At 74.4% G+C, this 55,127-nt stretch carries 57 protein-coding genes and 1 tRNA gene (1 of these 58 running past the window's edge); 29 read left to right on the top strand and 29 right to left on the bottom strand.

Annotated elements, in window-relative coordinates:
* The first annotated feature begins 87 nt into the window (after nt 1-87).
* A complete protein-coding gene (locus KPL57_RS42925) occupies nt 88-2,040 on the top strand; it encodes a phosphopantetheine-binding protein (protein WP_226356128.1) in 1,953 nt (650 codons plus the stop codon).
* The gene (locus KPL57_RS42920; RefSeq protein WP_226356127.1) at nt 2,040-3,074 is read left to right on the top strand and encodes a saccharopine dehydrogenase NADP-binding domain-containing protein; all 1,035 of its coding nucleotides are present in this window, start codon (nt 2,040-2,042) and stop codon (nt 3,072-3,074) included. Before KPL57_RS42925 ends, KPL57_RS42920 begins: the two co-directional genes overlap by 1 nt.
* A 41-nt stretch (nt 3,075-3,115) precedes the next feature.
* Here KPL57_RS42920 and KPL57_RS42915 read toward each other — a convergent pair whose 3' ends face one another.
* Genes KPL57_RS42915 through KPL57_RS42905 form a run of 3 tightly spaced genes read right to left on the bottom strand, consistent with a single transcriptional unit; the run spans nt 3,116 to nt 6,172 of the window.
* Nucleotides 3,116-4,054 carry an NAD(P)/FAD-dependent oxidoreductase gene (locus KPL57_RS42915; protein ID WP_226356126.1) on the bottom strand — a complete coding sequence of 313 codons (939 nt, stop codon included), beginning with the start codon at nt 4,052-4,054 and terminating at the stop codon, nt 3,116-3,118.
* Nucleotides 4,051-5,067, bottom strand: a complete 1,017-nt coding sequence (locus KPL57_RS42910; protein WP_226356125.1) for an LLM class flavin-dependent oxidoreductase — start codon at nt 5,065-5,067, stop codon at nt 4,051-4,053. Before KPL57_RS42910 ends, KPL57_RS42915 begins: the two co-directional genes overlap by 4 nt.
* 22 nt (nt 5,068-5,089) lie before the next feature.
* Nucleotides 5,090-6,172, bottom strand: coding sequence for a universal stress protein (locus KPL57_RS42905; RefSeq protein ID WP_226356124.1), 1,083 nt, complete (start codon nt 6,170-6,172; stop codon nt 5,090-5,092).
* Between KPL57_RS42905 and KPL57_RS42900 the strand changes: the two genes are divergently transcribed.
* Nucleotides 6,171-6,644 (top strand): CBS domain-containing protein, encoded by a 474-nt coding sequence (locus KPL57_RS42900; protein WP_226356123.1) that lies wholly within the window; start codon nt 6,171-6,173, stop codon nt 6,642-6,644. The two genes, KPL57_RS42905 and KPL57_RS42900, sit on opposite strands and share 2 nt — an antisense overlap.
* Nucleotides 6,645-6,806: 162 nt before the next feature.
* Entirely contained in the window at nt 6,807-7,118 is a 312-nt protein-coding gene (locus KPL57_RS42895) for a BMC domain-containing protein (protein WP_226356122.1), read from the top strand.
* 24 nt (nt 7,119-7,142) lie between these two features.
* On the opposite strand, the gene KPL57_RS42890 is transcribed toward KPL57_RS42895, so the two are convergent.
* The 8 genes from KPL57_RS42890 to KPL57_RS42855 form a co-directional block, all read right to left on the bottom strand.
* Nucleotides 7,143-9,311: a helix-turn-helix domain-containing protein gene (locus tag KPL57_RS42890; RefSeq protein WP_226356121.1), complete on the bottom strand. Its 2,169-nt coding sequence runs from the start codon at nt 9,309-9,311 to the stop codon at nt 7,143-7,145.
* A gap of 14 nt (nt 9,312-9,325) precedes the next feature.
* Nucleotides 9,326-10,348 (bottom strand): alcohol dehydrogenase catalytic domain-containing protein, encoded by a 1,023-nt coding sequence (locus tag KPL57_RS70720; protein WP_226356120.1) that lies wholly within the window; start codon nt 10,346-10,348, stop codon nt 9,326-9,328.
* Nucleotides 10,349-10,361: 13 nt separating this feature from the next.
* A complete protein-coding gene (locus tag KPL57_RS42880) occupies nt 10,362-11,750 on the bottom strand; it encodes a malate dehydrogenase (RefSeq protein ID WP_226356119.1) in 1,389 nt (462 codons plus the stop codon).
* The gene (locus tag KPL57_RS42875) at nt 11,747-12,382 is read right to left on the bottom strand and encodes a BMC domain-containing protein (RefSeq protein WP_226356118.1); all 636 of its coding nucleotides are present in this window, start codon (nt 12,380-12,382) and stop codon (nt 11,747-11,749) included. Before KPL57_RS42875 ends, KPL57_RS42880 begins: the two co-directional genes overlap by 4 nt.
* On the bottom strand, nt 12,379-13,308 hold the full coding sequence (gene eutJ / locus KPL57_RS42870) for an ethanolamine utilization protein EutJ (protein WP_226356117.1): 930 nt from the start codon (nt 13,306-13,308) through the stop codon (nt 12,379-12,381). Before eutJ ends, KPL57_RS42875 begins: the two co-directional genes overlap by 4 nt.
* 2 nt (nt 13,309-13,310) lie before the next feature.
* On the bottom strand, nt 13,311-14,720 hold the full coding sequence (locus KPL57_RS42865; protein ID WP_226356116.1) for an aldehyde dehydrogenase family protein: 1,410 nt from the start codon (nt 14,718-14,720) through the stop codon (nt 13,311-13,313).
* 98 nt (nt 14,721-14,818) lie between these two features.
* Nucleotides 14,819-15,142 carry a BMC domain-containing protein gene (locus KPL57_RS42860; RefSeq protein WP_208825827.1) on the bottom strand — a complete coding sequence of 108 codons (324 nt, stop codon included), beginning with the start codon at nt 15,140-15,142 and terminating at the stop codon, nt 14,819-14,821.
* A 53-nt stretch (nt 15,143-15,195) separates the two neighbouring features.
* The gene (locus KPL57_RS42855) at nt 15,196-15,489 is read right to left on the bottom strand and encodes a EutN/CcmL family microcompartment protein (protein WP_226356115.1); all 294 of its coding nucleotides are present in this window, start codon (nt 15,487-15,489) and stop codon (nt 15,196-15,198) included.
* Between the two features lie 229 nt (nt 15,490-15,718).
* Between KPL57_RS42855 and KPL57_RS42850 the strand changes: the two genes are divergently transcribed.
* From KPL57_RS42850 to KPL57_RS42840, 3 genes are read left to right on the top strand one after another with little or no spacing between them, the layout of a single operon-like run.
* Nucleotides 15,719-16,717, top strand: a complete 999-nt coding sequence (locus tag KPL57_RS42850) for a hypothetical protein (RefSeq protein ID WP_226356114.1) — start codon at nt 15,719-15,721, stop codon at nt 16,715-16,717.
* 10 nt (nt 16,718-16,727) lie between these two features.
* Nucleotides 16,728-17,810 (top strand): HAD family hydrolase, encoded by a 1,083-nt coding sequence (locus KPL57_RS42845; protein WP_226356113.1) that lies wholly within the window; start codon nt 16,728-16,730, stop codon nt 17,808-17,810.
* Entirely contained in the window at nt 17,807-18,544 is a 738-nt protein-coding gene (locus tag KPL57_RS42840; protein WP_226356112.1) for a tyrosine-protein phosphatase, read from the top strand. Before KPL57_RS42845 ends, KPL57_RS42840 begins: the two co-directional genes overlap by 4 nt.
* Nucleotides 18,545-18,621: 77 nt before the next feature.
* Here KPL57_RS42840 and KPL57_RS42835 read toward each other — a convergent pair whose 3' ends face one another.
* From KPL57_RS42835 to KPL57_RS42820, 4 genes are all read right to left on the bottom strand, one after another.
* On the bottom strand, nt 18,622-21,141 hold the full coding sequence (locus KPL57_RS42835) for a pyruvate, phosphate dikinase (protein ID WP_226356111.1): 2,520 nt from the start codon (nt 21,139-21,141) through the stop codon (nt 18,622-18,624).
* A 2-nt stretch (nt 21,142-21,143) separates the two neighbouring features.
* Nucleotides 21,144-21,764, bottom strand: coding sequence for a hypothetical protein (locus KPL57_RS42830; RefSeq protein WP_226356110.1), 621 nt, complete (start codon nt 21,762-21,764; stop codon nt 21,144-21,146).
* Between the two features lie 104 nt (nt 21,765-21,868).
* The gene (locus tag KPL57_RS42825) at nt 21,869-23,299 is read right to left on the bottom strand and encodes a hypothetical protein (RefSeq protein ID WP_226356109.1); all 1,431 of its coding nucleotides are present in this window, start codon (nt 23,297-23,299) and stop codon (nt 21,869-21,871) included.
* 60 nt (nt 23,300-23,359) lie between these two features.
* The gene (locus tag KPL57_RS42820; protein WP_178375381.1) at nt 23,360-23,779 is read right to left on the bottom strand and encodes a PEP-utilizing enzyme; all 420 of its coding nucleotides are present in this window, start codon (nt 23,777-23,779) and stop codon (nt 23,360-23,362) included.
* Nucleotides 23,780-24,110: 331 nt separating this feature from the next.
* Between KPL57_RS42820 and KPL57_RS42815 the strand changes: the two genes are divergently transcribed.
* The 4 genes from KPL57_RS42815 (at nt 24,111) to KPL57_RS42800 (ending at nt 26,584) form a co-directional block, all read left to right on the top strand.
* Nucleotides 24,111-24,728: a hypothetical protein gene (locus KPL57_RS42815; RefSeq protein ID WP_226356108.1), complete on the top strand. Its 618-nt coding sequence runs from the start codon at nt 24,111-24,113 to the stop codon at nt 24,726-24,728.
* A 232-nt stretch (nt 24,729-24,960) separates the two neighbouring features.
* Nucleotides 24,961-25,515: an RNA polymerase sigma factor gene (locus KPL57_RS42810; protein WP_226356107.1), complete on the top strand. Its 555-nt coding sequence runs from the start codon at nt 24,961-24,963 to the stop codon at nt 25,513-25,515.
* Entirely contained in the window at nt 25,512-26,105 is a 594-nt protein-coding gene (locus KPL57_RS42805) for an Asp23/Gls24 family envelope stress response protein (protein WP_226356106.1), read from the top strand. The genes KPL57_RS42810 and KPL57_RS42805 overlap by 4 nt, the downstream gene beginning before the upstream one ends.
* A gap of 8 nt (nt 26,106-26,113) precedes the next feature.
* Nucleotides 26,114-26,584, top strand: coding sequence for an STAS domain-containing protein (locus KPL57_RS42800; RefSeq protein WP_226356105.1), 471 nt, complete (start codon nt 26,114-26,116; stop codon nt 26,582-26,584).
* A gap of 98 nt (nt 26,585-26,682) precedes the next feature.
* On the opposite strand, the gene KPL57_RS42795 is transcribed toward KPL57_RS42800, so the two are convergent.
* The gene (locus KPL57_RS42795) at nt 26,683-27,063 is read right to left on the bottom strand and encodes a hypothetical protein (RefSeq protein ID WP_226356104.1); all 381 of its coding nucleotides are present in this window, start codon (nt 27,061-27,063) and stop codon (nt 26,683-26,685) included.
* 418 nt (nt 27,064-27,481) lie between these two features.
* On the opposite strand from KPL57_RS42795, the gene KPL57_RS42790 reads away from it, so the two are divergent.
* The 5 genes from KPL57_RS42790 to KPL57_RS42770 all read left to right on the top strand — a co-directional run bounded on the left by KPL57_RS42790 (nt 27,482) and on the right by KPL57_RS42770 (nt 32,106).
* The gene (locus KPL57_RS42790) at nt 27,482-29,053 is read left to right on the top strand and encodes an amidase (RefSeq protein ID WP_226356103.1); all 1,572 of its coding nucleotides are present in this window, start codon (nt 27,482-27,484) and stop codon (nt 29,051-29,053) included.
* A gap of 85 nt (nt 29,054-29,138) precedes the next feature.
* The gene (gene nthA, locus KPL57_RS42785) at nt 29,139-29,777 is read left to right on the top strand and encodes a nitrile hydratase subunit alpha (RefSeq protein ID WP_226356102.1); all 639 of its coding nucleotides are present in this window, start codon (nt 29,139-29,141) and stop codon (nt 29,775-29,777) included.
* Between the two features lie 19 nt (nt 29,778-29,796).
* Nucleotides 29,797-30,432, top strand: a complete 636-nt coding sequence (nthB, locus tag KPL57_RS42780; RefSeq protein WP_226356101.1) for a nitrile hydratase subunit beta — start codon at nt 29,797-29,799, stop codon at nt 30,430-30,432.
* A gap of 96 nt (nt 30,433-30,528) precedes the next feature.
* Nucleotides 30,529-31,758: a GTP-binding protein gene (locus KPL57_RS42775; protein ID WP_226356100.1), complete on the top strand. Its 1,230-nt coding sequence runs from the start codon at nt 30,529-30,531 to the stop codon at nt 31,756-31,758.
* A gap of 15 nt (nt 31,759-31,773) precedes the next feature.
* On the top strand, nt 31,774-32,106 hold the full coding sequence (locus tag KPL57_RS42770) for a helix-turn-helix transcriptional regulator (RefSeq protein WP_226356099.1): 333 nt from the start codon (nt 31,774-31,776) through the stop codon (nt 32,104-32,106).
* Nucleotides 32,107-32,160: 54 nt separating this feature from the next.
* Here KPL57_RS42770 and KPL57_RS42765 read toward each other — a convergent pair whose 3' ends face one another.
* Nucleotides 32,161-32,310 (bottom strand): hypothetical protein, encoded by a 150-nt coding sequence (locus KPL57_RS42765; RefSeq protein ID WP_226356098.1) that lies wholly within the window; start codon nt 32,308-32,310, stop codon nt 32,161-32,163.
* 156 nt (nt 32,311-32,466) lie between these two features.
* Here KPL57_RS42765 and KPL57_RS42760 point away from each other — a divergent pair, with 156 nt between their 5' ends.
* From KPL57_RS42760 to KPL57_RS67875, 5 genes are read left to right on the top strand one after another with little or no spacing between them, the layout of a single operon-like run.
* Nucleotides 32,467-33,171: a GntR family transcriptional regulator gene (locus KPL57_RS42760; protein ID WP_226356097.1), complete on the top strand. Its 705-nt coding sequence runs from the start codon at nt 32,467-32,469 to the stop codon at nt 33,169-33,171.
* Between the two features lie 41 nt (nt 33,172-33,212).
* Nucleotides 33,213-33,401: a ferredoxin gene (locus tag KPL57_RS42755; RefSeq protein ID WP_226356096.1), complete on the top strand. Its 189-nt coding sequence runs from the start codon at nt 33,213-33,215 to the stop codon at nt 33,399-33,401.
* Between the two features lie 41 nt (nt 33,402-33,442).
* On the top strand, nt 33,443-34,588 hold the full coding sequence (locus KPL57_RS42750; protein ID WP_308253092.1) for an FAD-dependent oxidoreductase: 1,146 nt from the start codon (nt 33,443-33,445) through the stop codon (nt 34,586-34,588).
* Nucleotides 34,589-34,603: 15 nt separating this feature from the next.
* On the top strand, nt 34,604-35,791 hold the full coding sequence (locus tag KPL57_RS42745; protein WP_226356094.1) for a cytochrome P450: 1,188 nt from the start codon (nt 34,604-34,606) through the stop codon (nt 35,789-35,791).
* A gap of 49 nt (nt 35,792-35,840) precedes the next feature.
* On the top strand, nt 35,841-35,969 hold the full coding sequence (locus KPL57_RS67875; RefSeq protein WP_264198739.1) for a hypothetical protein: 129 nt from the start codon (nt 35,841-35,843) through the stop codon (nt 35,967-35,969).
* Here KPL57_RS67875 and KPL57_RS42740 read toward each other — a convergent pair.
* A tRNA-Ile gene (locus KPL57_RS42740) sits at nt 35,938-36,012 on the bottom strand. The two genes, KPL57_RS67875 and KPL57_RS42740, sit on opposite strands and share 32 nt — an antisense overlap.
* Nucleotides 36,013-36,108: 96 nt before the next feature.
* Here KPL57_RS42740 and KPL57_RS42735 point away from each other — a divergent pair.
* From KPL57_RS42735 to KPL57_RS42725, 3 genes are all read left to right on the top strand, one after another.
* Nucleotides 36,109-36,981, top strand: coding sequence for an LLM class flavin-dependent oxidoreductase (locus KPL57_RS42735; RefSeq protein ID WP_226356093.1), 873 nt, complete (start codon nt 36,109-36,111; stop codon nt 36,979-36,981).
* Nucleotides 36,982-37,387: 406 nt separating this feature from the next.
* On the top strand, nt 37,388-38,839 hold the full coding sequence (locus KPL57_RS42730; RefSeq protein WP_226356092.1) for a DUF2075 domain-containing protein: 1,452 nt from the start codon (nt 37,388-37,390) through the stop codon (nt 38,837-38,839).
* Between the two features lie 70 nt (nt 38,840-38,909).
* Nucleotides 38,910-40,436, top strand: a complete 1,527-nt coding sequence (locus KPL57_RS42725) for an SIR2 family protein (RefSeq protein WP_226356091.1) — start codon at nt 38,910-38,912, stop codon at nt 40,434-40,436.
* Nucleotides 40,437-40,472: 36 nt separating this feature from the next.
* Here KPL57_RS42725 and KPL57_RS42720 read toward each other — a convergent pair whose 3' ends face one another.
* Both KPL57_RS42720 and KPL57_RS42715 read right to left on the bottom strand, forming a co-directional pair.
* Nucleotides 40,473-41,393, bottom strand: a complete 921-nt coding sequence (locus KPL57_RS42720; RefSeq protein ID WP_226356090.1) for an ADP-ribosylglycohydrolase family protein — start codon at nt 41,391-41,393, stop codon at nt 40,473-40,475.
* Nucleotides 41,390-41,572: a hypothetical protein gene (locus KPL57_RS42715; RefSeq protein WP_226356089.1), complete on the bottom strand. Its 183-nt coding sequence runs from the start codon at nt 41,570-41,572 to the stop codon at nt 41,390-41,392. The genes KPL57_RS42720 and KPL57_RS42715 overlap by 4 nt, the downstream gene beginning before the upstream one ends.
* 155 nt (nt 41,573-41,727) lie before the next feature.
* On the opposite strand from KPL57_RS42715, the gene KPL57_RS42710 reads away from it, so the two are divergent.
* Nucleotides 41,728-42,384 (top strand): NUDIX domain-containing protein, encoded by a 657-nt coding sequence (locus tag KPL57_RS42710; RefSeq protein ID WP_226356088.1) that lies wholly within the window; start codon nt 41,728-41,730, stop codon nt 42,382-42,384.
* Between the two features lie 3 nt (nt 42,385-42,387).
* Here the strand turns inward: KPL57_RS42710 and KPL57_RS42705 are convergent, their stop codons facing one another.
* The 3 genes from KPL57_RS42705 to KPL57_RS42695 all read right to left on the bottom strand — a co-directional run bounded on the left by KPL57_RS42705 (nt 42,388) and on the right by KPL57_RS42695 (nt 44,539).
* A complete protein-coding gene (locus tag KPL57_RS42705) occupies nt 42,388-43,089 on the bottom strand; it encodes a TetR/AcrR family transcriptional regulator (protein WP_226356087.1) in 702 nt (233 codons plus the stop codon).
* 85 nt (nt 43,090-43,174) lie between these two features.
* Nucleotides 43,175-43,930, bottom strand: a complete 756-nt coding sequence (locus KPL57_RS42700; RefSeq protein WP_226356086.1) for an SDR family oxidoreductase — start codon at nt 43,928-43,930, stop codon at nt 43,175-43,177.
* Nucleotides 43,931-43,999: 69 nt separating this feature from the next.
* A complete protein-coding gene (locus KPL57_RS42695; RefSeq protein WP_226356085.1) occupies nt 44,000-44,539 on the bottom strand; it encodes a metal-dependent hydrolase in 540 nt (179 codons plus the stop codon).
* A 117-nt stretch (nt 44,540-44,656) separates the two neighbouring features.
* Here KPL57_RS42695 and KPL57_RS42690 point away from each other — a divergent pair, with 117 nt between their 5' ends.
* On the top strand, nt 44,657-45,967 hold the full coding sequence (locus tag KPL57_RS42690) for a D-arabinono-1,4-lactone oxidase (protein WP_226356084.1): 1,311 nt from the start codon (nt 44,657-44,659) through the stop codon (nt 45,965-45,967).
* Nucleotides 45,949-46,959: an alanine racemase gene (locus KPL57_RS42685; protein ID WP_226356083.1), complete on the top strand. Its 1,011-nt coding sequence runs from the start codon at nt 45,949-45,951 to the stop codon at nt 46,957-46,959. The genes KPL57_RS42690 and KPL57_RS42685 overlap by 19 nt, the downstream gene beginning before the upstream one ends.
* A 2-nt stretch (nt 46,960-46,961) precedes the next feature.
* Here KPL57_RS42685 and KPL57_RS42680 read toward each other — a convergent pair whose 3' ends face one another.
* On the bottom strand, nt 46,962-48,680 hold the full coding sequence (locus KPL57_RS42680; RefSeq protein ID WP_226356082.1) for a long-chain fatty acid--CoA ligase: 1,719 nt from the start codon (nt 48,678-48,680) through the stop codon (nt 46,962-46,964).
* Complete coding sequence (locus KPL57_RS42675) at nt 48,677-50,086, bottom strand: NAD(P)/FAD-dependent oxidoreductase (protein ID WP_226356081.1); 1,410 nt, start codon at nt 50,084-50,086, stop codon at nt 48,677-48,679. The genes KPL57_RS42680 and KPL57_RS42675 overlap by 4 nt, the downstream gene beginning before the upstream one ends.
* A gap of 89 nt (nt 50,087-50,175) precedes the next feature.
* Here KPL57_RS42675 and KPL57_RS42670 point away from each other — a divergent pair, with 89 nt between their 5' ends.
* Nucleotides 50,176-50,877: a TetR/AcrR family transcriptional regulator gene (locus KPL57_RS42670; RefSeq protein WP_226356080.1), complete on the top strand. Its 702-nt coding sequence runs from the start codon at nt 50,176-50,178 to the stop codon at nt 50,875-50,877.
* 21 nt (nt 50,878-50,898) lie between these two features.
* Here the strand turns inward: KPL57_RS42670 and KPL57_RS42665 are convergent, their stop codons facing one another.
* Genes KPL57_RS42665 through KPL57_RS42650 form a run of 4 tightly spaced genes read right to left on the bottom strand, consistent with a single transcriptional unit; the run spans nt 50,899 to nt 54,134 of the window.
* Entirely contained in the window at nt 50,899-51,336 is a 438-nt protein-coding gene (locus KPL57_RS42665) for an SRPBCC family protein (RefSeq protein ID WP_226356079.1), read from the bottom strand.
* A gap of 22 nt (nt 51,337-51,358) precedes the next feature.
* Nucleotides 51,359-52,114 carry a hypothetical protein gene (locus KPL57_RS42660; RefSeq protein ID WP_226356078.1) on the bottom strand — a complete coding sequence of 252 codons (756 nt, stop codon included), beginning with the start codon at nt 52,112-52,114 and terminating at the stop codon, nt 51,359-51,361.
* On the bottom strand, nt 52,114-52,947 hold the full coding sequence (locus tag KPL57_RS42655; protein WP_226356077.1) for a phosphoenolpyruvate hydrolase family protein: 834 nt from the start codon (nt 52,945-52,947) through the stop codon (nt 52,114-52,116). Before KPL57_RS42655 ends, KPL57_RS42660 begins: the two co-directional genes overlap by 1 nt.
* Nucleotides 52,944-54,134, bottom strand: a complete 1,191-nt coding sequence (locus KPL57_RS42650; protein WP_226356076.1) for a Tm-1-like ATP-binding domain-containing protein — start codon at nt 54,132-54,134, stop codon at nt 52,944-52,946. Before KPL57_RS42650 ends, KPL57_RS42655 begins: the two co-directional genes overlap by 4 nt.
* A gap of 127 nt (nt 54,135-54,261) precedes the next feature.
* On the opposite strand from KPL57_RS42650, the gene KPL57_RS42645 reads away from it, so the two are divergent.
* Nucleotides 54,262-55,127, top strand: partial view of a hypothetical protein gene (locus tag KPL57_RS42645; protein WP_226356075.1) — the 5' portion only. The gene runs 331 nt beyond the window's last position; 866 of the gene's 1,197 nt are visible here — the first part of the coding sequence; its start codon is at nt 54,262-54,264; its stop codon lies off the right edge, out of view.

Raw genomic sequence — 55,127 nt, 5'->3', positions numbered from 1 at the left:
GCGTGACACGGGTGGGTGACGAGCTCGGCGCCGCAGCGACTCTCGCCTTATTGAGTCTGATTGTCAATATCGTCTACGGTCTCCGGTATGACCGCCCCACCGACCGCCGACCACACCGCCGAGATCACGACCGTCTGGTCCGAACTGCTCGACCTGCCACCCGCCGAGATCCCCGACGACGTGGGCTTCCTCGTCCTGGGCGGTGACTCGGTGCTGGCGGTGCGCATGTCGGCGCTGATCCGGCAGCGCCTCGGCGTCGCGCTCGGCCTGGCCGAGGTCCGGGTGGACACGACCGTCGGCGAGATCGCCGCACTCGTCGCCGATCGGGTGAGCGATCCGTCGGCCGGGTCACTGCCCGCGATCACCCGCCGTCGCGCCGACCCGCACGCCCCGTTCGCGCTGCTGCCGCTGCAGCAGGGCTACTTCGTCGGCCAGCAGGACGGCTGGGAGCTGTCCTACGCCTCGGCGCACTACTACGTCGACTACCCCCTCGACGGCATCGACGGCGACGAGGCGGCGGAGGCCCTCACCGACGCCCTGGAGCGGCTGGCCCGGCGCCAGCCCGGCCTGCGCGCCCGGGTCGACGCCGACGGCCGCCAGTACGTGCTGCCCACCGGCGCGCCGGGGGCGCTGCCGGCCCCGACCGTGCTGGACCTGCGCGACGCCGCACCGGAGGAGATCGACGCCCGGCTCGCCGCGCTGCGGGACCTGATGAACGTCAGCGGGCCCGACCCGGTGTCCGGCCCCGGCCTGGACATCCGGCTGACGCTGCTGCCCGGCGACGCCGGTCTGCTGCACGGCGCGTTCAGCCTGCTGCTCTTCGACGGCTGGTCGGCCGGCGTGCTCACCCGCGAGCTGCTGGCACTCGCCCAGGACTGGAACGCGGTGCTCGACCCCCTGGAGATCGACCCCGGCGACTACGTCGAGGCGGTCGGGGCGCTGCGCGGCACCCGCGGCCGGACCGCCGACCGCGACTGGTGGTGGGAGCGGATCGACGCGCTGCCCGCCCCGCCCGCGCTGCCGCTGGTCGTCGACCCGCAGGAGGTCACCCCGACCGTCATGCAGCACCGCGAGTTCCGGCTCGACCCGGCCCGCTGGGCGGCGCTGCGCGCGGCCTGCCGCGACCAGCGGGTCACCCCGGCGACGGCGCTGCTCACGGCGTTCTCCGTCGTGCTGGCCCGCTGGTCGGGACACCGGCGGATGCTGCTCAACTCGCTGCAGACCGGACGCCTGCCGCTGCACCCCGACGTGCACCGCATGATCGGCGGCTTCGCCACCACCATGCTGCTGCCGGTCGTCCCGGAGACCGGGGCGTCGTTCGCCGAGCTGGCCCGGTCCGTGCAGCGGACCTTCGCCGAGCACGCCGCGCACACGCTCGTCCCGGGCGTCGAGGTGGCCCGGGAGGTCGGGCGCCGGCGCGGCACCCACCGCCCGGTGGCACCGGTGGTGTTCCAGTCCACGATCGGGATGGACGCCGCGATGGGCAGCCCGCTGCCGAGCGAGGCCGGGCCGCTGGGCCGGGTGCGCGCCGGGGACTACACCCACCACCTGCGCACCCCGCAGGTGGCGCTGGAGACCCGCTGCTTCGAGATCGACGAGCAGCTCGTCCTGGTGTTCTCCCTGGTCGCGGAGCTGTTCGTCGACGACGAGGTGACGGCCGCGTTCGCCGAGCTGGTCGAGCTCGCGACGGCGCTGGCCGACGGACCCGGCTGGGACGCCGTGCCGGAGCTGCCCGAGGCCCTCGACCCCGTCCCCGGGGAGGGGCTGCGCATCGGCGCGCTGCCCGGGACCGGTCGCACGCACGCTCCCGGCCCGCCCGCGGACGGCGCGGAGCAGGCGGTGGCCGAGGTGTTCGAGGACTTCCTGGAGATCCCGGTGCTGGACCGCACCGTGCACTTCTTCACCGCGGGCGGCGACTCGCTGCTCGCGATCCGGGTGCTGGCCCGCCTCGCCGCCGAGCTGGACCACCCGGTGCCGGTACGGGCCTTCCTCGCCGACCCGACGGTCGCCGGGGTCGCGGCGGCCGGACGGGCGTCCTGATGGCCGGGGCCCCCCGTCCGCTGGTCGCCGTGCTGGGCGCCTCGGGGGCGACCGGGCGGGCCGCGGCGCGACGGCTGGCCGCGACGGGCCGGGGCCGGGTGCGGCTGCGGCTCGGGGCCCGCGACGCGGCCGCGCTCGCCGCACCGGCGGCCGAGCTCGGGGCCGAGGCCGTGCGCGTCGACGCGGGCGACGCCGACGCCCTGGCCGGGTTCTGCGCCGGCGCGGCCGTCGTCGTGCAGTGCGCGGGACCGTCGCTGCGGCTCACCCCGGCCGTGCTGGCGGCGGCGCTCGCCGCGGGGGCCCACCTCGTCGACCCGGCCGGCGACCTGGACCCGTTCCCGACCGGCGACCGCTCGGTCGTGCTGGGTACGGGGGTGGTGCCCGGACTGTCGGGGCTCCTGCCGCGTCTGCTCCCGCCGGGGGCCCGGCGGCTGGACCTCTACGCCGGTGGCGCCGACCGGCTGACCCCGGCCGCGGCGGCGGACGTGCTGCTGTCGGTCCCGCCCCGTTACGGGCTGCCCCGGGCGCTGTGGCGCGACGGCGGACCCGTCGAGGCCGCGCTGGCGGTGCAGCCCGCGGTGTCGCTGCCGGGCTTCGACGGTCCGGTGCACGCCGTGCCGCTGCTCACCGCCGAGGCGCAGCGCCTGGCCGCGGACACCGGTGCGGCGCAGCTGCGGGCCTACTCGGTGTTCCCGGGGCCGGGGCTGCCGGACACCCTCGCGTCGGCCTGGGCGTCGGGCGACCCGCTGGCGCACGTCGACGCCGTCATCGCCGCCGCCGACGCCGACGTGGCCGCGCACGGCGTCGCCATCACGCTGCTCGCCTCGGCGCGCTACGCCGACGGCGCACGCCGCGTGCTGCTGCGGTCCACCGACTCGCTCGCCCTGACCGGCGCGTTCACCGCGCTCGCCGTCACCGACGTGCTGGCGGGCCGGGTCCCGCCCGGGGTCGGCCGGGCCGCCGAGGTGCTCGACCCGGTGACGACGGCCGCCCGGCTGTCCGCCGACCCCTCGGTGGACGAGCTGCGGTACTGACCCGGGTGCCCCGGGCCGGCGCCCGGGGCACCCGGCGGGGCTCACCCCTGGCCGGGGGCGACCGGCAGACCGGTCCGGAACAGCTCCTGCTCCAGCCACACCGCCGCGGCGACGCCGTTCCCGGCGCCCACGCTCACCAGCGTCACGCCGTCGGGCAGCCCGGGCTGCCGGGCCGCGTCGCCGGCGGCGGAGACCCCCGGGACCGAGGTCCGGCCGCACTCGTCGACGGCGATCGCGCCGTCGTCGAGCACGGTCGCGCCGAGGCTTCCGGCCAGCACGGTGCCGGGACGGGTCGGGGCGCGGTGGTAGATGCCGTCGCGGGCGAGGGTGGTGCCGTCGGCGAAGCGCAGCTCGAGCGCGCCCAGGTCTCCCTCGATCGCCGTGATCGGGGACTCCACGACCCGCACCCCGCGCGCCTCCAGGTTCGCCGCGACCCAGCCGGGCAGCTCGGCGGGGCCGTGGGTGGCGAGGACGACGTCGTCGCTGAACCGGTCCCGCACGTAGGCGGCGAGCATCCCGGCCAGGCCGTTGCCGATCACCACGAGCGCCATGCCGGTGGTCTCGTAGCCGTGGCAGAACGGGCAGTGGAACACCGAGCCGCCCCACCGCTGCGCCAGCCCGGGCACGTCGAGCGGCTCGTCGACCTGGCCGCCGGCCAGCAGCAGCCGCCGCGCCCGTACGACGGTGCCGTCGTCGAGGTCGAGGGTGAAGTCGTCGAGGGCGCCGCGGACGCCGGTGACCCGGCCCGCCCGGCGGGTCACCGTCGGGTAGGCGTCGACCTCGGCGCGGCCGTCGGCGAGCAGCTGCGCCGGGTCCGCGCCGTCGCGGCCGAGGTACATGTGCATCTCGGCGGCCGGGGCGTTGCGCGGCTCGCCGGCGTCGACGAGCAGGACGCGACGCCGCTGGCGGCCGAGCACGAGGGTCGCCGACAGGCCCGCGGGCCCACCGCCGACGACCACCACGTCGTAGGTGTCGTTCACGGGTTCTCCAGTTCCTTCCGGACGGCGGGCAGCACCTCGGTCGCGAGGCGTTCCACGTTGGCGAGCACCGCGTCGCGCTCACCGGAGGACTCGACGTGCAGCAGCACCCGTCCGGCCCCGCTCCCCCGGACCAGGTCGACGAGCCGGCGGACACACAGCTCGGGCGGACCGATCGGCTGGCGGGCGAGGATGCCCGCGGCCAGCTCGTCGGGGGTGGGCCGCGGGCCGCCGTACTCCTCGACCATCACGTACTCGGCGTAGCCGGAGGCGAACACCGGCGCCAGCCGCTCGTGGACGACCCGTTCGGCCTCGGCGACCGAGTCGGTGACATGGGCCAGGGCCGCGGTGCCGTGCACCGGCCGCGCCGCGGTGAGCTGCTCGTAGTCGGCGACCAGCCGGGCCTGCTCGTCGGCGGTCTGGGAGAAGAAGAACAGCATCGGCAGGCCGTGCCGGGCGGCGAGCTCCACCCCGGTGGCCGAGGTCGCGGCCACGTGCACCGGCGGGTGCGGACGCGTGTACGGCTCCGGGCCGGGTGCGACCTCGCGGAACCGGTAGTGCTCGGAGTCGGCGGACACCCGCCCGGTGAAGGAGTCGAGGACGAGGCCGAGCGCCTCGGGCAGCCCGGTGCGCCACCGCTCGATGCCGGTGCCGAGGACCTCGTGGTCCACCACCGGCCCGGCCCGGCCGACGCCGAGGTCGAACCGGCCGCCGGAGAGCTGGTCGAGCAGCGCCGCCTGCTCCGCGACGTGCACCGGCGGGTGCGTCGGCAGGATCGTCACGGCCGTGCCGACCCGCACCCGCCGGGTGCGGCCGAGCAGGAACGCGGCCAGCGTCGTCGCGGAGGGGTTGATCCCGTAGCCGGTCAGGAAGTGGTGCTCGGTGGTCCACACCGACGCGAACCCGTGCGCCTCGGCCGCCTGCGCGACGTCCGCGGCCAGCGCGAACACCTCGGTCGCGCTCTGCCCGGGGAAGCGGTGGGTGAACAGCATGACGCCGAACGAGGGAGGGGCCACGCCTTGACAGTACCGGATGTCATTATCGATTAGGCGGTGCACCGTCCCGCACGACGGCCACGGGCGCCCCGGCGTGGTGCAGCACCGCCTGCGCGACCGAGCCGAGGACCAGGCCCGACAGCGGCCCCCGCCCGCGCGTCCCCACGACGACCAGCCCGGCGCCGTCGGACGCACCGGTCAGCACCGCCGAGGGCGACCCGTGCACGACCCGGGTCCGGACCTCCACGGTGGGGAACTCCTCGGACAGCGGGGCGACGGCACGCTCCAGTTCCTCGGCCTCCTCCCGTTCCACCGCCTCCGGGTCCAGCAGCAGCGCCACCGCGGGGTCCGTCGCCGGGTCGCACCAGGCACGCACCGCGACCAGCGGCACCTCGCGGCGCGCCGCGACGTCGGCCGCGAAGTCCAGGGCCGCGGCCGCGTCCCCCGAGCCGTCGACGCCCACCACGACCGGACCGGTCGCCGGTGCGCTCCCCCGCACCACGACCAGCGGGCAGCCGGCGGTCGCGGCCAGCGAGACCCCGGTCGACCCCAGCAGCAGGCCCCGGAACCCGCCCCGCCCGCGGTGCCCGACGACGACGGTCGCCGCCCGCTGCGACTCCTCGGCCAGCACCTGCGCGGGGGTCCCCTCGCGCAGCGCGGTCCCGACCGCCCCCAGGGGCAGCGTGTCGGTCGCGACGGCCGCGGCGACCCGCAGGTTCTCCTCCGCGGCGGCCACGGCGGCCTTGCGCCGGTCGTCCCAGGCCCGCGCCCGGGCGCCGGTCGTCACGGGGGTGCCGGGCACCGCCGCGACCAGGCGCAGCGGCCGTCCCCGGCCCGCGACGTCGCGGACCGCCCAGCGGACCGCGTCCAGCGCGGCCTCCGAGCCGTCGACGCCCACGACGTCCGGCAGGTCCCTCGATGTGGTCATGGTGTGCCCCTCTCCTCCGGAGTCCCCACGCTGCCCGGCGCCGGTGCCGGTGGCGTGGGGCGGAGGTCCCGCCGCGCCGGGGCCGGAGGTCACCGGGATCCGGGTCCGGGCCGGTGGTCGCGGCGGGACCTCCGGCCCGTCCCCGCCGGGTCCCTCGCGGCGCAGGCTGACGGCGCCGGTCGACGGAGGGATGACCATGAGCCAGCAGGACAGCCGCGCGGGGTTCCGGCCCGACGCCCCGCCCGAGACCCTCGACGACGACCCGCCGCTGCGGACGGTCGTGTCGCCGCGCCTGGTCGCGGTCACCCCGCAGACACCGGTCCGGACCGCGCTCGACCTGATGCTCGCCCACGACGTCCACCACCTCCCGGTCTTCGCGGGCCCGCGGTGCACCGGCCTGGTGACCGAGTCCGACCTGCTCCGCGGCGTCGCCGCGCAGTGGGGGCCGCTGGGCCGGTCCGTCCTCACCGTCGCCGAGGTGCACGGCCCGGTCACGGTGCTGCCGTCGTCGGCGCCGCTGTCGGCGGCCGCCGCGGCGATGGCGGCGGACGGGCGGGACGCCGTCCTCGTCGCCGACGGGGACCGGATCGACGGCATCGTCACCGCCTCCGACGTCGTCGGGGTGGTCGCGCGCCGGGCGGGCCCGACGACGCCCCGGCCGGCCGGCTGACCCACCTGGGTCCCTCCCAGGAGCGGCCGCGCGGCCGCTCCGCCGGGGACAACCCCCGCCGGTCCCGTTGTCCGGGCGGGACAGCGTGCCCCCCGCCGCACGGACCTACCGTGGGTCGGGCCGACGCAGGCGTCGGTGTCCCGCTCGAGAGGAGACGGCTCCATGTCGGACGCACGACGGGCCGGTGGCGCCCTCGGGATGGTCGAGACCAGGGGCCTGGTCGGGGCGATCGAGGCGGCGGACGCGATGGTGAAGGCCGCCAACGTGGAGGTCGAGGGGTACCGCACCCTGCGCAACGGCCAGGTCTCGGTGCTGGTCCGGGGCGACGTCGGCGCCGTGAACGCCGCGGTCGCGGCCGGGACGGCCGCGGCGGCCCGGGTCGGCGAGCTGTACAGCAGCCACGTCATCCCGCGTCCGCACGAGGAGACCGAGGGCGTCATCGGCGAGGCCGTGCAGCCCACCCGCACCACCTGAGCGGGCGGGCCCCGGCGGCCCGGGTCAGCGGCCCGGGTCGGTGTCCTCCGGGTCGTCGTGCCGGGTGACCTGCAGCAGCCGCAAGGCGAAGTCCGCGCGCATCCGGTCCTCGTGGCGCCCCAGGTCCAGGCCGGTCAGCTTCCGGATCCGCTCCAGCCGGTAGCGCAGGGTCTTGTGGTGGACGAACAGCCGGTCCGCGGCCAGCTTCTGGGAGCAGTCGGCGTCGAAGAACGCGCGCAGCGTGCGGATCAGCGAGCCGTCGTTGTCGCGGTCGTAGTCCAGCAGCGGGCCCGTCACCTCGTCGACGAAGGTCTGCAGGTCGGGGTCGTCGCCCGAGCCGAGCAGCAGCCGCACGATGCCCAGCTCCTCGTACAGGAACACGTCCTGCCCGCCGAAGCGCTTGGCGGCCGACAGCGCGGTGCGGGCCTCGTTCAGCGCGCTCGGCAGGTCGACGGCCTCGTGGTACTCGCGGCTGATCCCCCACCGCAGGCGCAGCTCCGGGAGCTCGGAGTGCACGGCCCCGGAGAACGCGTTCACCAGGTTCTTCGCGCCGATGCGGTCCAGGTCGGCGGCGACGGCCACGAGCAGGTCGCCCCGCAGGCTGGCCAGGGACAGGCCGCGGCCGTGCAGGGTGCGGACGATCCGCAGGACCCTGCGCCGGACCCGGTCGACCTGTGAGGTGTCCCAGCCGTGCTGGGCGGTGAGGACCTCGACGTTCTCGATCCGGCCGTGCAGCACCCGCAGCCCGCCGGTCAGGGCGATGCCGAGGTGCTGGGCGCGGGTGCGCGCGGCGAGGCGGTGCTCGACCGAGCCCTGCAGCAGGTCCCAGAGCACCTGCTCGGCGGCCTCGGCCCGGGCCCGGCCCACCGCCCGTTCGCGCATCAGCGCCAGCGAGCAGGCCATCGCCACCTGCCCGGCGACGGCCGCCAGGAGGTCCTGCGACGGTCCGCACCGGGCGAACAGCACCTGGCCGACCTGGTCGCCGTCGGCGTAGACGGGGTGCGCCAGCGAGGCCCGGTCCTCCGGCGTCGGCACGATCTCCCCGCCGCGGGTCGGCACCGACGCGGGCAGCCGGGAGACCAGGTCCCGGGCCCGGTGGCCCGCCACCCGCGCACCGTCGGGACCGTAGACCGCGACCTCGCAGCCCAGCTCGGTCGCGACGGTACGGGTGACCGCGGGCAGACCGCCACCGCCGACGACGATGCGCAGCAGCTCCTGCTGCAGCCGCGACGCCCGGTCCAGCAGCGTGTGCTGGTTCTGCAGCGCCTCGTGGGCCCGGCTCAGCTCGGCCGCGGCAGCCACCTGCTCGTCGTGCAGGCGGGCGTTGTCGATGGCGATCGTCGCGAAGTCGGCGAGGGTGACCATCCGGCGCATGTCGCGGTCGGTGAACACCGAGTGCCGGCGCCGCCACACCTCCAGGACGCCGAGGAACTCCCCCTGCAGCTGCAGCGGGACGGCGAGTGCCGACCGGGTCTCCTCCCGTTCGGCGAGGGAGTTGAAGTCGTCGCTGATCGTCTCGTCGTCGAGGTAGGAGTCGATCCTGGCGGGTTCCCCGGTGAGGAACACCAGCCCGGCGACGCCCTGACCGCGGCGCATCGTCAGCCGCGCGGTCTGCGTCGCCCGGTTGCCGACGCAGGCGCGCATGCGCACGACGTCGCCCTCGCGGAGCATCACCCCGCAGATGTCGGACTCGAGCAGGCGCAGTGTCTGCTCGGAGACCGTGAGCAGGACCTGGTCGAGGTCGCGGACCGACAGCAGCCGCCGCGACACCTCGCGGACCGCGTCGGCCTCGACCGTCGCCGCGTACTCCTCGTCGTCGGCGCGCGCCCCGGCCAGCTGCAACGACATCCAGACCCGGGCCTGCCGGAGGAGCCCGACGGGCTCCGGGGCGAGCCGGACCTCGGGGTCCCAGCACAGCGCGGCGGCGCCGTCCGGCCCGACGATCCGGCCGGACCGGGCTTCGGCCGCCGACGGGCCGCCCGGCGGGAGACCCGCCATCCCGACCCCGGAGCCGGCGAGCACCTGCCACCGGCCGTCCCGCCAGGCCGCGACGGTCATCGAGGTGCCCGCCAGCAGGGTCGCCGCGCCGACGAGCAGCTCGGCGGCGGCGTCCGGGGACGGCGGGACGGTGCCCAGGAGCCTGCCGAGGGCGTCGACGCCCGTCGTCGCTCCGACCCGGTCGAGTGTCGTCATCCCACCCCCAGCCGTCAGAACACGATCAGCGACTTCAGCGTACGTCGCTGTGACATCCGCTGATAGGCGTCCGGTGCGTCGGTCAGCGACACCCGGTCCTCCACGAGGACCGTCGGATCGACTGCGCCGCAACGGACGAGGGCGAGGAGCCGGTCGCCGTCGCGCATCAGGTCGCCGATCGCGAACCGGAGCGTGAGCTCGTCGGCGAAGGCCCGTCCGGCGGGCAGGTCCCAGGTGCCGTCGTGCACGCCGACCGACACGACGGTGCCTCGGCGGCGCACCAGCTCGAACGCCGTGCCGAGCCCGCGCGGGCCACCGATCGCGTCGACGACGACGTCGGCGCCCCGCCCGTCGGTCAGCCCGTGTGCCGCCGCGACCGCTTCCTCCGGGGCGACGGCGACCGAGCCCTCCCGGCCCGCGACCGCGCGGCGGGACCCGACCGGCTCGACGAGCAGCACCGCTCCGGCGCCGCAGGCCTGCGCGGCCAGCGCCGTCAGCTGGCCGACCGGGCCACCGCCGACCACCGCGACGGTGTCGCCGGGCTGCAGGTCGGCGCGGCGCACCGCCGCGTAGCCGGTCGCGAGGGTGTCGCCGAGGAAGACGGCCGCGTCGAGGGACACCCCGTCGGGGACGGTCCGGAGCACGGTGTCGGCGTGCGGCACCCGGACCAGCTCCGCCTGCGTGCCGGCCAGCGGCGGGCCGAACGCGGTGCCGGTGCCGAAGAACCGCCGCTCCGCGCACTCCCAGTGGTCACCCCGCCGGCACCACCAGCAGGTGCCGCAGGCGACGAAGTCGGCGCCGACGACGAGGTCGCCGACGCGGTGCCCGCGCACCGCGGTGCCGGTCTCCACGACCTGCCCGACGAACTCGTGGCCGAGCACCGTGCCGGCGGGCAGCCCCTCGTCGTGCGCGAGGAGGTGCAGGTCCGTTCCGCAGACCGCCGATCTGCGGACCTCGACGACCGCGTCGGTCGGCTGCTCGATCCGGGGGTCGGGCACCGGGGCGACGCGCACCGCGCCGTCCCCCGCGTAGGTCACCGCGCGCACGGCGTCAGGCCGCCTCGGCCAGGTCGGCGAGCCGCTCGCGGATCCGGGCCGCGGCCTCGGCCAGCGCCTCCAGCTCGGCGGGCCGCAGGTCGATCGTCACGATCCCGGTCAGGCCGCCGCGGCCCAGCCGGGCCGGGAGCCCGACGTAGACCCCACGGATGCCGTAGCTGCCGTCGGCGAGCACCGCGGCGGGCATGACCTCGCCGGAGTCGGCGGCCATCGCCAGCACCATGCGGGCCGCCGACAGGCCGGGTGCCAGGAAGGCACTGCCCTTCTTCAGCAGCCCGACCACCTCGCCGCCCGAACCCCGGGCCCGCATCACGATCGCGTCGAGGTCGGCCGCGGGGATCGCTGTGCTCAGGGGCCGCCCGTCCGCGGTGGCCCGCGACAGCGGGATGACCATCTCCTCGCCGTGGCTGCCCAGCGCCCAGGCGTCGATCCGGTCGGCGCGGGCGACGCCGGTCAGCGCGGTGAGCGCCTGGAACCGGGCGGTGTCGAGCACCCCGGCCATGCCGAGGACCCGCTCCGAGGGGAATCCCGAGGCCTTCCAGGCGTGCTGGGTCATCTCGTCGAGCGGGTTGGTGACGACGACGATCACCGCTCCCGGCGAGGTCACCGCCACCCGCGCCGCGACGTCACCGACGATGGCGGCGTTCGTGCTGATCAGGTCCGACCGGCTCATCCCGGGGGTGCGCGGCCGGCCCGCGGTGATGACCACGTAGTCGGCCGGGCCGGCCTCCTCGACCGTGCCGACCCCGCGGACCCGGGTGTCGAACCCGGACAGCGCGGCGGTGTGGGTGAGGTCCAGCGCGACGCCCGCGGCCCGGCCGGCGTCGATGTCGACGAGCACGACCTCGGCGAAGACGTCGGCGTCGGCCAGCCGCATCGCGGCGATCATGCCGACGTTGCCCGCGCCGACGACGACCACCCGGCCGGAGCGGCCCGCGCCCGGACGCGACCCGGCACCGCCCGGCCGTACGACGTCCGGCAGCGGCGCACCACGCCGGTACAGCGCACCCGAGGGAGGACGCACCGGGGGCGGCGCCGCCCCCGTGAGGTGCGCGACGGCCGCGGCGGACGGGACCGGCCCGACCGGCGACGGCGGCGGCGTGACCGGGCGGCCGGCCGGCTGCGGTACCGAGGCGACCGGGCGGGGCGGCGGGGGCGCGCCCCCCGGTGGTGCGGCCGGCCGGCCGGCCGCGGCGACCGGGGGTCGTGCCGGTTGCGTGGCGGACGTGCCCGCCGTCCCGGCGGAGGCCTGGCCGGTCACGATCTCCACGCCCAGCTCACGGGCCCGTTCGCGGGCGAGCGGGGTGACGACGTCGCGGGCGGTGACCCGCAGGACCTTCGCCGCGGCGGCGTCGTCGACCTGCGCCGCTCCGATGACGCTCATCGCGCGAGCTCCCGGCCGTGGACGCCCTCCAGCGCGGCGACCGCCGCGTCGCGGGCCGACTGCACCTCGCTCTCGGTCCCGGACAGGAACATCCGGCCGAACCGGCCCACCGCGCGCAGCTCGATGACGGTGATGTTCGCGGCCTTCTCCGCCTCGTTGGCGGCGACCGCGATGTAGGCGGCGGGCGCGACCTCCATGACGAACAGGCTCTGGCCCGGCATCAGCATGGAGCCCTTGCGCCACTTGTTGAGCAGCTGCGCCTGGTAGGGGTGCACGTTGGTGATGAACTGGGTGGAGGCGATCGTCGGCCGGATCCGGTCGGCCTCGGTCATCCCGAGCTCGTCCAGGATCGCCTGGCCGGAGGCGAGCACCTCGGCCTGCTGCTCGGAGTGGATCTCCAGCAGCCCGAACTCGCGCTCGATGATCTGCAGGGCCGGGCGCACACCGGCCGCCTTGAGCGCGATGTCGGCGGCCCGGAACACCTCGTTGCCGGGGGCCATCTCGATGTAGAGCTCGGCCATCCCCGCGAGCGGGACGTCGCCGGGGCTGGTCGCGGCGATGTGCGCCGCGCACTGGGGCTGCATCCGGTCGACGAAGGCATAGGTGCGCAGGGTCGGGGTCCCGTTGCTCATGCGGGCACCTCCGCACGGGCGATACCGATCGGGGTGATGAGCAGGGCGTGCGGATGGGTCACGACGGTTCGCTCCAGGTACGTGGCCAGTACGCGCTGCGCACCGGCGATCATCAGGGCGCCGCCCGCGATGTGCAGCGGCAGGTCCTCGGCGCCCACGGTCAGCGCGCGCACGTTCTCCGCGATGCGCTGCACCCCGGGGACCAGGAGGGGGAACGCCTCGTCCGGGTGGGCCCGCTTGTACGGCTCGGCCTCCTCGACGGCGATGCCCAGGCCCCCGGCCAGCATCAGGTCGAGGTGGTGGCCGCCGCCGGCGCGGTCGTCGAGCGCGACCAGTGCGCCGTCGCGGTAGACCCCGACCCCGGTCGAGCCGCCCCCGACGTCGACGACGACGCCGTCGCGGATCCCGAGCGTGCGCTGCGCCGCCGCGACCTCGTCGACGAGCGCGACCCGGTCGAACCCGGCGGTCTCGCAGACGTAGCTGCAGGCCTTCGCGTCGGCGGCCGGGATGCACGGCGGGTGGGCCGTCGCGACCGGTACGCCGGCGCCCAGCCCGACGCCGAGCCCGGCCTCGGCCCGTTCCCGCAGGCGGCGGACGGTCGCGGTTGCGCGGGCGAAGTCGACGACGACGCCGTCGGCCAGCGCACCCGACGGGGACGCGTCGATCCACACGGGGTGCTCGGTGCCGTCCGGGGCGACCGCGAGGACGACGAGCACGCAGCTGGCCGTCCCGAGGTCGACCCCGGCCCGCAGCGAGGCCGCGGCGGCCAGCGCGGCGGCCGCGGGCCCGTCGGGGGCGCCGTCGCGGGCCACCGACCCGGCGGTGGCGGCCGCCGCGGTGAGCAGCTGGTCCGGCGTCCGGCGCGTCTCGGCGGCGCGCGCCGGACGCCGGCGTCCCGGGCGGCGACCCGCGGTCGCGGTCGCCACGGCTACAGCTCCACCGGGTCGTAGACGGTGCGCCACGGACGCACCTCGTGCGCGATCCGCTTGATGTTGATCAGGTGCAGGGGGGTCACGTTGTCCGAGCAGATCGACCCGCTCCAGCTGCCGGTGCCGAGCTGGAAGGAGGGGTCGACGTCGGTGGAGTAGCCCATCCCGCCGAACAGCGCCGGTGTGTTGATCACGATTCGGCCCGCGGGCAGCGCACCGAACGGGGCGATCTCCTCCGGGTCCGAGGCGTGCACGGCGGCCGTGTGCCCCTCGCCGTCGAGCGCCAGGATCTCCCGGCAGCGGCGCCACCCGGCGTCGCGGTCGGCGGCGCGGTAGACCGACAGGACCGGGCCGAGGATCTCCCGCGAGAGCGGGGTGTCCACGCCGACCGTGTCGAGCTCGCAGGCGAGCACCCGGGTCGACGACGGCACGGCGAACCCCGCCGTCTCGGCGAGGCGGATCGCGGTCTGCCCGACCGAGGCCGGGCGCATCGCGCCGCGCTCGTCGAACAGCACCCGGGCCAGCGCGGCCTGCTGGGGGGCGTTCATCCAGTAGGCGCCACGCTGCTCGAACGCGGCCAGGAAGGCCGGCGCCACCGCCTCGACGACGACGACGGACTGCTCGGCGACGCACGCCGTGCCGTTGTCGAACGACTTCGAGGTGATGATCATCTCGGCGGCCTCGGCCGGGTCGGCGACGCTCGCCCCGACGTAGGCGGGGACGTTGCCCGCCCCGACGGCGATCGTCGGCTTGCCGCTGGAGTAGGCCGCGCGCACCATGCCCGGCCCGCCGGTGGCCATGACGAGCGCGATCTCCTCGCGCCGCATGAGCTCCGCGGTGGCCGCCAGGGTGGGGTGCTCCAGGCAGGAGACCAGGCCCTCCGGGGCGCCGGCCGCGACGGCGGCCTCGGCCATGATCTCGACCGCGCGCAGGGTGCAGCGGGCGGCACGGGGGTGCGGGGCGTGCACGATCGCGTTGCCCGACTTCACCGCGGCCAGGCACTTGAACAGGGCGGTCGAGGTGGGATTGGTGACCGGGATGATCCCGGCGATGACGCCCATCGGGGAGCCGACCGCGGTCACCCGGGCCTCGTCGTCGACCCAGAGCACGCCGACGGCGCGGCGCTCCAGCATCCACCGGGCGACGAAGCCGGTGTTGTAGCGGTTCTTGTAGATCTTGTGCTCGTAGACGCCGTAGCCGGTCTCGTCGACGGCGAGCCGGGCCAGCTCCTCGGCGGCCTGCGTGCCCGCCCGTGCCATCGCCCGGACGTAGCGGTCGAGGGTCTCCTGGTCGGTCCCCTCCATCGCGTCGAAGGCCGCCCTCGCCGCGCGGGCCTTGGCGCGGACGTCGGCGAGTCCGGCCAGGTCGGCGTCGAGCCCGCGCGGGTCGGCGGGCGCTGTCGCGGTCATCCCCACACCTCCGTCTCTGTCGTGGGCGGGCACGCCCGGTCACCGCTGCACGTCGGGCGTGCACCGGTGCGGGTCGGACCCGGCCGGGGTGGGGCCGGTCAGCCCTTGGGCCGGGTGAGGACGGCGAGGATGCTCTCGGTCTCGTCGTGCGGCCGCGGGATCACGTGCACCGAGACGACCTCGCCCGCCTTGCCCGCGGCCACGGCGCCCGCGTCGGTGGCGGCCTTCACCGCGCCGACGTCGCCCCGGACCATGATCGTCACGAGGCCGCCGCCGATCTCGCGGTGGCCGAGCACCTGCACGTTGGCGGCCTTCACCATCGCGTCGGCCGCCTCGATCGCACCGACCAGCCCCTTGGTCTCGATGAGTCCCAGCGCGCCGCGCAGGGCCGGGACGGCCGGGGTTCCAGTCGTCGGAGCCATGTCTTCCTCCTGATGCCGGTGTGGTGCCGACGGTGCCGGATCGGCGACCGTCGTCATGTCTTCTGGTAGGTCACGCTGCCGACCCGCACGACGGTGTCGGCGATGCCGACGACCGCGCGGTCGGTGGGGACGTCGGGGCCGGCCGCCACCCGGGCGGCTCCGCCCGCGCAGACCAGCACGATCTCGCCGACCCCGGCACCGACGGTGTCGACCGCGACGAACACGGCTCCGCCGTCGCGCTCCGGGTCGTCGGAGTCGGCCTCCTGCACCAGCAGGAGGGTGAACCGCTCGAGTCCGGGGCCCTTGATCGTCGAGACGACCTGGCCGAGCACCTTGGCCAGCTGCATGCCCGGACCACCTCCGTCGGTAGAAGCCGGGTGGCCTCGGCGCGAGCCGGACCACCGTTGCCGGGACAGTAGGACCGGCACGATCCCCGCAGCCTTATCCGTTCCGGACAACGTGACCGGCGGCCGTTGTCCTTCGGCGCCGTGGCCGGACCGGGAGCACCGCGGGAGCGTGCAGGACGTAGACCACGGCCCGGCCGCACCGGGCCCCCGCGCGCCAGGAGGTTCATCGGTGATCCGCCCCGAGGACGCACAGTTCCACCCGCCGACCAGCGACGACCCGCTCTGGGCGGAGACCAACTACTTCGGCCTCTACGCGGGCCAGGACACCGACCGGCCGATGAACATCGGCCTCTACGGGCTGTTCCGCGAGCCGCTGGGGGTGGTGGGCTCCACCGTCTCGGTGAACAGCCGCCGCGTGCGGGCCCCCTGGGAGGCCGACTACTGGGACGCCTGGGAGCACCTGGTCGTGCCGCAGCCGTCGAACCTGCTGGACTACGAGCTGGCCAACGGCCTGAAGGTCGTCGCGACCGACCCGCACCGGATCTGGGACGTCTCCTACTCCGACCCGGCCGCGGACCTGGAGATCCGGTTCCGCCACACCGCCCTGCACGAGCCCTACGACATCAACGACCCGGACATGGACCCGCTGGCCGCGGGCAAGGACATGGCCAAGACCTGGGGCCACGCCTACGCCGGCCACTTCGACCAGTCCGGGCACTACGAGGGCGAGATCCGGCTCCGCGGGGTCACGACCCCGATCGACTGCGTGTCCACGATGGACCACAGCTGGGGGGTGCGCGCCGAGCGGCAGACCTCGCGGCTGAGCTGGATGCACGCCCACGCCGGGACCGACCTCGTGCTGCACGGCCTGTTCGACTTCTCCACCGACAACGGCCCGGACGGCGAGTCGCCGCTGCGCCTGACACACGGCTACGTCGTCGAGAACGGCGAGCTGCGCGGGCTCAAGGCCGGCGGCGGCGTCACGAAGCGCTCGCACCTCTACCCGGAACGGATCTCGATCAGCGTCACCGACTCCGCCGACCGGGTCTGGAACGCCGAGGGCCAGGCCCTGACCACCTTCCCGTGGCAGTCCCAGCCCGGCGTCGTCGGGCACAACGCGCTGCTGCGCTGGGACCTCGACGGCCGCACCGCCTACGGCGAGTGCATGGACTTCGTCGGCATGGGCGAGCTCGGCGCGGTCTACGACAGGGCCCACGGCCGGAGATGAGGCCACGGACGTGACCCCCACTCCCCCGCCGCCCGTCGAGGCCGTGCTGTTCGACCTCGACGGGACGCTGGTGCAGACCCGCATCGCCTCCTGGACGGTGTTCTCGACGATCAACGACCGGTTCGGGCTGGGGGTGGACGGACCCGAGCAGTACTTCGACCTCTTCCGCGGCAACGTCTACGACTCGATCGCGAAGCTCTGCCGGGACGAGGCCCACGCGGCGGAGGTGAAGAACGCCTTCCTCACCCTGCTGCGCGAGGAGTACGACCCGCCGCTGGTCCCGGGGGTCGCCGACGTCGTCCGGCGGCTCGCCGGGCACTGCACGCTCGCGGTGATGTCGTCCAACGCGATGCAGGTCATGCGACGGGTGCTCACCGGCAACGACCTGGCGTACTGCTTCGCGCACGTGTTCGGCGGCGACGTCGCCCCCGACAAGCGCACCGCCGTGCGCACCTTCCTCGCCGACGCCGCGAACTCCTACGGGCGCCGCTGCTCCGCCGACTACGACGAGGGCGGCCGCCTGCAGACCCCCGACCTCACCAGCACGGTGCTGGTCACCGACACCGCGGGCGACGTCCGCGACGCCGTCGAGGTCGGCATCCGCGCGGTCGGGGTGGCGTGGGGGATGCACTCCCCCGACGAGCTGCTCGCCGCCGGGGCGGAGTTCGTCGCGCTGTGGCCGCAGGAGATCACCGCGCACCTGCTGGGCGACGCCGCCGCACTCCCCCCGGGTGGTGCCTGCGCGGTCCCGGCCGGCGGCACGGCCCCCGCCTGCGCGACCCCTCCGCGCACCGGCTCCGCCCGGGAGCCGTCCGACGACCCCGGCGCGCCGGGGCGGGACGCGGCGGCCGGGGACGGGGACTGCGGGTGCGGCTGCGGCGGCGACCCGCTCCGGGTGCCGCTGCACGGCGCGGCCCGGGTGCGCCGGGACCGGCGCCGGACCGCCGCGGCCGGCCTCACTCCCGCGGCCGGTGTCGCGGGGACCGCCCCTGGCTCGGGTTCCGTTCCCCTGGCTGAGGCGTCTCCCGGGCCGCCGGGCCCGGCCGCCGGGCAGGAGATGCTCGACGCCGTGCGGCGGGTGGTGCGCGGATGACGACCCCGCCCCGCGGGATGGACGGCGTCTACAACTTCCGCGACCTCGGTGGGCTGCGTGCCGGTCCGGACCTGCGGGTCCGGCCCGGTGCCCTGTTCCGCAGCGACACCCTGCAGGCGCTCTCCCCCGCCGACGTCGACCACCTGGTGTCCGGCCTCGGACTGGAGCTGGTCGTCGACCTGCGGAGCGGGACCGAGGCCGTCGAGGAGGGCCGCGGGCCGCTCGCCCTGCGGCCGGTCGGCTACCTCAACGCGCCCCTGCTCGACCTCCCGGTCTCGGACCTGCCCGCCCACGAGCAGTCGCTGTCGTTCTCCCTGGAGCACCTGTCGTCACCGGCGTCGCCGCTGGCGACGGTGGTGCGGGTGGTCGCCGCGCTGGCCGGGCGCCCGACGCTGCTGCACTGCGCGGCGGGCAAGGACCGGACGGGGCTGGTCACCGCGCTCCTGCTGCGGCTGCTGGGCGTCGACGACGACGAGATCGTCGCCGACTACCTGCGCTCGGGGCCCAACATGGTCCGGATCGTCGAGCGCTTCAGAACCTGGCCGCGCTACCGCGACCACATCGACGTCGTCCCGCCCGCGGTCTACGAGGCACGCGAGTACACGATCCGCGGGTTCCTGGCCGCGCTCGACCGCGACCACGGCGGCGCCCACGGCTGGGCGCGGCGGCGCGGGATCGCCGCGTCCGTGCCGCGGCAGCTCCGCGACGGACTCCTGGTGCCCACCGGCCGCTGACCGGGCCACGGACACCGCGGCGGCCCTCCCCGGTCCGGGGAGGGCCGCCCCGCCGCTCCGGCCCCGAGCGCCGGGCCTCAGTCGCCCAGGGCCGCCTTCCCCAGCGCCAGCACCAGCGGCCGGGCCCCGTCGACGTCGACGGCGAAGCGGCGGAACCCGAGCCCGTACAGCTGGGCGGCCGCCTCCTCCGGGACCTCGCCCGACAGCCGCATGCCGACCGGCAGGTCCGCGCGCTGCGCCGTCGCGACGGTGCCGAGCAGCGACCGCACGACCGGGTCGAGCGCGGTGCGCGGGTCCACCGACAGCAGCCCCCGCCGCAGGTAGTCGTCCAGCGGGTCGGAGGTCAGCAGCTGGCGCGCCGGGATCCCGAACACCGCGGACTGCAGCGCCCGGACCTCGACCCAGAGGACGTCGACGCACGCCGCGATGGCCGGCGCACCGGCGGCCGCCCGCGGGCTGGTCAGGTACGCGCCGACGGCGACCGCGCCCGGCACCTCCGTCGCCAGCGTGCGCAGCGCCGCCGCCTCGGCCGGGTCGGACAGGTGCCGCACCGCGAGGTGGACCCCGCCCGTACGGCCCGCGGCGGCGGCCGCCCGGGTCAGGCCGCGCAGCTGGGCCTCGACCAGCGCGGGGCGGCCGAGGGGCAGGGCGAGCTCCGGGTGCCGGGTGGTGACCGCCGTCTGCTGGAGCAGCTCCCGCGCCTCGTCGGCGACGAGGTCCACGGCGCGGACCCCCACGGGCAGGTCCCCCGCCGCGTCCAGCAGCGGCGTGAGCTCCTGCTCCACCAGGTCCGCGACGCGGTCGAAGCGCTCCTGCACCCCGGCGTCGGACAGCAGCTCCTCGACGAGACCGTCCAGGTGGCCGGTGGCGGCCAGGACGTCGTCGACGGCGGTGACCAGCCCGCTCGCGCCGGCCTCGCGGGCGCGGGCGACGTCGGCGGGCAGCGTCACCCGCACCAGCACCTCGCAGCCCGAGGCCCCGGCCGCGGCGGCGAGCACCGAGCCCAGCGCCCCGGTCGCGGCCGCGGGCGTCGCGGTGCTGATCCGGCCGAGGAACAGCTCCCCGCCGGCGCCGTCGAGGGAGACCTCGTCGCCCTCGGCGACGGTCCGGCCGCCGACGACCAGGGTGCGGGCCGCCTCGTCGACGGTGATCGCCGACGCGCCCACCACGCAGGACGTGCCGAGCGCCCGCGCGACGACCGCCGCGTGGCTGGTGGAGCCGCCGGTGGCGGTCACGATGCCGTTCGCCGCGATCATCCCGTGCAGGTCGGCCGGGCTGGTCACGGCGCGGGCCAGGATGACGTCCTCGCCGGCGTCGGCGCGCTCCCTCGCCCGGTCCGGGTCCAGCACGAGGACCCCGCTGACCTGGCCGGGGCAGGCCCCGATGCCGGTGGTCAGCAGCCGGTCCCCGGCGCGGGCACGGGCGACCTCGTCGTCGTCGAAGCCGGGGCGCTGGACCTGGCGGACCTGTTCGGGGCTGAGGTTGCGCAGGGCCACGGCGGGGGCGACGTGTGCCTCGGCCAGGAAGTCCGCGGCGATCCGCACCGCCGCCTCGGGGGTGCGCTTGGCGCTGCGGACCTGCAGGAAGTAGAGGGTGGACCGCTCGACGGTGAACTCGATGTCGAGCACGTCGCCCCGGTCGCGCTCCAGGTCGGCGCAGGTGCGCCGCAGCTCGTCGAGCAGCGCGGGGGCGAGCGCCCGGTCGACCGGGTCCGGAGTCCTCGTCCCGGCGACGACGTCCTCGCCCTGGGCGTGCGCGAGGTACTCCCCGAACAGGCCGGGCTCGCCGGAGGCGGGGTTGCGGGTGAAGACCACGCCGGAGCCGGAGTCGTCGGAGAGGTTGCCGAACACCATCGACTGCACGACGACGGCGGTGCCCAGGTCGTGCGGGATGGCGTGGAACTCCCGGTAGGTCCGGGCCCGGCGGGTGTTCCAGGACCGGAAGACCGCCTCGACGGCGCCGAACAGCTGGGCCGTGGGGTCGGCCGGGACGGACTCGCCGTCGGACTCCTCCAGCGCGGCCTCGCAGGCCGACCAGATGCGGTCGTACACCGCACCCGCGTCCTCGGCCGGGTCGACGGCGGCGACGAGCGCCTCGCTCCCCTCGCCCGGGTCGAGCGCGCCGAGCACGGTCTCGGCGTACATCGCGTGGAACCGGGCGGTCAGGTCGGCGACGAACCGGGCGTCCCCGGTGACGGCGCCCAGCGCGACGGCGGCCTCCCGCCCGATGCCGAGGTTCAGGACGGTGTCCATCATCCCGGGCATCGAGACCGGCGCACCGGACCGCACGGACAGCAGCAGGGGGGTCGGACCGTCGCCGAAGGTCTTCCCCGAGTCCCGCTCGAGCTCGGCGAGCCGGGCCGCGACCTCGTCGGCCAGCCCGGCCGGGAGCGTCCCCTCGGCGAGGTAGCGACGGCACGCGTCGGTGCCGATGACGTACCCCGGCGGGACGCGGAGTCCCTGCTGGCTCATCCGGGCCAGACCGCTCCCCTTGCCGCCGAGCCGGTCGACGTCGGCGGGGTCGGCCTCGGCGAACGTGCGGGTGAAGCCCGGTGCGGCCGGTGCGCCCGGGCGCCCGGTGCTCTGCGGTTCGGCCACGGTCACTCCGTCCGCTCCCGGCCGAGGGTGCGCAGCAGGTCCTCGTGGAACTCGAACCAGATGTTGTGCACCGAGTCGATGGTGGGCGAGGCGACGAACTCGTGACGTCCCTCGTCGACGGACCCGATCGCGGCCTCGAACCGCCGTCCGTACAGCGCGAAGCGGCCGTCGAAGCCGGCCAGCGCCTCCAGGAGCGGGGTGAGGCGGGCGACCAGCTTCTCGAGCCGGGCGATGACCTTGTCGTCGTAGTCGGGGTCGGTGTGATCGTTGGTGACCTTCCGTCCCCCGACGTCGATCTGCTGCCAGGACGACATCGTCGTGAGGAACTGGGCGTTGGTGGTCTCGAACCGGTCGACGAGCGCGAGGACGTCGTCGTCGGTGCGCACCGGCGCGTAGTGCTCCGCGGCGGCGGCCCGCAGCGCCGGCTCCGCCTCGTCGGTCGGCAGCGCCGCACCCCCGGCGACCACGACGAGGCCCCGCCCGGCCAGGTCCTCCAGCACCGCGTCGACACGGTCGGCGGCGACGCCGGAGGCCGCCGCGACGACCTGGGCGGTCGCCATCTTCTTCAGGGCGACGACGTCGAGGACGTCGTAGTCCGTCTTGTCCAGCACGGCTGCGGACATGGGTGTCCCTTCACGTGGCAGGGCGGCGTGGCGGGGAGCGCCACGCCGCCCGGTCCGGTCGGCTCGTCGGTGGGCCGGCCCGCGGGCGGGCCGGCGCGGCGGGTCTAGAGCCAGCGTCCCTTCGAGCTGCGCAGGTCGGCCTTGTCGGAGAACGGCAGGTAGCCGGCGCCGGAGAAGATCTTGCTGGGCACCGTCTCCTGGGCGAAGCCGCGCTTGGTGATCTCGTAGTAGTAGTTCGAGACCCGCTGGTCGATCTCCCACAGGTCGTAGTCGCGGCAGGCCTTCTCGTAGGTCCCCGCCTTGCGCAGGTGCGGGAGGATCATGTCGATGTAGTAGACGTACTGCCCGTTCCAGATGAGGTCGCGGCGGCACATCTTCGACGTCTTGGTGTACAGCTTCAGGGTCGCCTGCTGGACCCGGCCCAGGTGGTCGGGCAGGTCGTCGACGGCGATCGGGTAGACCTCGCCCATCGGGGTGTCCCACTTCTCGCGGGCGAAGACCGCCCCACCGATGATGGCCTCGATGTAGTTCTTCGGGCGGGTGAAGGTCGTGGAGATGTCGTTGACCCGGATCTCCTCCAGGCCCATCTTCTCCGGGTCGATGATCATGGCCAGGGTGTACGCGTGCGGGAGCTTCGCGTCCTCGCTCACGTCCGACCAGTGGTAGATCTCCTCGTTCACGAACAGGTCGCGCAGGATCAGCAGCGTGCCGTCCGGGAGCTCGTAGGGCCCGGTGTCGCCCAGGCCGAGCCGGTTGTCGTAGTGGTGCAGGAAGGCCAGCAGCTCGGTGGCGGCGTTGAACTGGGTGAACGCCGCGTGCTTCGGGCTGCCGTGGTCGAGGGGCTCGATCTGCGAGGTGAGCTGCTGCAGGAAGTCCTCCTCGTGGATCCGGCAGCGGTAGCGGTCCTGGGAGTTGAGGATGTAGCCGTCCTGGCGCTTGCCCCACAGCACGCGCTGCATGAACTTGAGGATCTCGTTGGACTCGGCGACGTAGTCGTCCGGGCCGATGGCCTCCAGGGCGAGCAGGCCGCACCGGCCCATGCCGAACCCGACGGCGCCGATGCACCAGTCGTGCACGGAGTTGACCTTGGTGCCGATCTCGCGCCGCGCACTGGCCCCGATGTCCATGACCCCCTGCGCGCCCACCTCGGTGGTGGTCATGCGCAGGATCTCCGGCCAGCGGTAGAACTCGTGCATGAAGGCCAGGATCTCGTACTCCTGGCGGGGGATCATGCCGCTGACGCCCTCGGTGGCGCGCATGACCAGCACGTCCCAGATGTTCCAGGCCAGGTAGTTGTTGAGGTCGTTCAGCTCGTCGATGCTGAACCGGTCCTTGAGGACGTCCTCCTTGGACACCTTCTCCAGCACGCCGGACTTCGCGCGCTCCTTCAGCATCTTGTCGCCCTTGATGCCGTCGGTGACGGGCTCGAGGCCGACGAAGTTGCCGGTGTAGGTCAGGTCCTGGAACCGGAGGCCGTCGTCGCCCTCCTCGTATCGCTGCTTGTAGGTCGCCTTCTTGCCCTCGGTTGCGGTCACTGCGCTGTGCTCCTGTCCCGGATCGTCGGCGTCGTGGAAGGGGGTCGTGTCGGGACCGGGTCAGTCGTCGGCGACGACGCGGCCGACCTCCCCGTCGGTGCAGTCCAGGCGGACCTTGCGGCCGTCGAGGGCCGTCGCGATCTCGTCGAAGTGCGACGGGTCGGTGCTGCCGACGACGTAGCGCGAGTCGCTGCTGGTGAGGTGGGCGGTCATCACGCAGGGCGTCTGGAACTCGCGCGACAGGATCCCCAGGTGGGACTCCGGGGCACCGGACATCGTGATCACACCGATGGCGCCCATGCTGAGCGCGGGAGCCAGGAAGGTGGTCGTGCCGCCCTGCACCAGGAGGATGTGCTCCTGCAGCTTCCCCGACTGGATCAGCGAGATGACGTCGGCCGGGGACGACAGGTACTTGATGGTTCCGCTGGGGGACTTGCCGGTGTCGAAGACGTTGTAGCCCTCGGCCAGTACCTCGGCCATGGAAGTTCCTCCTTGAACTCGGGTGGACCGGCGTCGTCCCGCGGGGCCGACCGGTCACGGCACCTCGACGTCGTGTGGGTCACAGTGCCGCCAATCACTACGTGCTCCGATGGAACCGACGGACAAAACTGGACGGGGAGCTTGTCCTGCGGGGACAGACCCAGATCAGCAGCGACGGGACGTCGTGCGCTACCTCCGCCCGAGTGGCGTGCCGGCGCCGCCCGCGCACCGGTCCGGCCGCGCACCGGGCTCTGTTAGCGTCCGGCCGGATGGCGCAGCGCGACGGGAACCGGCGACGACGGAGCCGCGCGATCCCGTGATCGTCGACGGGATGGCGGCACTCGCGGGCGGCCTCGGGGCGGGCCTGCTCCTCGTCGCCGCCGTGGCCCTGGTCGCGGAGTCGGGTCTGCTGGTCGGCGTCGTGCTGCCCGGCATCAGCGTGACCGTCGGGCTGGGTGTCCTGGCCGGGACCGGCGCGGTGCCCGGCGTCGCCGCGGGGGCCACCGCCGTCGTCGCCGGCGCCGCCGGACCGAGCCTGGGCTACTGGCGGGCACGACGGGGTGGCCCGGCGGCGCTGCGGGGCGGGCGCGGCATGCCGGCTGCGGCGGCCCGGGTCCTCCGGCTGGCCGAGCGACGCCCCGTGCTCGCGGTGGTGCTCGGCCAGTGGTTCGCGGTGGTCCGCACCCTGGTCCCCCGCGTCACGAGCCGCGTCCTGCCGTACCACCGGTTCGCGGCGGTCAGCATCCCGGTGGCCGCCACCTGGGGGCTCGTCACGTTCACCCTGGGATGCCTGCTCGCCCGGGGCTCGACGACCGCGGCCCGGGTCGTCGCGGCGCAGCAGGTGACGGCGGACGTCCTGCTCGCGGCCCTGCTGCTCGCGGTCGCGGGGGCGGCGGTCCACACGGTCGTGCGCCGCCGCGCGCGGGACCGCGACCGTCACACCCCGTGAGCGGACCCACCGGTCGGGTCCGGACACCGACACGATAGTGGCGGAGGTCACCGAACCGATCCGTGACGATGTACGAAGTCGCGTGTCCGACAGATGTCGAGGGGCGGGGGCCGATGTCGCGTGACGTACCCGGGGAGGACGTCACGCACCTCGACGGTCGGGGCCCGCGGGGGCGGGCCCCGACCCGGCACAGTCGGAGGGGGCGGTCGGACGTGCAGGACGGGGAAGGTCGGTGAACGGCGGCCGCGCGGGGCTGGATGCGGCCGCCGACGCCTGGCTGGTCGCCAAGGCGAAACAGGGGACGCCCGACGCCTACGAGGAGCTGGTGCGACGGCACCGCGACCGGATCTACCGCATCGCCCTGCGCATGGTCGGCAACCCCCACGACGCCGAGGACGTCGCCCAGGACGTCGTCCTGACCCTCTGGACCGCGTTGACCGGGTTCAGCGGGGACAGCCTGTTCACCACCTGGCTGTACCGGATCGTGGTCAACCGCTGTCTCAACCTGATCGCCCGCCGCAAGCAGCACGAGCCCCTCGAGGACCCCTCGGTGGTCACCTCCCCGGGCGCGGACACCCAGGCGGTGGCCCGCGGTCGCGCCCGCGCCGCGCTCGACGCGGTGACCGCGCTGCCTCCGGACCTGCGTGCCGCGGTCGTCCTCGTCGACGTCGAGCAGATGCGCTATGCGGAGGTGGCCGCCATCCTGAACGTCTCGGAGTCCACTGTCCGGGGACGGTTGTCCCGCGGGCGCCGCGTCCTCCTCGACACCCTGCGGGAGTGGGCATGAGCATCCACGACGAGCCGGGTGAGCGCGAGCACCTGCTGCGCTGCGGCCGGTCCGCCGACGAGCTCCTCGACCAGGTCGCGGGCGGACGCGGGCACCTGCGGGACGACCACCAGCGGGACTGCGTGCACTGCGAGGCCGCCCTGGGCGAGTACGGCCGGCTGTGGATGCCGATGGCCGATCTCGTGGCGGAGGAGGTGATCGCTCCGGAGGGGCGCTTCGACCGGCTCGTGCGCCGGCTCCGTGGCGTGCTGTCCGACCCGGACCACGCGGTGCTGCCCGGCCCGGACGGGGTCACCCGGATCGCCGCGCGGGTCGTCGTGGTGACCGCGCGGCGGTCGGCGCAGTCGGTGCCCGGGGTGCGGGTCGCGCTGAGCCGCACGCTCACCGACGCGGCGGACTCCGGCGACGACGTCGTCGTGGGGGTGGCGGGCGCCAGCACCGCGGTCGAGATCGTGCTGGCCGCGGACTACGGCGAGGACCTCAACGCACTGGCCGACCGCGTCCGGGCCACCGTGGCCGAGCGGATCCGTGCGCTCACCGACCTGACCGCGACCCGGATCACGGTCGTCATCGACGACGTGCTGACCTAGGAGACCGGATGTCCTCCCTGCCCTTCCCGAGAGCGGACGACGACCGGTCGCCGGGGCCGCCCCTCCCCCGCAGGCCCGCCGCGCGGCGGGGCCGCGACCACCCGGCTCCGGGCTGGTCCGGTACCGGCCCGCCACTGAGGACCGACACCCTGGGGGTGACGGCGGTGCTGCGGCCCGGCCCGCGGGTGCAGCTGCACCTGGTCGGCGAGGTCGACCGCGCGTCGAGCCCGGCCCTGTCCCGCTACCTGCAGCACTGGGTGGCGGTGTCGGACTGCGTCACCCTCGACCTGTCCTGTGTGGACTTCATCGACGCCTCGGGGCTCACCGCCCTGCTCATCGGGCTCCACCACGCCGGGCGGACCAGGACCCACCTGCGACTGGCCCACCGCCCCTCGCACCCGGCGGAGCGGACCCTCGCCGTCTCCGGGGTCCGGACGCTGTTCGACGACGCCGGACACCGGTGCCCGCACCGGCACTGAGGACCGCCCTCGCCGGTGGAGGCGGCCCCGCGGAGCAGCGTGACGGCTCCGGGGACACAGGAGGGTCCCCGGAGCCGTCACGACGGATGCGTCGTGGCTCAGCCGACGCTGTCCCCGGCACCGGCGCTCTGGGCGCAGTTGTCGGGCTGGGCGGTGACCGAGTCGCCGGACTTCGCCTTGCCCGCACCCAGGACGCCCAGGGCGCCGGTGAGACCGTTGCCGCCGGCCACGTCCTCGACCGGGACCTGCACACCCAGCACGTTCACCGGGACGTTGTTGTTGCAGGCCTGGACCGGGACGTCGACGTTGTTGCCGTTCAGCCCCGCGATCAGCCCGTCGGCGCTCTTGTCGATGCCGTCGGCGTGGTGGTGCCCGTCCCGGTGGCCGTCGTGGTGGCCCTCGGAGGCGAACGCCATCGGCGAGACAGCCAGCAACGACGCCGCGGACGCGGCCACGATGAGTCCAGCCTTCTTCAGCACGTGTGATCTCCTGGTGGGTTCGGGCCGCACACCCGATACGGGCGGGCGACCTGTCCGTGCCGGTACCTGGAACGGGTGGGAGCCCGTACCGGCTACCGACGACGATCGACCCGGGCGGAGATCTTTTCAATTCCCACAACACCATTGTGTCGCGCAATTACTGCGGGTGTGGATACTCCCCTGATCAGTGGAATGAATAGATATTCCCATTGCGGGTGATTCGACGTATTCGGGATCCCGCGGCACGCGCCGACCGGTACCGGTCACCTCCACCACGCGACCCCACGGCGGCGACCCTCGCCCCGCCGGGCGCGACAGCGCCGGGCGCCCCCGTCACGTCAATTCGTCAAAACTTGTTGACATGTACGGCTGGCGCACATAACTTCTCGTCATCCCCGGATGTGAGGAGCACCGCTCGATGGCGATTCCACCTCCCGACGCCGCCCGTCTGGCGGCCCTGAACGAGCACTACGCGTTCGGCCTGTCGGAGGCCGAGCTGGCCGAGTTCGGCCCGGCGGTGACCGCGACCCTCGCGTCCTCGGAGCGGGTCGAGGAGCTCTACCGCGCCACCGCGCCGCAGGCACCGCAGCGGGAGTGGTCCGAGCCCGCGGACAACCCCCTGGGTGGCTGGTACGTCACCACCTCGGTACCCGGCGCCGCGCAGGGCCCGCTGGCCGGGCGGACCGTGGCACTCAAGGACAACATCTCCCTCGCCGGGGTGCCGATGACCAACGGGTCGGCCACCGTCGAGGGGTTCGTCCCCTCCCGCGACGCCACGGTCGCGACCCGGCTGCTCGCGGCCGGGGCGACGATCACCGGTAAGGCGATGTGTGAGGACCTGTGTTTCTCCGGGGCCAGCTTCACCTCCCGGCCGTGGCCGGTGCGCAACCCCTGGGACCCGACCCGGGTCTCGGGCGGATCCTCGAGCGGGAGTGCGGCGCTGGTCGGGTCCGGCGCGGTCGACATGGCCGTGGGCGGTGACCAGGGCGGCTCGATCCGTATCCCGTCGGCGTTCTCGGGGACCGTGGGGCACAAGCCCACCCACGGGCTGGTCCCCTACACCGGGGCGTTCCCCATCGAGGCCACGATCGACCACCTCGGCCCGATCACCCGCACCGTGTCCGACGCCGCGCTGATGCTCGGGGTCCTGGCCGGGGTCGACGGGCTCGACGCCCGCCAGCCCACCACGCTGGACCCGGTCGACTACCTCGCCGCGCTCGAGCAGTCTGCGGCCGGGTTGCGGGTCGGGATCGTGACCGAGGGCTTCGGCCGTCCGGAGAGCGACCCGGGTGTCGACGAGGCCGTGCGCGCGGCGATCACCACCCTGACCGGGGCCGGGCTGGTCGCCGAGGAGATCTCGATCCCCTGGCATCTGGACGGTATGGCGGTCTGGAACGTCATCGCCACCGAGGGCGCCGCGCACCAGATGGTCGACGGCAACGCCTACGGCATGAACTACCCCGGCCTCTACGACCCCGAGCTGATCGGCCACTACCACCGCCGGCGCCACGCCCGCGGGTCGGAGCTGTCCAAGACCGTCAAACTCGTCGGGCTGTCGGGTGGCTACACCTTCGGTCACGGCGGCGGCGCCTACTACGGGATGGCCCGCAACCTGGCCCTGGAACTGCGCGCGGCCTACGACCAGGCGTTGACCGGCTACGACGTGCTGGTCATGCCGACCCTGCCCTACACCGCACCCGAGCTGCTCGGTCTCGACGCCGACCTGGGCACCTACCTGCCCACCGCGCTGGGGATGGTCGGCAACTGTGCCCCGTTCGACGTGTCCGGGCACCCCGCCGCGAGTGTCCCCGCCGGGCTGGTCGAGGGCCTACCGGCCGGGCTGATGATCGTCGGCCGGCGTTTCGACGACGCGACCGTGTTGCGGGTCGCGCACACCTTCGAGCAGGCCGTCGGCGGCTTCCCCGCTCCGCCGGCCCTCACCGCCTCGGTCGGGGCCGCCCGACCGCCGCTCTCCGGCGTCGGGGGGTGAGGCCGGACCCGTCGATCCCCGCGCAGTCCTCGCGCACCACCTCCCCACCCGACCGAGCACCGACGACGATCCCGAAGGAGCATCCGTGACGCTCGCCGCCCACCAGAACCGCACCGGCCTGCCCGAGCAGGCCCCCGCCGACGACCGAGCCTGGGCACTGAAGAACGCGCTGGAGGCCAAGGGGCTCATCCCCGCAGGCTTCAACGAGGGCTGGAAGAAGACCTTCGAGGAGGAGTACACCCCGCGCCGGGGAGCCGAGCTCGTCGCCCGGGCGTGGACCGACCCCGAGTTCCGCGAGCTGCTGCTCTCCGACGGGACCGCGGCCGTCGCCCAGTACGGCTACCTCGGCGCCCAGGGCGAGTACATCCGTGCCCTGGCCGACACGCCCACGGTCAAGAACGTCATCGTGTGTTCGCTGTGCTCGTGCACCGCCTGGCCGATCCTGGGTCTGCCGCCCACCTGGTACAAGGGCTTCGAGTACCGCGCCCGGGTGGTGCGGGAGCCCCGCAGGGTGCTGGCGGAGCTGGGGACGACGATCCCCGAGGACGTCGAGATCAAGGTCTACGACACCACCGCCGAGACCCGCTACATGGTCCTGCCGATGCGCCCCGCGGGGACCGAGGGCTGGGACGCCGAACGCCTGGCGGGCATCGTCACCAAGGACTGCCTGATCGGCGTCGCGCTGCCCTCGGCCGACGTGGTCGTCGAGCACCCCAACACCTGAGCGAACGGAGGACACCCCCATGGACGGCGTTCACGACCTCGCGGGCAAGCAGGGCTTCGGTCCGGTTCCGCACACCGCCAACGGCCCGATCGGCGACACCTTCAAGTACGACTGGGAGCACCTGGGCTACAGCCTGCTGTTCCTCGGCGTGACCAACGGCTGGTTCACCCTCGACGAGGTGCGCCACGCGGTCGAGCGGATCGAGCCGAAGCACTACCTGACCACCCCGTACTACGAGCGCTACATCATCGGTGCGGCGACGCTCGTGGTCGAGAAGGGCGTGCTCACCCACGACGAGCTGGAGGCCGCGACCGGCGGTCCCTTCCCGCTCGCGCTGCCCGCGACCTCACCCGGCCGTCCGGCCCGGGAGGGCCGCGAGACGTTCGAGATCGGCGACAAGGTCCGGGTGACCGACGACCACTTCGCCGGGCACGTCCGCTACCCCGCCTTCTGCCGGGGCAAGGTCGGCACGGTGCAGCACCGCACCGGGATGACCTGGCCGTTCCCCGACGCCGCCGGTCACGGTCGCAGTGACGGCGGCTCGGAGCCGAGCTACCACGTCGAGTTCGACGGCGCGGAGCTCTTCGGCGACGACACCGATGCCGGTGCGGTGGTCGTCGACCTGTTCGAGGGCTACCTCGAGCGCGTCGCCTGATCCACCGCTTCCCTCCGGGCGGGCCCGCACCGACGGGCCCGCCCGGCCGTCCGACCCCACCACCACGGTCGCCGGCCGGCGACGAGAGGACCGACGATGATCGACACCCGCCTTCCCGTCACCGTCCTGTCAGGCTTCCTCGGAGCGGGCAAGACGACCCTGCTCAACCACGTGCTGAACAACCGCGACGGCCGCCGGGTCGCGGTCGTCGTCAACGACATGAGCGAGATCAACATCGACGGCTCGGAGATCGCCCGCGAGGTCGAGCTCAGCCGTTCCGAGGAACGCCTGGTCGAGATGACCAACGGGTGCATCTGCTGCACCCTGCGCGACGACCTGCTCGGCGAGATCACCCGTCTCGCGCGGGAGGGGCGGTTCGACTACCTGCTGATCGAGTCCTCCGGCATCTCCGAGCCCCTCCCGGTCGCGGAGACGTTCACCTTCGTCGACCCCGCCGGTGGCGCGCTCGACGACATCGCCCGGCTCGACACCATGGTCACCGTCGTCGACGGCGTGAACTTCCTGCGGGACTTCCGGGCCGGCCGCCGGGTGGACGCCGACTCCCCCGACGACCGTCGTGACCTCTCCGACCTGCTGGTCGACCAGGTCGAGTTCGCCGACGTCATCCTGATCAGCAAGACCGACCTGATGCTCGACGGGCAGGTCGCCGAGCTCACCGAGATCCTGCGCCGGCTCAACGCCGTCGCCGAGATCATCCCCATGTCCGAGGGCCGTGCGCCGCTGGACCGCATCCTGGACACGGGGCTGTTCTCCCTCGAACGCGCCGCCACCGCACCCGGCTGGCTGCAGGAGATCAACGGCGAGCACGTCCCGGAGACCGAGGAGTACGGCGTCGCCTCGCACCTGTACCGGGCCCGCGCGCCGTTCCACCCGGAACGCCTGCACGACGTCCTCACCCGGGAATGGACCAACGGACGGCTGCTCCGGGCGAAGGGCTACTTCTGGAACGCCGCCCGGATCACCGACATCGGCAGCATCTCCCAGGCCGGTCACCTCATCCGGCACGGCTACATCGGCCACTGGTGGCGGTTCCTGCCCGCCGAGGTCTGGCCGGAGGACTACCGCCGCGAGGCGATCACCGCGAACTGGGACGACACCGTCGGCGACTGCCGCCAGGAGCTGGTCTTCATCGGCCAGGGGATCGACCGCGACACCCTGTTCGCCGAGCTGGACGCGTGCCTGCTGACCGACGCCGAGATCGGTCTCGGGCCCGACGGCTGGGACGCGCTGCCCGACCCGCTCGGCACCGGCGAGATCGACGTCGCCGCCGCGGCGGGAGCCGGACGACTCCCCGCCGGGCTCTGACGTGGGGCCGGCCCGATGACCTCGACCGACGACCGGGCGGTGGACGTGGCCTTCGACGCGCTCGCCGACCCCACGCGCCGAAGCATCCTCGAGATCCTGGCCGACGACGCGGAGTGCTCCGCAGGCGAGATCGCGACCAGGGCGACGAGCGTGGCCCGCACCACCGTGTCCACCCACCTGCGGATCCTGCGCGCCGCCGGGCTCGTCACCGAACGACGGATCGGCCGGAACCGCTACTACTCGATCGACGCCGACGGTCCGGCCGGCGGCGTCCTGAGCACTCTCGGGCAGATCTTCGGCCCCGCCGCACCCGCACCGGACCCGGCGGGCCGGCGTCTCCCGGGCTGACGGACCGTCCCACCCTCCCGGCCGGCCGGGCGTTCGCGTCGGAGCCCACCGGCCTCAGCCGCCGTCCCCCGCCCCGCCCGACGGCGACACCACAGGCTCGGCCACGAGAGCCGGGCGGGCGACCACGTCGAAGAGGTGCCCGGCACGTGCGGCGAGGGCGGGCTGGTCGCCCAGCCACGCGAGACCCGCGATGAGCGCGAACAAGTCGGTCCCGTCGAGCCCCGCGCGGGCCTCCCCGGCCTCCTGGGCCCGGTCGAGCTGTCGGCGGGACCGAGGGAACTCTGACGTGGACGACTTTCGCGTGTCAAGGTAACTTTGAAAAGTTAGCCTCATCATCTTCTTGTGGTTACAGTCCCCGCCATGGTCAAGCGGAGTGGATCCGGCACACGTGCCGACGAGCTCTACGAGCGGTTGCGCGCGGACATCTTCACGGCGCGGCTCACACCCGGGCGTCGTCTCAAGTTCCCGGAGCTCTGCGCGGAGTACGGCACAAGCGTCGGACCGGTGCGCGAGGCCCTCACCAGACTCACCTCCGAGCGGCTGGTCACCCTGCAGCCGCACCTCGGCTACACCGTCGCGGCACTGTCGGTGGAGGAGCTGACGGATCTCACCGCCGCCCGCGTCGAGATCGAGAGCCTGGCGTTCCGGCGCGCGATCCTCGGCGGGGACGCGCAGTGGGAGGCCGAGGTCGTCGCGGCCCACCATCTGCTGGTGATCCGGGAACGCGAGGCGATCGAGGGCGAGCGCGGAGACGCCTGGTACTTCGCCCACGAGCACTTCCACGCGGCCCTGCTCGCCGGGTGTGGCAGCCGCAGGCTCATCGAGATCAGCCAGGGACTGCGAGCCGAGACCGAGCTCTACCGGCGCTGGGCGGCGCCGTTCATCTCCGAGAACGACCGTGATCCCGCTGCTGAGCACAGGGCCCTCGCCGACGCCGCGGTGAACCGGGACGAGGTCCGCGGAGCCGAGCTCCTGCGGGACCACATCGCGTTCAGCACCCAGATGCTGATGTGTGGATTCGCCCTGGACACGGGGCTGCCGAACACGACACCGCTCCAGACCTGACCACGCAGCAGGCCCGATCCACGACTCACCGAGGACTTGCCGTGAAGCTGAACATCGACCGGGACCGCTGTGAAGGCTACGGCCTGTGCGCCGAGGCGGCGCCGCAGCTCATGCACCTGGGCGACGACGGCGATCTCGTGCTCGATGTCCCCGACGTCCCCACCTCGGCGGCCCTCGTCGCGGAGGAGGCGGTGCGCGTCTGCCCCGTCGCCGCGCTCAGAGCACGATGACGGCCGGGACGACCAGCGGGGTGACGGACCGGGACCGCATCGTGGTGGTGGGAGCCTCGCTGGCGGGTTCCACCCTCGTGGACACCCTGCGCCGCCGCGGGTTCGGTGGCGACATCACTCTGGTCGGAGCCGAGCCTCACGTCGCCTACAACCGGCCCGCCCTCTCCAAGGGGGTCCTTGCGGGGACCGACAGCCTCGCCGACATCACCCTTCCTCCACTGTCCTGCGAGGTCGACGAGCGGATCGGAACCGCGGCGGTCGCACTCGACCAGGATCGGCGCGAGATCGTCCTGGCCGGCGGCGACCGGATCCGCTACGACAGGCTCGCCATCACGACCGGCGCCCGCGCTCGCCGACTCGCCGACCTGGGCGCAGCGGATCCCGGGGTCGTCGAGACGACGTTCCGCGACCTCGACGATGCCCTGGCCCTTGACCGCCTGCTGGCCGCGAGACCGCATGTCCTCGTCGTCGGGGCGGGGATCCTCGGCATGGAGCTGGCGTCGGCGTGCCTGGATCGCGGATCCACCGTCACCCTGGTCGACCGGCAGCCTCCACTACGCACACAGCTCGGTCCTTACCTCGCCGAACTGCTGAGGTCTGCCGCAGAACGGCGGGGGGCGCTGATCGCTGACGATCCTGGCGGAGTTCGGCTGCGTGCAACCGCAGACGGGACTCCGGCCGCCGAGCTCTCCGACGGCCGACGTTTCGAGGGGGACCTGGTGCTGAGCGCGGTCGGTTGCCTCCCCGAGGTCGAGTGGCTGCGGTCGTCGGGGATGTCGGTCGACGGTGGCATCGCGATCGACACCCGATGCCGGGTGTCGCCGACCGTGGTCGCTGCCGGGGACGTGGCCGCCTTCCCGACCGTCCAAGGCCCGAGACGCACCCCGCTGTGGAACGCCGCGATCGAGCAGGCCCGCACCGCCGCCGCGGCCCTCCTCGACGGCGACGCGGCGGCCCCGCTCGTCCCGGACCCGTTGTTCTGGACCGAGCAATTCGGCCTCAAGGTACGCATCAGCGGCCCGACGCCGGCGGTGGGCGACCCCACCTTCGTCGAAGGCCGTTCACGCGCGGACGGCGGCCTCCTGCTCGGCTGGCCGGGTGAGCCCGGCACCGCCGCCGCGGTCAACCGACGCATCCCGATCACCCGGCTCCGTGCACTCACCCGACCCGACAACCTCATCACCTAGTCCGGAGGACCAGCAATGACGCTTGCCGCCCAGACCCCCCGCTCCGACGTCGACCTCTTCGCCGACGACACCCTCCTCGACCCCTACCCGACCTACCGCGACCTGCGCGACCGGGGCTCGGCCGTCCGGTTGGACGCGCTCGACGCCTGGGCGCTCCCCCGCTACGACTCCGTCCGTCGAGCCCTCGGCGACTGGGAGGCCTTCTCCGCCGCCGGGGTCGCCCTCAACGAACCCGTCTCCCAGATGCTGGTCGGCACCGTGCTGGCCACGGACCCGCCCGCACACACCGCGCTGCGCGCGGTGCTCTCCGACCGACTCGGCCCCCGCGCGGTCCGCCCACTGCAGCGCGACATCGCCGAGCGGGCAGAGACCCTGGTCGACAGGGTGCTCGCCGGCGGGACCTTCGACGCCGTCGCCGACCTGGCCACGGCCTTCCCCTTCTCCGTCGTGTTCGACCTGATCGGCCTGCCCGACGAGGCCCGCCCGAACATGCTGCGCTGGGCGGACGCGACGTTCACCGTGCTCGGCCCGATGAACGCCCGGGCCGCCGACGGACTCTCCGCAGTAGGCGAGATGTTCAGCTGGGTCGGTGGCCTCACCGCCGCCAACCTGAAGGAGGGCAGCATGGGCCGAGCCATCTTCCAGGCTGCGGACGAGGGGCGGATCAAGCACGAGTCGTGCCTCCCGCTGCTGTCCGCCTACGCCGCCGCGGGTCTGGACACCACGATCAACACGATCTCCAACGCCGTACACCTCTTCGCCGTCCATCCGGGCGAGTGGGACCGAGTCTGCGCCGACCCGACCCTCGTCCCCAGTGCGCTCAACGAGGTCCTCCGCTACGACGCGCCCGTCCAGGTCTTCGGCCGCCGGGCCACCCGGGACGTCGAGATCGACGGCGTCGTCGTCGAGGAGGGCGCCCAGGTCCTGGTGATGTACGGGTCCGGCAACCGCGACGAGCGCCACTACCCCGACCCCGACCGCTTCGACGTCACCCGCAACCCCACCGACCACCTCAGCTTCGGCTACGCCACCCACGCCTGCGCCGGGCAGGCCCTCGCCCGGATCGAAGCCCAGTCGATCATCGCGGCCCTGGCGAAGCGCGTGCGGCGGATCCACATCGGCACCCCGGTCCGACACCTCAACAACACCGTCCGGGGCCTCGACAGGCTTCCGGTGACCGGCGTCGACCTCCGCTCCGCCTGAGCCCGGCCCCCGGGAGCTCGACGAGCCCGAGCACACCGTCCGGCGCCGCGTGCTCGACGGGCCGCTCACCCTGCGCGCCGCCCGCGCCCGCGAGGCGGACGTCACCGAGGTCGCGGACCTGCTGATCGTCCCGAGCTGCACCTTTGTGCGGCGGGCCGGGCTCGAACCGGCAACCTGACGGGTTATGAGTCCGCTGCTCTGACCAATTGAGCTACCGCCGCGGCGAGCCGGAGAGTACCGGAGCCGGGACACCCCGCACCCGCATCACCCCGGTCCTCCGCCGGGTCCGGAGGGGACCCGGCCTAGGCTGCGTCGCCATGCGGCTCGGTTACCTCACGCACGTCACCGGTGACGATCCGTCACGCGCCTACCGCGAGACGATCCGGTTGGCGGAGCGGGCCGAGGAGCTCGGGTACGACTCGTTCTGGGTGGCCCAGCACCACGACGGGCATCTCGGTGGGCGGCTGCCGTCGCCGCTGGTCCTGCTGGCCGCGGTCGCCGAACGCACGCGGCTGATCCGGCTGGGGACGGCCGTCGTCGCGCTGCCGCTGGAGGACCCGCGCCGGCTCGCCGAGGACGCCGGTGTGCTGGACGCACTCTCCGGCGGACGCCTGGAGCTCGGCATCGGCGCGGGTGCCGACCCCGACGCGGCGCGACGGTTCGGGCGTCACCACGACGACCGGCACCGCGACACCGTCGCCGCGCTGGACGTCCTGCTGGAGATGCTGCCGCCCGCGCTCGCCGCGCAGCGGGTGTGGTGGGCGACGGCGACGCCGTCGTCGGTGGACGCCGCCGCGGCCCGTGGGGTGGGGGTGCTGTCGGGCAGGCCTCCGTCGTCGGACGGCGACGTCGTATCGGAGCTGGCCCGGTACTGGACCTACGCCCGCGGGGTCCCGCGCGTCGCGCTGTCCCGGCCGCTGCCGGCGGGCCACTCGACCGGCCGGATCATCGACGAGCTGCTGGCCGACCCCGCCCTGCCGTGGGCGGGCGAGATCATCGTGCAGGCCCAGCCGTCGACCGTGCGCGCCGACGTGCACGACGAGGTGATGGAGCGGACCGCGCGGTTCGTGCGGCCGTTCCTCGGAGTGGCGGGGCCGGCGCACGGGCCCGCGGTCGTCGAGGAGGTCGACACCGACGACGATCTCACGCCCGCGATGCGGCCGCGGCCGGTGGTGCGGCCGCACCGGTAGGTCGTTGCGACCGGTCGGTCACGTAGGGTCGCCACCGCGGACCGCCAGGCACCGGGGCCTCCCGACGCTGCCTCCACACCCGCACGCCGATGACGCGTGCCCTGTGGAGGTTCCCCCGTGGCCCTGGTCCGTCACAACGCGGCCACCCTGCGCTCCCGGGCCGAGGCCCGGGAGCTGGACGATCTCCTGGTGCGACAGGCCCGCATCGTGTTCGACAGCGCCGTCGGCGCGAGTGAGGTCAGGTCCTGGCGCGAGAGCCTTCCGGCGCTGCTCGCCGACGTCCACGATGCCGGTCTGGACCACGTCGAGGTGCTCCTCGAGCACAAGCTGCCGTTCTCGCCCAAGCGCGTCGACGCGATCCTCTGCGGGGTCCATCCGACGACCCGTCGGGTCGGAGCACAGCGACGTGCACGGCATCGCCTATCTCCACAACGCCTCCGCCTCCGGGTGGAACCTGAGCCACTTCGAGGTGGACGCCCACGGACGTCTGTTCCGAGGCGACCAGCGTGGCGGACTCGTCGACGAGCTGCGCCGACTGCTCGACACCGATCCCACCACCGCCGACGACGCGCGCCGTGTCGCCGACGACCTGCTGAACGCCGCTCCCCGCCCTTCAAAGCCGCTGCTCAGCGTGGCCGCGGAGGAGGTACGCAAGCGGGAGCAGTTCGTCCTGGTCGACGAGCAGAAGGTCGCCTACACGCTCGTGGAGCACGCCGTCGACCTCGCGCACCGCCAGAACACCAAGACCGCCGTGATCGTCCTCGGCGGTCCCGGGTCGGGCAAGAGCGTGCTGGCGCTCAGCCTCCTCGGCGATCTGTCGCGCAAGGGACGCGAGGTCATGCACGCGACCGGCTCCAGTGCATTCACCCAGACACTGCGCAAGATCGTCGTCGGCTCACGCTCGACGCGGTCGCAGAAGGTCTTCCAGTACTTCAACAGCTTCATCGGGCTGGAGCCGAACACTCTCGACGTCGTCATCTGCGACGAGGCGCACCGGATCCGCGAGACGAGCGTGAACCGCTTCACCAAGGCCGCCGCGCGAGCGAGGGCGCGCCCCCAGGTCGACGAGCTGATCGCCATCGCGCGCGTCCCGGTGTTCCTGCTCGACGAGCACCAGGTCGTGCGCCCGGGCGAGATGGGCACCGAAGCGGAGATCACCGCCGCTGCCGAACGCGCCGGCTGCCGCGTCGAGGTGGTGCGGCTCGGCGGTCAGTACCGCTGCGGTGGGTCGGAGTTCTACGAGCAGTGGGTCCGTCGCCTGCTGGGCCTGGACCCCCGGCCACCGATCCGATGGTCGGAGCTGGTCGCCGCCGACCCCGACGAGAGCTACAGCGTCGCCGCGCTCCCGTCCCCGGCCGCTCTCGAGGGCTGGCTGCTCGGCCGTTCCTCGGGGACCGCCGACACCGCGCGGCTCGCCGCCGGCTACTGCTGGCGGTGGAGTGACCCCGTCACCGGCGACGACGGCGCCCGGCGCCTCGTCGACGACGTCGTCATCGGCGGTTGGTCCCGTCCGTGGAACGCCAAGCCCGAGAAGGCGGTCCGGGATGCGCCGCCCTCGCACTTCTGGGCCAGCGACAGCCGCGGATTCGGCCAGGTCGGCTGCATCTACACCGCCCAGGGGTTCGAGTACGACTGGTCCGGCGTCGTCATGGGGCCCGACCTGGTCCGCCGGAACGGTGTCTGGGTCGCCGACCGGACCTCCTCCTACGACGGTCCGGTCAAGAAGGCCGGGGACGACGAGTTCCCGGCGCTGGTGCGGAACACCTACAAGGTGCTTCTCACGCGGGGGATGAAGGGGACGGCGGTGTTCTCGACCGATCCGGAGACCCAGCAGTTCCTCGAGGACATGTGCCGCTGACCGCCGACACGACCGGCCCCTCGGTTCTCGATGAGGGCCGGCGGACGCAACTCTGCGACAGACTGTCGGAATGGGTCACGTCTTCGTCGTCCCCGGCGACATCACCCGCTTCGCCTGCGACGCCTGGCTCCTCCCCACCGACTGCACCCTGCACCTGACGCGGGGCTGGCTGCGCACCGTCGACGGTCTCGGCCCCGCTCGCGACGCGCTGGGCGCCGAGGCCGATGACCTGCGTACTGAGCGGACCGTCGCGCTGGCACTGCCACGGTGGGAGGGACCTCGCCCGGTCCTGACGGCGGTGCCGATCCACGGAGTCCGCGACGCCCGCGACGTCGCGGAACGCGTCGAGGCCGGGCTTCGCGAGGCGTCGCGGGTCGCCCGGGACACGCGCTCGGCGCGGGGCAGGCCGCTGGTCGCGATGCCTCTGTTCGGCGGTGCGGGCGGGGGCGGTGACGCGTTCCGCGGAACGCTCGTCCGGGCCGCGCTGGAGACCGCGCGGGCCACCGACGCCGAGGTCGACGTCGCGCTGGTCCTGCGCGAGGAACGCGACCTCGCCCAGGCCCAGAGGCTGCGACGCCAGGAGGAGGACCGGTGGTGGCCCGGGCTCGACGACGCTCTGCGCGAGCACTCTGCGACGCTCGCCGGGCACGCCGGCCGCGGACGGCTGGTCCCGTTCATCGGGGCCGGGGTCTCGATCTCCGCTGGACTGCCGACCTGGGCGGGCCTGGTCGAGCGGCTGACGACCGAGCGGCTCTCCGCGGCCGACCGGGCCGAGTTCCGGCAGCTGGACATCCTCGACCAGGCCGAGATCCTCGAGCGCGGCTACGCCGACCGGGCCGCGTTCGCCGCCGCCGTCGTCGGCCACACCTCGGCCGATCGGTACGGCATCGCACCGGCACTGCTGTCCGGACTCCCGTGCCGTGAGGCGGTCACCCTGAACTACGACCAGCTCTACGAGCTCGCCGGAGAGGCGCTCGGGAAGCGGACCGCCGTGCTCCCCGAGGACTCGGCGGCGCTCGGCGAGCGGTGGCTGCTCAAGCTGCACGGGACCGTGACGAGGCCGGAGTCCATCGTCCTGACACGCCGCGACTACCTGGCCTTCCGCTCCGGCCGTGAGGCGCTGTCGGCGCTCGCGAAGGCGCTGCTGCTGACCCGGCACCTGCTCTTCGTCGGCTTCGGTCTCACCGACGACCACTTCCACGAGGTCGTCCACGACGTCCGGGCCGTACGTCCGCGCCGCCCTGGCGACCCGAAGCTGGGGACGGCGCTGATGCTGTCGTCGTCGACGCTGCGACGGCGGCTGTGGGGCGACGACCTCGACCTCGTCGCCCTCGACGACGGCGGTGCGCTCACCGACGTCGCCGACCAGGCCCGGCAGATGGAGATCTTCCTCGACCACCTGCTCGCCCACACCGACGCCGGACCCGGGCACCTCCTCGACGACCGTTTCGCGATGCTGCTGACCCCGCCGGAGCGACGGCTGGCCGACCGGCTCCGCCGTGTGGCCGCGGAGATGGGCGACGACGAGCTGTCGACCATCGCCGGACGGGCCGTGCGCGACTTCCTGGACCGGCTCGGCGACTCCGCACGTCGCTGACGCCCACCACGGGGTCCGCACCGGCGGCGAGGCCCGCTACGACCCCGACACGATCCGCCCGGCGAGCGCGACGAGGTCCTCCCCGCCCAGCCCCGGCCATCCGTGCACCTCATGCCGCCACCGCTCGGGCACCGCCGCACCACCGAACCGCCCACCCAGCAACGCCCCCGCGATCGCGGCGACGGTGTCGGTGTCCCCTCCCCCACCCACCGCCGCGACCAGGCCGTCGGGGAGCGTCACCGCCCCCTCCACCGCCGACCGGGCGCCGAGCAGCGCGGCGACCACCCAGCCGTTCCCGACGGCCCAGGCGCCCGGCCGCAGTCCCGCGGCCCGGTCCAGCCAGACCGTCCACTGCGGATCGACCCGGGACAGCCCGGAGCCCACGTCGAGCTCCCCGGTGCGCACGGCACGGTCGATCGCGAGGCACCACAGGACGCACGCCTCGCCGGCGACCGGGTCGTGGTGGGTCAGCGCGCTGACCGCGTGCGCGGCCTCGACGATCGCGTCCGGGTCGCCGAGATGGGCGAGCGCGACCGGCGCGGTGCGCATCAGGGAGCCGTTGCCCGCGGTGCGCCCGGTTTCCTCGTGCACCCGCGCGGCGGCCGCCCGCATCCGGGCCGCCGATCCCGGACCGGGGGCAAGGCCGGTGAGCACCCGCCGGGTCTGGATCCCGACGTCGGCCGGGGCGGTCGCGAACCAGGCGAGGAAGCCGTCGGCGATCGCGTCGAGCGCGTCCGGGGTCCGGAGGTCGGCGCCGGTGGCGGCGACCCGGGCGATCACGCAGCTCATCTCGGTGTCGTCGCTCCACTGGCCCGGCGCGTAGCCGCCGAGGCCGCCGCCGAGCATCGCGGGCTCACCGACGAGCGGGCGGGAGCCGTACTCGTAGGGGACGCCGAGGGCGTCGCCCGCCGCCGCGCCCAGCAGCACCCCGGCGGCCCGGTCCGCGACGGCGCTCACGCCGCCACCACCAGCGGGTGGGCCGGGTTCGTCGCGACGGTGACGACCGCCCGCCCCTGCCAGGACGGGCGGCTCGGCCGGGCCGCCGCCGTCGCGCCGGCGGACGCCGTCCTCTCCCCGCCGCCGGACAGCGGCGCGGGCTGCGCGACGGACCGGCCGGCCCGGTGGTCCGGCGTCACCACCGGGTCGGCGCCGACGGCTTGTCGACCACGGGCGGGATCAGGGTCAGCGGCCCGCGCACCACCGGGTTGTCCACGTGCAGGTCCATGACGTCCTCCTATTAGCTCAATCTTGCGCTAATCAATAAGAGCACAGCCGCGCTAATCTGTCCAGCATGGGATGGACCGACGAGCACGGCAGGCGCCTCACCGACTACGACCGGCCGTCCGTGGCCGTGGACGTCGCCCTGCTGACCCTCGACGCCGGGGGGCGGCTCGCCGTCGTCGTCCACGAGCGCACGGGGGCGCACGCCCGCGGGCTGCCGGCCCTGCCCGGGACGTTCCTGCACGTCGACGGCGCGGAGACGCTGCGCGACGCGGCGCTGCGCGCGCTGCGCGACAAGGTGGGCGTGACCGGCCGGGAGCCCGAGCAGCTGCGGGTCTTCGACGACCCCGCCCGCGACCCGCGCGGCCGGGTGCTGTCGGTGGCGCACGTCGACCTGGTCGGCCACGACCGGATCGAGGACACGACCGGCGTCCTCGCCCCCGTCGAGGGCGGGACACTGCCGTACCCGCTGGCCTACGACCACGACCTCGTCGTCGCGCACGCGGTGCGCTGGGCGCGGGACCGCTACGCCGCGGCCCCCGACCCGGCCGGGCTGGCGGGCGAGGAGTTCACGCTGCTGGAGCTGCAGGGCGTGCACGAGGCCGTCGAGGGGCGACGCCTGCAGAAGGACACCTTCCGCCGCCGGGTCGCCGACGGTCTCGTCGAGACGGGGCACGTCCGCGCCGGGACGGTCGGGAAGCCGGCCCGGACGTTCCGGCGGCCATGACGGTCATCCCCGTCGCGCGAGCTCGGCCAGCCACTTCTTGAGCAGCACCGTCTCCGGCGCACCGAGGACGTCGTTGTCGTCGGGCAGCGCGAGCAGGGCTGCCGCGGCGGCGCCGATCCCCGGTCCGCCGGACGCGCGCTCCGCATGCCCTCCGGTGATCGCGGCCAGGGTGGCCTCGCGCATGTCGGCCGACAGACCGGGGTCCGGGCGCGCGGTGATGATCTGCCGCAGGGTGACGCCGACGTTGGCGGCGAGCACGTGGGCCGCGGCGCGTTCCGGGCTCACGGTGATCCGGCCCCGGCGGTCGGCCTCCCGGGTCAGGCCGAGCAGGGCGGCGGCCGGCCCGTCCTGGGCGGACGGCCGTCGCCCGGGCGTGACCTGCCCGTACATCAGGGCGTAGAAGCCGGGGTGGGCGATGCCGAACGCGACGTGGGCGTCCCACCCGTCGCGGATGTCCTGGATCGGGTCCCCGCTGGACTCCTGGGCCCGCTTCGCGGACAGGTACTGCTCGAACCCGTGCTCCACCACCGCGTCGAGCAGGCCCTCCTTGCTGCCGAAGAAGTGGTACAGCGTGGGGAGCCGGACGCCGGCGGCGTCACAGATGGCCCGCAGCGGGACGGTCTCCCCCGGCGACGCCGCGATGAGGTCGGCGGCCGCACGCAGGAGCCGGTCCCGGGTCCCGACCTCGGCCGGTTGATCTGCCACGGCCCCACTGTAGGACGCCCGTCCGGGGCCGGGGCGCGGACCGCGGGCCGGTCGCCGCCCTGCCCCGGCACCCACCGGACCACCCTCAGCGCGTGGTGTAGCCGCCGTTGGCGAAGATCGTCTGGCCGGTGATCCAGTGCCCCTCGGTCGCGAGGAAGCGCACGATCGGCGCGATGTCCTCGATCTCGGTGAGCCGCCCGCCCATGGCCATCGACCTGTGGAACTCGACCCGCTCCGGGGTCTCCTGCGGGTAGAAGAACGGCGTGTCCATCGGGCCGGGCGCGATGCCGTTCACCGAGATGCCGCGGCCGGCGAACTCCTTGGCCGCCGCACGGGTGAAGTGCTCGACCGGGGACTTCGCGCCGGCATAGGTGGAGTAGCCGTCGGTGAAGGCCGCCAGCAGCGACGTGACGACGGTGATGATCGCGCCGTTGTCGGCGAGGCTGCGGCCCGCCTCCTTGATGAAGAAGTACGCGGCCTTGGAGTTGATGTCGAACATCGCGTCGTACTCGGCCTCCGTGGTGTCCACGATCGGCTTGCGGAGCACCTTGCCGACGGCGTTGACGGCGACGTCGATCGGTCCGAGCGACCCCGTCGCGTCGGCGAAGAGCTGCTCGACCTGCGCCGGGACGGTCAGGTCCCCCTGCAGGAGCACCGCTTCGCGACCCGCCGCCTCGACCGCCTTCAGCGTCTCCTCGGCCTCGGCGCGCGAGGACGCGGAGTTGTAGTGGATCGCGACGTTCGCCCCCGCCTCGGCGACCTGACGGCTGATCAGCCCGCCGAGGTTCTTGCCTCCCGCGGCGACGAGCACGGTCCGGCCCTGCAACGACTGCACGCTCATGCGTTCCTCCTGTATCGACTGTATAGCTAGATGTATCAGCTATACAGAGCGATGTCGAACGCGGTCGCGTCAGAAGGCCCAGGTCCCGGTCAGCAGCGCCACGCCGGTGACGGCCAGCAGCCCGACGACGACGTGCTCCCCCGTCCCGCCCGTGCGGAACCGCAGCGCCCGCGGCCAGCGGATCCCCTCCAGCGGCCAGAACGCGAACCGGTTGCCGTTCGAGGTCAGCTCGTCGCCGATCGCCCCGACCCAGCAGCCCGCGCCGGCCGCGACACCGGTCCAGACCGCCGTCTCCCCGGGCAGCAGGAACCCGGTCCCCCACCACGCCAGCAGCCCGACCGCGGCCGCGAAGACCGGCGAGTGCGACAGGCCACGGTGCGAGACCCCGGTCGTCACCCGGGACAGCCACCGGATCGCCCGGCACAGGAGCCAGGTGACCGGCGGCAGCGACCGCGCGGCGACGCTCGACGGGTGGTCGAGGTCGGGCGCGAAGGCCGCCAGCGCACACACCACCACGACCACCGGCACCAGAACCGGTGGCGGCGGGACCGCCGGGCAGACCGCGAGCCCCAGCACCGCGCCCGACAACGCGTGCGTACGCCCCATCATCGTGACCCCAACCCCTTCCGAACGGACACGGAGGGTAACCGCGCGACACCGTGACGCCGGGGCGCCGACACGCGTGCCGGTCTTGACCGTGCCCGCCGGGCCGCGCAGGCTCGCAGCGTGACGGACCGGTGGCGCAACTGGGCGGGCAACCAGCGCACCCGTCCGATCAGGACGGTCCACGCCCGCGACGCCGACGACGTCGTCCGGGCGGTGCGCGACGCCGCCGGGAGGGACCTGCGGGTCCGCCCGCTCGGCAGCGGCCACTCCTTCACCGGCATCGGCGTGCCCGACGGCGTCGCCCTCACCGTCCCCGCCGACCCCGCCGCGATCCGGCTCGACGGAGAGCTCGTCACCGTCCCGGCCGGGGTCACCCTGCACACGCTGAACCGGTGGCTGTGGGCCCACGGCCGCGCCCTGCCCAACCTCGGCGACATCGAGGCCCAGACCGTCGCCGGCGCGATCTCCACCGGCACCCACGGCACCGGCGCCGGGTACCGCGGCATCGCCGACGGGGTGCGCGGGCTGCGCCTGGTCGACGGGCTCGGGGAGCTCCACGAGCTGGGCCCGGCCGCCGACCCCGACCTGTTCGACCTGGCGCGGGTGGGGCTCGGGGCGCTCGGTGTCCTGGTCGAGGTGACGCTGGCGACCGTACCCGCGTTCCACCTGCACGCCCGCGAGTCCGCGCGCCCGCTCGCCGAGGTCCTCGACGGCCTCGACGACCTCGCCGCCGGTCACGACCACGTCGAGTTCTACTGGTTCCCGCACACCACGACCGCGGTGCTCAAGACGAACGACCGGACGGAACGGCGCTCGCCCGGGCGCGGCCGGGTCGCCGCGCTGGTCGGCGACGAGGTGCTCGGCAACGGCGCGTTCGGGCTCGTCCAGCGCGTCGCCGCGCTCGCCCCGCCGCTGGTCCCGCGGCTCAACCGGGTCATGGCCGGGCAGATGGCCGCCGGGGAGTACGTCGCCCCGTCGTACGCGGTGTTCTGCAGCCCGCGCCGTGTCCGGTTCCTGGAGATGGAGTACGCCGTACCGCGGGCCGCGCTGCCCGAGGCGTTCGCCGGGCTGCGGGCCGCCGCCGCGCGACACGCCCACGACGTCGCGTTCCCGGTCGAGGTACGGATCCTGCGCGGCGACGACATCGCGCTGTCCACCGCGTACGGACGGGACACCGCCTACCTCGCCGTGCACGTCCACTCGGGACGCCCGCACGAGGCGTACTTCGGGGCCGTCGAGTCGGTGCTGTCCGCACTGGACGGACGGCCGCACTGGGGCAAGCTGCACACCCGCACCGCGGAGCAGCTGCGCCCCCGCTACCCGCGGTTCGACGCGTTCGTCGCCGCACGTGACCGGCTCGACCCGGCGGGCCGGTTCCGCAACCCCTACCTCGACCGGGTCCTGGGAGTGCCGTGCACGTCGACGACCTGACCACGCCCGCGCTGCTCGTCGACGCCGGCGCGCTGGAGGCGAACCTCGCCGACATGGCCGCGCTGCTGCCCGGCCCGCGGCTGCGCCCGCACGTGAAGGCGCACAAGACGACCGAGCTGGCCCGGCGGCAGGCCGCCCACGGCCACACCGGGTTCACCTGCGCCACCGTGCGGGAGGTGGAGGGCATGGCGGCGGCCGGGCTGGGCGCGGACCTGCTGCTGGCCAACGAGGTGCTCGACGCCCGCCGGCTCGGCGCCGTCGTCGGGTCGGGCGCGCGGGTCACCGTCGCGATCGACTCGGAGCAGACGCTGCGGGCCGCCGTCGACGGCGGGGTGCGCGAGGTGCTGGTCGACGTCAACATCGGCCTCCCGCGCTGCGGGATCGCCCCCGCGAAGGCCGGGGCGCTCGCCGACGCCGCCCGCGCCGCCGGGCTCGTCGTGCGCGGCGTGATGGGCTACGAGGGCCACCTGCAGATGCTCGACGACGCGGCCGAACGTGCCCGGCTCACCACCGAGTGCACCGACCGGCTGCTGGCCGCACACGCCGACGTCGGCGGCGAGGTCGTCTCCGGCGGCGGCACCGGCACGCACGCGATGAACACCGCCTGCACCGAGATCCAGGCCGGGTCCTACGCGCTGATGGACACCGCCTACACCGCCGCCGGGCTGGGGTTCCGTCAGGCGCTGACGGTGCTGTCCACCGTGGTCTCGACGACCGCCCCGGCCGGGGACATGCCCGGCTGGGCGGTCGCCGACGCCGGCCTGAAGGCGTTCGGCATGGACCACGGCAACCCGGCGGTGCCCGGCGGGAACGTGTGGTTCTGCGCCGACGAGCACCTGGTGTTCGCCGCCGACGCCCCGCCGCGCACCGGCGACCGGGTGCGGGTCGTGCCCGCACACGTCGACCCCACCGTCGCCCTCCACGAGCGGATGCACGTCGTGGAGGGCGACCGGGTCGTCGACACCTGGGCGGTCGACCTGCGCGGCTGGTGAGGTCAGCCGGCGTCGATGCCGCCGCCGTCGTACAGCGACTCGATCGTCTCGGCGAACTTCTCGGTGATCGGGCGGCGCTTGAGCTTCATGGTCGGGGTGAGCTCGTCGCCGCCGGGGATCCACGGGTCGGGCACGATCGCGTACCGGCGGACGGTCTCGACCCGGGACAGGCGCGCGTTGCCCTCCGTCACCGCGCGGGCGATCTCCTCCCGCACCGTCGGGTCGTCGTGGGAACGGCCGGCCGCGACGTCCGGGTCCAGCACGACCAGCGCGACGTTGTACGGCCGCGCGTCACCGATCACGCAGAGCTGACCGATCAGCGGGGACCGGGACTTGATCGCCGACTCCACCGCCGACGGGGAGATGTTCTTCCCCGACGCGTTGATGATCAGCTCCTTCTTCCGGTCCACGATCCGCAGGTAGCCGTCCTCGAGGACACCGATGTCACCGGTGCGCAGGTACCCGTCCTCGGTGAACACCGCCGCGGTCTCCTCCGGCTTGCCGCGGTAGCCCCGCATCACGGCCTCGGACCGCATCAGCACCTCGCCGTCGGAGTCCAGGCGCAGCTCGGTCCCGGGCAGCGCGGGACCCGCGGTGCCGACCCGGATCGCGTCGGACGGGTTGCAGGTGCACGCCGCACAGTTCTCCGACATGCCGTAGATCTCGCCGAGCGGCACGCCGATGGCGTGGAAGAACAGTGTCAGCTCCGGTGCGCTCGGGGCGGCACCGATGTTGGCCGAGCGCGCCTCGTCCAGGCCCAGCGCGGCCCGCAGCGACGCCAGGACCGGCGCGGCGTCCGCCACCCGGGCCGCGAGGTCGGCGGGCACCGGTTCCCCGGCCTGGACGAGCCGGGCCGCCTCGGTCCCGTCGGCGATCGCCGCCTCCACGACCGCGCGCTCCCGCGGCTCCCGGGCCGCGACCGCCGCCTCCACCCCGGCCTTGAGCTTCTCCCAGATCCGGGGCACCGCGAAGAACGAGTGCGGACGCACCTCGCGCAGCGCCGCGCCGATCTCGCGCGGGTTCGCGCACGTCGTGACGTCGAGACCGAACAGGATCGCCATGTAGTACGACGCGTCCCGCTCGGCGATGTGGGCCAGTGGCAGCCAGCACACCACGCGGTCCCCGGGCCGCAGACCGAACACCGTACCGACGGTGCGGTTCGCGCTCACCAGGTTGCGGTGGGTCAACTCGACGCCCTTGGGGGGACCGGTCGTGCCCGAGGTGTAGATGATCGTCAGCAGGTCGTCCGGTGTCACCTCGGCCGGCGCGGCGAGCGGCTCGGCCGCCAGCAGCACCTCCCATCCGGTGGCGCCCTCCGGTCCGGGCCCGTCGAGGACGACGACCCGGCAGCCGGTCGCCGCGGCCGGCCCCGCCGCGACGGCGACGAAGCTCTCCTGCACGACCAGCACCGTGGCGCCGGAGTCGCGCAGCACGTACTCGATCTGTTCGGCCGAGGAGGTGTTGTAGACCGACACCGTGGCCGCGCCGAGCAGCACCGCGCCGAGGTCGGCCACGTGGAACTCGGGCCGGTTCTCCAGCATCAGCGCGACGACCGAGCCGTGCCCGACGCCGAGCCCGGCCAGCCCGGACGCGGCACGGCGGGCCAGCGCGTCGTACTCCGACCAGGTCCAGCGGATCGCGTCGTCCCGGGTGCGCAGCGCGATCTCGTCGCCCCGGGCGGCGACGGTGTCGCGCAGGGCCTCCAGCAGTGTTCCGGTCATCCTCGGGCCTCCGCAGCGGTCGGGACCGGGGCGCGGTCCGGGGACGCGGGCTCCGGGGTGAGACCGCGCCGTGCGGACTCCTCGCGATTCTGCACGAACCTGCGTGCCTCCCGGACCCGGGCGACCTCCCGACCGACGTCGCGCCGCAGCACCCGCCAGAGCTCGGCACGGTCCACCGACGGATCGCGCAGGCAGTCGCGGACCCATCCCAGGAGCCGGGACGCACGGAAGACCTCGCCCGGTGGCCGACGACGGGAGAACACGTCCCACAGCTCGGTGGCGCGGTCCTCGCTCGCGGCGAACCACCGGTAGGACGCGCGCTCCAGCGGGGAGACGTCGTCGTCGCGGCCCAGACCGTTGGCCCACTGGTACATCGGCAGGCACTGCTCGTCGCGATCGGCCTCCCAGCGCGCGAGCGCGGCGTCGAGGTCGGTCGGGTCGTCCAGATACGGGGCGACAGCCTCGCCGAGCAGGCGGCCGAAGCGCAGTGCGTCGCGGATGCCCTGGGCGGTCACCGGGTCCTTGAAGTGCCCGGCGTCGCCGGCGAGCGCCCAGCCCGGGCCCTGCGAGTGCCGGAAGTACGACGGGTGACTCCGCGAGGTACGGACCTTCGACGCCATCGTGCAGCCACGCAGCCGCTCGGCCAGCGGTGCGATCCGGGCCACGGTCGCCTCGAACGTCCCGACGGCGTCGCGCCGGAATTCCTCGGCGCGCTCCGCCGGCGGCATGAGCAGGACGACGGACTTCCCGCCGTCGCAGGGGAAGACCGTGGCGAGCTCGCGCCCCTCACGCCACTGGGCGGCGACACCGCGCAGCTCCTCGCGGGGGTCGTCGTAGTAGGCGAAGGCCATCATGCGCTGGTTCTGCCAGCGGTGGTGCTCACGGGTGCCGACCAGGCGGGCGACGGTGGAGCGACGCCCGTCGGCCCCGACCACCAGCTTCGCCCGGATCTCCCCGGTGCGGTCCTCACGGTCCTGCCAGCGGACCCCGACGACACGTCCGCCGTCGTCGTGGAGCAGCCCGGTCACCCGGGTCGCCTCGCGGACCTCGGCGCCGGCCTCGCGAGCGGTCTGCACCAGCGCGAGGTCGAGCCCGGGGCGGCGCACGCAGGACCCGGTGGCGATGCCCTCGTAGGCGCCGTAACGGCCGGTGATCTCGACCTCCGGCGTGCCGAGTGCGGCCCGCGGATGCAGCGGCGGGTCCAGCGCCAGCACCCGGTCCCTGACCCCCAGCCGCTCCAGCTCCGCCCAGTGGTGCGGAAAGAACAGGTGGGTCGACAGTGTGTCCGAGGGGAAGGTCGCGCCGTCGAGGGCGACGACAGCACGGCCGCGGCGGGCCAGCGCGATGGCGGCGGCGGAGCCCGCACAGCGGGCCCCGACGACGAGCACGTCGGTGTGGGTCTCCATGAGCAGCGACGATGGCAGCTCGACGAGTGTTTTACAAGTCTACTCATTTTATGAATGTACTTCCAGAACACTCGGGCTATCCTCTTCCGGTGACGACGAGCGCAGGCACGACGGCAGCAGCCCGGGGCGAGCGCCGGCGCGCCCGGACCCGGGCCGCGATCCTCGACGCGGCCGAGGAGGTATTCCGCCGCGAGGGGCACGAGGCCGCGCGGATCGAGGAGATCGCCGACCTCGCCGACGTGTCGGTGGGCTCGATCTACACGCACTTCAACGGCAAGCTCGGCCTCTACCTGACCCTGGTCGAGCGGTCGCTGGACCTGTTCGCCTCGTACATGGCGCGGATCGACTCACCCGAGCTGACCCCGCTCGGCCGGGTCCTCGCGGGGGGCGACGCCTATCTGCGCTTCCACCTGGAGCACCCGGGTGCCTTCCAGTTCCTGGCCCATCCCCGGCCCGCCGGCGCGGCACACTCCGGCGAGGGCGACATCGAGACGCGGATCCGGGAACGCGTCGGCGGCCTGCTCGACGACTTCACCGACCGGATCGAGGCGGCCGTCGCCGCCGGAGAGGCCCGACCGGTCGACGCCGGCCGGCTCACCCGCTACCTGTGGGGAGCCTGGAACGGCGTGATCGGGCTGAGCCTGCAGCCCGACGGGCTGCGGCTCTCGCCCGACGAGGTCGCCGAGACCCTCGAGCTGGGCCGCTGGCTGCTGCGCGAGGGGCTGGCCACGGCGTCCCTGCGCGGGCCGGACGGCACCGTCGGCGACCGGGTGGCCCTCCCCCGCGTCTGACGGCGGGTCGGGCCCGCACGATCACTCCCAGCGCTGCCCCAGTGCGGCCAGCCCGGCCGCGAACACGCCGTTCGCGAACAGCCCCGCGAGGTCGCCCTCGTCGGCGCCGTCGGCGTCGAACTCGGTCCACCACTCGCCGAAGGTGTGCCCGACCGCGGTGACTGGGGCCAGCCGCACGGTGGAGACGTAGCGGCGCACCGGGAACGGCGACTCGAGGATCTCGTAGGTGAGGGCGTGGCCGCGCTCGTCGAGTGCGGTCAGCTCCTCGACGACGGTGCCGCCGCCCTCGGCGAGGGTCAGGCGCCGCTGCGCGCCGATCTCGCTGCCGGAGGCACCGCGGATCAGCTCGCAGGTCGCGATCGCCGGGTGCCAGCGGTGCAGACCACCGAAGTCGCGGACGTGCGGCCACACCTCGGCCAGCGGTGCCGTGATCACGGCGCTGGAGTAGGGACGGGGCATCGGGGACTCCTCCTCGGGAGTGTCAGGACTGCCGGCGCAGGTGGGGGGCCTGCGCCGCGAGCTGGTCGAGCTGGCTGCGGACGTCGTCGAAGCCGCTGTCGACCCGCAGGTCCAGCGCGATCGACGCGGCCAGCTCCGCGGTGTCGTGGAAGGCGGTGCGGGCCACCTCGAGGCGCGCGCCCACGGTGCGGGCCACCTCGCTGCCCTGGCCCGCGCTCTCCAGGCTCTCCCCCATCCGCGCGGTGCGCAGGGCCTCGGCGAGCTCGGCGTCGAGGTTGCGGCCGATGTCGTGCAGCCAGTCCTTGGCCGCGCCGTCGGGCACCGTGCGCACGACGCCGTGGAAGGCGGTCACCGAGCCGACGCAGCCGGAGTAGGCGCGGGCCCAGCGCGACCCCGCGACGAGGCCGTCGGGCAGGGAGGCGGGGGCGTTCTCGGTGGCCCGGCGCATGGCCTCCTGCTCGGCGGGGCTCGCGGAGCGCAGGTAGGCGCGGGCCAGGGCCTGGGACGGCAGACCGAGGAACAGGACCGCCGGGATCGAGCAGAACAGCACGCCGGCGATCGTGCCGCCGATGCTGCGCCCGATGACCTCCGCCGCCGGGTAGCTCCCGGCCTCGGCGATGCCCATGGCCACCCCGATGCCGATCCCGCAGGCCGCTCCGAGCAGCAGGGCCACCAGCCAGCCGTGCGCGGCGAGGGTGTGCGACACCCGGCCCCCGCGCACCGCCATCCGTCGCCGCCAGTCCCCGCCGGGCGGCGGGGCGGGCATCCCGCGCGCCATCACCGCTCCAGCACGTTCTTGAAGGCGCGCGTCTGCTCGGTCAGCGCGGTCTCGGTCGGCAGCCGCTCCATCGACGAGGCCCCGTAGAAGCCGTGGCAGACCTTCGCCGAGCGGAGCACGTGCGCGGCGTCCTCGGGCATCGCGACCGGCCCGCCGTGGACGAGGACGAGCACGTCGTCGCGGACCTCCAGCGCCGCCTGCGCCCACTCGTCGACGAGCGCGACGCAGTCGTCGAGGGTCTTCGCGGTGCCCGCCCCGATCGCGCCGCCGGTGGTGAGCCCCATGTGGCACACCACGATGTCGGCACCGGCCCGGGCCATGGCGCGGGCGTCGTCGGCGGAGAAGACGTAGGGCGTGGTCAGCATGTCCTTGGCCCGCGCCGCGGCGACGAGGTCGACCTCCAGCGCGTAGCCCATCCCGGTCTCCTCCAGGTTGGCCCGGAAGGTGCCGTCGATCAGCCCGACGGTCGGGAAGTTCTGGATGCCGGCGAACCCGAGCGAGGACAGCTCGTCGAGGAAGCGGTCGGTGAACAGGAACGGGTCGGTGCCGTTGACCCCGGCCAGCACCGGGGTGCGGCGGACCACCGGCAGCACCTCGGCCGCCATCTCGACGACGATGTCGTTGGCGTTGCCGTAGGCCAGCAGCCCGGCGAGCGAGCCGCGGCCCGCCATCCGGTAGCGCCCCGAGTTGTAGATGACGATGAGGTCGATCCCGCCCGCCTCCTCGCACTTGGCCGACAACCCGGTGCCCGCGCCGCCGCCGACGATCGGCTCGCCGCGGGCGGCCATCTCGCCGAACCGCTCCATCAGCTCCGCGCGGCCGAACCGCCTCATCGCCGTACCTCCTGCCAGGCCGAGAGCACCGCGTCGGCGAACTCCGGGTCGTTGACGTGGTGCGCGACCCGCCGGACACCGTCCGGAGAGTCCACACCGGACTCGATCGCGGCGAACAGTGCCGCATCGGCCTCGGGATCGTGGAACGCCGCGCCCGGCGCGTCCAGTGCGGACACCCCGCCCAGCGGGAGCAGGAACCGCCACGGCCCGGTCAGCGCGTTCAGCTTCGCCGCCAGCCAGGCCCCGATCTCCCGGTTCTCGTCGACGGTGGTGCGCATCAGGGTGACGTTCGCGTTGTGCTCGTACAACAGGCGGCCGGCGAAGCGTTCCGGGACGGTCCCGCGGGCGCCGAAGTTGACCATGTCCAGCGCGCCGCAGGACCCGACCCACGGCACCGCGGTGCGGGCGATCGCGTCGAGCCGGTCGGGGCCGCAGGCCATCACCCCGCCGACGAGCAGGTCCGCGACCTCGGTGGTGGTCAGGTCCAGCACCGAGTCGACCAGGCCGGAGTCGACGAGCTTCTCCATCGACGGCCCGCCCGAGCCGGTGGCGTGGAAGACCAGGGCGTCGACGCCGTCGCCGAGCCGTTCGCGGACCGCGGTGACCAGCGGCGTGGTCACGCCGAACATCGTCAGGCCGACGGCGGGCAGGTCGGCTCCGGTCTGCGGCGGCGGGGCGGTGACGGCGGCGGCGAGCATGTGCGCGGCGTTGCCCAGCACCCGTCGCGAGATGCGGTTGAGGCCCGCGACGTCGGTGACGGCATACAGCATCGCGACGTCGCTCGCCCCCACGTAGGGCGCGGTGTCGCCGGAGGCCACCGTGGAGACCATCAGCTTGGGCACCCCGACCGGGAGGTCGCGCATCGCCGGGGTGACCAGCGCGGTCCCGCCCGAGCCGCCGAGCCCGAGGACGCCGCCGACGTCGTCGCGGCCGGCGAGGAAGGCCCGCAGCGCCTGCGCCATCGCCCCCACCGCGCTGCCGCGGTCGCCGGTGAACACCGCGTCGGCGCCCCCGGGGTGGCAGGCGGCGACCTCGGCCGCGGTGACGTCCGGACCGGGGCCCGCCGCACCGGAGGTGGACACGTCCACCCGGAGCACGTCGGCGCCGTCGGCGACCATCAGCTCGGCCACCCAGGCCAGCTCGGCGCCCTTGGTGTCGAACGTGCCGATCACGTATGCGGTCCCCACACAGGAGTTCTACCCGGACCCGGGCACCCGGGGCGAGAGCCGGAGCCCGGACGGCGCAGGGCACCATGGACACGCCCCCCTTCCGCCGGGCTCGTGACCTCGGGGCCCGTGACGTCGTTGGAGAGACATGCTCGGTCAACCGGACGACCCGCGAGGCATCGTGCTCCCGCTCGACGGGCGGCCCGGCGGAACGGAGACCGGCGCCCCCGAACGCAACGGTGGCCCGCGTCCCCTCCGCAACGGGACCCCTCCCCCCGGCCCGGCACTGCTGCTGAGCTGGACCCCCACCCCGGCCGTCGACGACGACCGCACCTGGGCGACGCTGTCGGCCTCGAGCGAGCTGGCGCGGCGGCTCGCGCCCGACGCCGGCCGCGCACCCGCCGCCGGGCTCACCTTCCGGCTCGCGCTGCCCGAGGCGTTCGGCGCCGAGCCGCTGCTGCGCCTGGCCGGCGGCGAGACGGCCGCGGCGGCCCCCGGGTCGTCGGCGCTGGTGCCGGTCGCACCCACCGCACCCGGTGACCGGCACGGCGCCGGGCTGGGTCTGCTCACCCTGACCACCGCGGCCGAGATCGCCGCGACCGGCACCCAGACCCGGGTGCTCGACGAGCTGACCGCCGCGGTCGACCAGCTGGCCCCGTCGTGCGTGATGCGGCTGGACTCGCGGCTCCGCGCGGCCGAGGAGTCGCTGCGCGAGGCCCAGACCGAGCTGCTCGAACGCGGCTCGCTCGTCGTCGACGGCGACGCGACCGACAGCGGCTCCCCGTCGCGCGGGCTCGAGACGGCCGTCGCGAACCTGTCGGTCCTGCGCCACCAGACGCACGCCTGGATCGCGGGCTGGGAGCGGGTCGTCGCCGGGGCGGACCCGTCGGGCACGCCCGGCCTGGCGCTGCGCGACGCGCTCGGTGAGGTCGGCAAGCTCGGCTGGACCGGGTTCCCGGCCGCGGTGCACGGCGCCTACCAGGCACTCGTCCTGGACGCCCGGCGCATCCTGCT

This window comes from Pseudonocardia sp. ICBG601, assembly GCF_020496245.1.
Note: the sequence above shows the minus strand (reverse complement) of the source record. Positions and strands in the feature narration are given on the sequence as shown.

What these genes read in the sequence shown, in the direction of transcription:
- KPL57_RS42700 (WP_226356086.1), bottom strand. Translation starts at nt 43,930, where the DNA reads ATGAGCGTGCAGTCGTTGCAGGGCCGGACCGTGCTCGTCGCCGCGGGA.
- KPL57_RS42770 (WP_226356099.1), top strand. Translation starts at nt 31,774, where the DNA reads ATGACCTCGACCGACGACCGGGCGGTGGACGTGGCCTTCGACGCGCTC.
- KPL57_RS42820 (WP_178375381.1), bottom strand. Translation starts at nt 23,779, where the DNA reads ATGGCCGAGGTACTGGCCGAGGGCTACAACGTCTTCGACACCGGCAAG.
- KPL57_RS42800 (WP_226356105.1), top strand. Translation starts at nt 26,114, where the DNA reads ATGTCCTCCCTGCCCTTCCCGAGAGCGGACGACGACCGGTCGCCGGGG.
- KPL57_RS42830 (WP_226356110.1), bottom strand. Translation starts at nt 21,764, where the DNA reads ATGTCCGCAGCCGTGCTGGACAAGACGGACTACGACGTCCTCGACGTC.
- KPL57_RS42840 (WP_226356112.1), top strand. Translation starts at nt 17,807, where the DNA reads ATGACGACCCCGCCCCGCGGGATGGACGGCGTCTACAACTTCCGCGAC.
- KPL57_RS42880 (WP_226356119.1), bottom strand. Translation starts at nt 11,750, where the DNA reads ATGAGCGTCATCGGAGCGGCGCAGGTCGACGACGCCGCCGCGGCGAAG.
- nthB (WP_226356101.1), top strand. Translation starts at nt 29,797, where the DNA reads ATGGACGGCGTTCACGACCTCGCGGGCAAGCAGGGCTTCGGTCCGGTT.
- KPL57_RS42805 (WP_226356106.1), top strand. Translation starts at nt 25,512, where the DNA reads ATGAGCATCCACGACGAGCCGGGTGAGCGCGAGCACCTGCTGCGCTGC.
- KPL57_RS42855 (WP_226356115.1), bottom strand. Translation starts at nt 15,489, where the DNA reads ATGCAGCTGGCCAAGGTGCTCGGCCAGGTCGTCTCGACGATCAAGGGC.
- KPL57_RS42890 (WP_226356121.1), bottom strand. Translation starts at nt 9,311, where the DNA reads ATGACGACACTCGACCGGGTCGGAGCGACGACGGGCGTCGACGCCCTC.
- KPL57_RS42775 (WP_226356100.1), top strand. Translation starts at nt 30,529, where the DNA reads ATGATCGACACCCGCCTTCCCGTCACCGTCCTGTCAGGCTTCCTCGGA.
- KPL57_RS42665 (WP_226356079.1), bottom strand. Translation starts at nt 51,336, where the DNA reads ATGCCCCGTCCCTACTCCAGCGCCGTGATCACGGCACCGCTGGCCGAG.
- KPL57_RS42905 (WP_226356124.1), bottom strand. Translation starts at nt 6,172, where the DNA reads ATGGTCATCCCTCCGTCGACCGGCGCCGTCAGCCTGCGCCGCGAGGGA.
- KPL57_RS42735 (WP_226356093.1), top strand. Translation starts at nt 36,109, where the DNA reads ATGCGGCTCGGTTACCTCACGCACGTCACCGGTGACGATCCGTCACGC.
- KPL57_RS42815 (WP_226356108.1), top strand. Translation starts at nt 24,111, where the DNA reads ATGGCGGCACTCGCGGGCGGCCTCGGGGCGGGCCTGCTCCTCGTCGCC.
- KPL57_RS42900 (WP_226356123.1), top strand. Translation starts at nt 6,171, where the DNA reads ATGAGCCAGCAGGACAGCCGCGCGGGGTTCCGGCCCGACGCCCCGCCC.
- KPL57_RS42745 (WP_226356094.1), top strand. Translation starts at nt 34,604, where the DNA reads ATGACGCTTGCCGCCCAGACCCCCCGCTCCGACGTCGACCTCTTCGCC.
- KPL57_RS42660 (WP_226356078.1), bottom strand. Translation starts at nt 52,114, where the DNA reads ATGGCGCGCGGGATGCCCGCCCCGCCGCCCGGCGGGGACTGGCGGCGA.
- KPL57_RS42925 (WP_226356128.1), top strand. Translation starts at nt 88, where the DNA reads ATGACCGCCCCACCGACCGCCGACCACACCGCCGAGATCACGACCGTC.
- KPL57_RS42790 (WP_226356103.1), top strand. Translation starts at nt 27,482, where the DNA reads ATGGCGATTCCACCTCCCGACGCCGCCCGTCTGGCGGCCCTGAACGAG.
- KPL57_RS42695 (WP_226356085.1), bottom strand. Translation starts at nt 44,539, where the DNA reads ATGATGGGGCGTACGCACGCGTTGTCGGGCGCGGTGCTGGGGCTCGCG.
- KPL57_RS42710 (WP_226356088.1), top strand. Translation starts at nt 41,728, where the DNA reads ATGGGATGGACCGACGAGCACGGCAGGCGCCTCACCGACTACGACCGG.
- KPL57_RS42860 (WP_208825827.1), bottom strand. Translation starts at nt 15,142, where the DNA reads ATGGCTCCGACGACTGGAACCCCGGCCGTCCCGGCCCTGCGCGGCGCG.
- KPL57_RS42875 (WP_226356118.1), bottom strand. Translation starts at nt 12,382, where the DNA reads ATGAGCAACGGGACCCCGACCCTGCGCACCTATGCCTTCGTCGACCGG.
- KPL57_RS42760 (WP_226356097.1), top strand. Translation starts at nt 32,467, where the DNA reads ATGGTCAAGCGGAGTGGATCCGGCACACGTGCCGACGAGCTCTACGAG.
- KPL57_RS42895 (WP_226356122.1), top strand. Translation starts at nt 6,807, where the DNA reads ATGTCGGACGCACGACGGGCCGGTGGCGCCCTCGGGATGGTCGAGACC.
- KPL57_RS42675 (WP_226356081.1), bottom strand. Translation starts at nt 50,086, where the DNA reads ATGGAGACCCACACCGACGTGCTCGTCGTCGGGGCCCGCTGTGCGGGC.
- KPL57_RS42680 (WP_226356082.1), bottom strand. Translation starts at nt 48,680, where the DNA reads ATGACCGGAACACTGCTGGAGGCCCTGCGCGACACCGTCGCCGCCCGG.
- KPL57_RS42920 (WP_226356127.1), top strand. Translation starts at nt 2,040, where the DNA reads ATGGCCGGGGCCCCCCGTCCGCTGGTCGCCGTGCTGGGCGCCTCGGGG.
- KPL57_RS42865 (WP_226356116.1), bottom strand. Translation starts at nt 14,720, where the DNA reads ATGACCGCGACAGCGCCCGCCGACCCGCGCGGGCTCGACGCCGACCTG.
- KPL57_RS42655 (WP_226356077.1), bottom strand. Translation starts at nt 52,947, where the DNA reads ATGAGGCGGTTCGGCCGCGCGGAGCTGATGGAGCGGTTCGGCGAGATG.
- KPL57_RS42725 (WP_226356091.1), top strand. Translation starts at nt 38,910, where the DNA reads ATGGGTCACGTCTTCGTCGTCCCCGGCGACATCACCCGCTTCGCCTGC.